Origin of the sequence: Sandarakinorhabdus sp. DWP1-3-1, from assembly GCF_049896705.1 — a bacterium.
GTDB lineage: Bacteria > Pseudomonadota > Alphaproteobacteria > Sphingomonadales > Sphingomonadaceae > Sandarakinorhabdus.
The window spans coordinates 1678717-1736387 of sequence record NZ_JAFCUV010000001.1 but is presented as its reverse complement, the minus strand read 5'-3'; the positions used below and the strand labels follow the sequence as shown (position 1 = coordinate 1736387).

At 69.9% G+C, this 57671-nt stretch carries 35 protein-coding genes (2 of these 35 only partly in view); 20 read left to right on the top strand and 15 right to left on the bottom strand.

What is annotated here, in order from left to right; all coding sequences use genetic code 11:
• The 15 genes from tssA to tssM all read left to right on the top strand — a co-directional run.
• Positions 1–1025 carry the 3' portion of a type VI secretion system protein TssA gene (gene tssA, locus ACP7AI_RS08385; RefSeq protein ID WP_426166077.1) on the top strand. 133 nt of this gene lie to the left of the window's left edge, so the window shows 1025 of its 1158 coding nt (coding positions 134–1158); the start codon falls outside the window, past its left edge; it ends in the stop codon at positions 1023–1025.
• 77 nt (positions 1026–1102) lie between these two features.
• Complete coding sequence (tssB, locus tag ACP7AI_RS08380) at positions 1103–1615, top strand: type VI secretion system contractile sheath small subunit (RefSeq protein ID WP_426166075.1); 513 nt, start codon at positions 1103–1105, stop codon at positions 1613–1615.
• Positions 1616–1620: 5 nt separating this feature from the next.
• Positions 1621–3117, top strand: a complete 1497-nt coding sequence (gene tssC / locus ACP7AI_RS08375; RefSeq protein WP_426166072.1) for a type VI secretion system contractile sheath large subunit — start codon at positions 1621–1623, stop codon at positions 3115–3117.
• 19 nt (positions 3118–3136) lie between these two features.
• On the top strand, positions 3137–4579 hold the full coding sequence (gene tssC / locus ACP7AI_RS08370) for a type VI secretion system contractile sheath large subunit (RefSeq protein ID WP_426166070.1): 1443 nt from the start codon (positions 3137–3139) through the stop codon (positions 4577–4579).
• 4 nt (positions 4580–4583) lie between these two features.
• Complete coding sequence (gene tssE / locus ACP7AI_RS08365) at positions 4584–5048, top strand: type VI secretion system baseplate subunit TssE (RefSeq protein ID WP_426166067.1); 465 nt, start codon at positions 4584–4586, stop codon at positions 5046–5048.
• A gap of 8 nt (positions 5049–5056) precedes the next feature.
• Positions 5057–6871: a type VI secretion system baseplate subunit TssF gene (gene tssF / locus ACP7AI_RS08360; RefSeq protein ID WP_426166064.1), complete on the top strand. Its 1815-nt coding sequence runs from the start codon at positions 5057–5059 to the stop codon at positions 6869–6871.
• Between the two features lie 10 nt (positions 6872–6881).
• On the top strand, positions 6882–7961 hold the full coding sequence (tssG, locus tag ACP7AI_RS08355; protein WP_426166061.1) for a type VI secretion system baseplate subunit TssG: 1080 nt from the start codon (positions 6882–6884) through the stop codon (positions 7959–7961).
• A gap of 180 nt (positions 7962–8141) precedes the next feature.
• Complete coding sequence (gene tssH, locus ACP7AI_RS08350) at positions 8142–10799, top strand: type VI secretion system ATPase TssH (protein ID WP_426166058.1); 2658 nt, start codon at positions 8142–8144, stop codon at positions 10797–10799.
• Between the two features lie 99 nt (positions 10800–10898).
• The gene (locus ACP7AI_RS08345) at positions 10899–11369 is read left to right on the top strand and encodes an Hcp family type VI secretion system effector (RefSeq protein ID WP_426166055.1); all 471 of its coding nucleotides are present in this window, start codon (positions 10899–10901) and stop codon (positions 11367–11369) included.
• 216 nt (positions 11370–11585) lie between these two features.
• A complete protein-coding gene (locus ACP7AI_RS08340; RefSeq protein WP_426166053.1) occupies positions 11586–13484 on the top strand; it encodes a type VI secretion system Vgr family protein in 1899 nt (632 codons plus the stop codon).
• A gap of 2 nt (positions 13485–13486) precedes the next feature.
• Entirely contained in the window at positions 13487–14098 is a 612-nt protein-coding gene (locus tag ACP7AI_RS08335) for a DUF6931 family protein (protein ID WP_426166050.1), read from the top strand.
• 11 nt (positions 14099–14109) lie between these two features.
• Positions 14110–15702, top strand: coding sequence for a type VI secretion system-associated FHA domain protein TagH (tagH, locus tag ACP7AI_RS08330; RefSeq protein ID WP_426166047.1), 1593 nt, complete (start codon positions 14110–14112; stop codon positions 15700–15702).
• Positions 15703–15747: 45 nt separating this feature from the next.
• Positions 15748–17091, top strand: coding sequence for a type VI secretion system baseplate subunit TssK (gene tssK, locus ACP7AI_RS08325; protein WP_426166045.1), 1344 nt, complete (start codon positions 15748–15750; stop codon positions 17089–17091).
• The gene (gene icmH / locus ACP7AI_RS08320; RefSeq protein ID WP_426166042.1) at positions 17088–18464 is read left to right on the top strand and encodes a type IVB secretion system protein IcmH/DotU; all 1377 of its coding nucleotides are present in this window, start codon (positions 17088–17090) and stop codon (positions 18462–18464) included. Before tssK ends, icmH begins: the two co-directional genes overlap by 4 nt.
• Positions 18465–18521: 57 nt before the next feature.
• Positions 18522–21992, top strand: coding sequence for a type VI secretion system membrane subunit TssM (tssM, locus tag ACP7AI_RS08315; protein ID WP_426166594.1), 3471 nt, complete (start codon positions 18522–18524; stop codon positions 21990–21992).
• Positions 21993–22013: 21 nt separating this feature from the next.
• Here tssM and ACP7AI_RS08310 read toward each other — a convergent pair whose 3' ends face one another.
• Both ACP7AI_RS08310 and ACP7AI_RS08305 read right to left on the bottom strand, forming a co-directional pair.
• A complete protein-coding gene (locus ACP7AI_RS08310; protein ID WP_426166040.1) occupies positions 22014–23420 on the bottom strand; it encodes a methyltransferase in 1407 nt (468 codons plus the stop codon).
• A gap of 18 nt (positions 23421–23438) precedes the next feature.
• Positions 23439–24086, bottom strand: coding sequence for an OmpA family protein (locus ACP7AI_RS08305; RefSeq protein WP_426166038.1), 648 nt, complete (start codon positions 24084–24086; stop codon positions 23439–23441).
• Between the two features lie 128 nt (positions 24087–24214).
• Between ACP7AI_RS08305 and ACP7AI_RS08300 the strand changes: the two genes are divergently transcribed.
• Complete coding sequence (locus tag ACP7AI_RS08300) at positions 24215–25117, top strand: type VI secretion system-associated FHA domain protein (protein WP_426166036.1); 903 nt, start codon at positions 24215–24217, stop codon at positions 25115–25117.
• Between the two features lie 3 nt (positions 25118–25120).
• On the opposite strand, the gene ACP7AI_RS08295 is transcribed toward ACP7AI_RS08300, so the two are convergent.
• Both ACP7AI_RS08295 and ACP7AI_RS08290 read right to left on the bottom strand, forming a co-directional pair.
• On the bottom strand, positions 25121–27088 hold the full coding sequence (locus ACP7AI_RS08295; protein WP_426166033.1) for a protein kinase domain-containing protein: 1968 nt from the start codon (positions 27086–27088) through the stop codon (positions 25121–25123).
• Positions 27085–27849 carry a PP2C family protein-serine/threonine phosphatase gene (locus ACP7AI_RS08290; RefSeq protein ID WP_426166031.1) on the bottom strand — a complete coding sequence of 255 codons (765 nt, stop codon included), beginning with the start codon at positions 27847–27849 and terminating at the stop codon, positions 27085–27087. The genes ACP7AI_RS08295 and ACP7AI_RS08290 overlap by 4 nt, the downstream gene beginning before the upstream one ends.
• Positions 27850–28049: 200 nt before the next feature.
• On the opposite strand from ACP7AI_RS08290, the gene ACP7AI_RS08285 reads away from it, so the two are divergent.
• Positions 28050–29420, top strand: coding sequence for a M23 family metallopeptidase (locus ACP7AI_RS08285; protein WP_426166028.1), 1371 nt, complete (start codon positions 28050–28052; stop codon positions 29418–29420).
• Here the strand turns inward: ACP7AI_RS08285 and ACP7AI_RS08280 are convergent.
• The 11 genes from ACP7AI_RS08280 to ACP7AI_RS08230 all read right to left on the bottom strand — a co-directional run bounded on the left by ACP7AI_RS08280 (position 29417) and on the right by ACP7AI_RS08230 (position 55701).
• The gene (locus tag ACP7AI_RS08280; protein WP_426166025.1) at positions 29417–30268 is read right to left on the bottom strand and encodes a CPBP family intramembrane glutamic endopeptidase; all 852 of its coding nucleotides are present in this window, start codon (positions 30266–30268) and stop codon (positions 29417–29419) included. The two genes, ACP7AI_RS08285 and ACP7AI_RS08280, sit on opposite strands and share 4 nt — an antisense overlap.
• Positions 30268–33432 (bottom strand): CHAT domain-containing protein, encoded by a 3165-nt coding sequence (locus ACP7AI_RS08275; protein WP_426166023.1) that lies wholly within the window; start codon positions 33430–33432, stop codon positions 30268–30270. Before ACP7AI_RS08275 ends, ACP7AI_RS08280 begins: the two co-directional genes overlap by 1 nt.
• Positions 33429–46127 carry a filamentous hemagglutinin N-terminal domain-containing protein gene (locus tag ACP7AI_RS08270; protein WP_426166021.1) on the bottom strand — a complete coding sequence of 4233 codons (12699 nt, stop codon included), beginning with the start codon at positions 46125–46127 and terminating at the stop codon, positions 33429–33431. The genes ACP7AI_RS08275 and ACP7AI_RS08270 overlap by 4 nt, the downstream gene beginning before the upstream one ends.
• 19 nt (positions 46128–46146) lie before the next feature.
• Positions 46147–47847, bottom strand: coding sequence for a ShlB/FhaC/HecB family hemolysin secretion/activation protein (locus tag ACP7AI_RS08265; RefSeq protein ID WP_426166018.1), 1701 nt, complete (start codon positions 47845–47847; stop codon positions 46147–46149).
• Between the two features lie 180 nt (positions 47848–48027).
• A complete protein-coding gene (gene purH / locus ACP7AI_RS08260) occupies positions 48028–49617 on the bottom strand; it encodes a bifunctional phosphoribosylaminoimidazolecarboxamide formyltransferase/IMP cyclohydrolase (protein ID WP_426166015.1) in 1590 nt (529 codons plus the stop codon).
• Between the two features lie 8 nt (positions 49618–49625).
• Positions 49626–51377, bottom strand: coding sequence for a heparinase II/III family protein (locus ACP7AI_RS08255; protein WP_426166012.1), 1752 nt, complete (start codon positions 51375–51377; stop codon positions 49626–49628).
• Between the two features lie 5 nt (positions 51378–51382).
• A complete protein-coding gene (gene rpe, locus ACP7AI_RS08250; protein WP_426166009.1) occupies positions 51383–52042 on the bottom strand; it encodes a ribulose-phosphate 3-epimerase in 660 nt (219 codons plus the stop codon).
• A 133-nt stretch (positions 52043–52175) separates the two neighbouring features.
• The gene (locus tag ACP7AI_RS08245) at positions 52176–52847 is read right to left on the bottom strand and encodes a DUF4142 domain-containing protein (RefSeq protein ID WP_426166006.1); all 672 of its coding nucleotides are present in this window, start codon (positions 52845–52847) and stop codon (positions 52176–52178) included.
• 88 nt (positions 52848–52935) lie between these two features.
• The gene (locus tag ACP7AI_RS08240) at positions 52936–53577 is read right to left on the bottom strand and encodes a YoaK family protein (protein ID WP_426166003.1); all 642 of its coding nucleotides are present in this window, start codon (positions 53575–53577) and stop codon (positions 52936–52938) included.
• Entirely contained in the window at positions 53574–54794 is a 1221-nt protein-coding gene (locus ACP7AI_RS08235) for an RsmB/NOP family class I SAM-dependent RNA methyltransferase (protein ID WP_426166000.1), read from the bottom strand. Before ACP7AI_RS08235 ends, ACP7AI_RS08240 begins: the two co-directional genes overlap by 4 nt.
• A 67-nt stretch (positions 54795–54861) precedes the next feature.
• On the bottom strand, positions 54862–55701 hold the full coding sequence (locus ACP7AI_RS08230) for an SDR family NAD(P)-dependent oxidoreductase (RefSeq protein WP_426165998.1): 840 nt from the start codon (positions 55699–55701) through the stop codon (positions 54862–54864).
• A 99-nt stretch (positions 55702–55800) separates the two neighbouring features.
• On the opposite strand from ACP7AI_RS08230, the gene ACP7AI_RS08225 reads away from it, so the two are divergent.
• The 3 genes from ACP7AI_RS08225 to ACP7AI_RS08215 all read left to right on the top strand — a co-directional run.
• Entirely contained in the window at positions 55801–55947 is a 147-nt protein-coding gene (locus ACP7AI_RS08225; RefSeq protein WP_426165996.1) for a DUF1674 domain-containing protein, read from the top strand.
• Between the two features lie 3 nt (positions 55948–55950).
• Entirely contained in the window at positions 55951–56736 is a 786-nt protein-coding gene (aac(3), locus tag ACP7AI_RS08220; protein WP_426165994.1) for an aminoglycoside 3-N-acetyltransferase, read from the top strand.
• A 71-nt stretch (positions 56737–56807) separates the two neighbouring features.
• Positions 56808–57671, top strand: partial view of a stealth family protein gene (locus ACP7AI_RS08215; RefSeq protein WP_426165991.1) — the 5' portion only. 99 nt of this gene lie beyond the right edge of the window; 864 of the gene's 963 nt are visible here — the first part of the coding sequence; its start codon is at positions 56808–56810; its stop codon lies off the right edge, out of view.

The following is a 57671-nucleotide window of genomic DNA, read 5'->3' as shown; positions in this document are numbered from 1 at the left end:
AATCGATATTCCGGGCCGAACAGCGCGCCGCCATGGGCGAGGACGCGGCCGATTCGGAAAACTGGAGCTGGGACCAGCTCGGCGACACCGCGCGCGAATATCTGGCAAGCTATTCCAAGGATCTGGAGCCGATGGCGATCCTGATCGAGGCCGCGGTGCGGCTCGACGGGCCGCCGGGGCTGGAAGCGGCGATGACGCTGCTCGCCAATCTGGTCGAGACCTATTGGGAACAGGGCCTTTATCCGGTCGAGGACGAGGAGGACGGCATCGAGGCGCGCTTCCAGCCGCTGTCGGGCCTGTCGGGTGGCGGCGGCGACAAGGACGGCACGCTGATCATGGCGCTGCGCCGCATGCCGCTGGGCAGCGACGGCGGCAGCGAATTGCGCTACCTCGACCGGGTCACCGCGGATGCCTTGCTCGGCGGCTCGACATCGGGAACCGCGGAACAGCGCAGCGGCCGCAACCAGGAGGCGCAGGACGCGCTCGACGCCGCCGATGCCACGGCGCGGCGGATTTCGCGGCGCACGCTGCAGGCGACGGCGGACCGGATCGCGGCGTCGGAGGCGGCGTGGCGGCGGACGATCGCCTATGTTTCGGAACGCACCAAGCCGCGCTTTCCATCGGCATCGCGGGTGTCCGACGAGCTGCGCAACATGCGCGAATGGCTCGATTCGCTGATCAAGAAGCTGCCCGAGGACGCCATCGAAGTGGCCGAGGCGGCGGCGGACGCGACGGCGGGCGATGCGCCGGCAGCGGCGGGCGGGGCGACGGGCGCGGGGGCGGCGGGCGGGCCGATGGTGCTTGGCAAGATCACCCGGCGCGACGATGCCCTGCGCGCGATCGCGGCGGCGGCGGATTACTTCGACAGTAACGAACCGCTGTCGCCGCTCGGCTTTGCATTGCGTGAGGTTGACCGCCGGGCGCGAATGAGTCTTGATGCCTTTCTCGAAGAATTGATCCCCGACTCAAGCACGCGCCAGACATTTTACTGGCGATCGGGCATCAAGCCACCGAGTGAAAGTTAAAGCTGGTCGGAAATGAGGTGGGCGGGCTCTTCCCGTCTAGTTGCAAGCGGCGCTGGGGCGCCTGATGGAGAGCGGAAATGGCTGGTTCAGTACATGACAAGCTGAAGCGGGTACGCAAGCCGCGGGTTCACATCACTTATGATGTCGAGACCGAAGGCGCCCAGGAGCTCAAGGAACTGCCGTTCGTCGTCGGTGTGATGGGCGATTTCTCGGGCGATTCGGCGGTGCCGAAGAAGAGCCTGAAGGAGCGCAAGTTCGTCGACCTGAAGAAGGACAAGTTCGACCAGGTCATGGCGCGCATCGAGCCCGCCGTGAAGCTGAAGGTCGAGAACACGCTTGAAAAGAACGGCAAGGAATTCGCCGTCGAGCTGAAGTTCCGCTCGATGGAGGATTTCGAACCCGAGAAGCTCGTCGAACAGATCGAGCCGCTGCGCAAGTTGATGGAAACCCGCAACCAGTTGCGTGACCTGATGGCCAAGGCCGACGGGTCCGAACAGCTGGAAGGCCTGCTGGAGAAGATCCTGCGCGACGAAACCCAGATTGCCAGCCTTCGCGACCAGCTCGGTAGCGACGACAGCCCCAAGGAGTAGTCCCGATGTCCGACAGCCAAGCCCAGGCCGGCGGTGGCGCCGCCACCGTCGCCGCGGAAGCCGAAGTCAGCCTGCTCGACCAGGCGATCAGCGTAACCAAGCAGACCGAGCCGCAGCGTGTCGAACAGCTGATGCGCACCCTCGCGCAGGAAGCGATGAGCGGCACCGTCCAGTTCCAGAAGAACCTGACCGTGACGCTGCGCGACGCGATCGCCAAGATCGACGCGCAGATTTCGGAGCAGCTGGCCGCGGTCATGCACGCCGAGAAGTTCAAGCAGCTGGAAGGCAGCTGGCGCGGCCTCAACTATCTCGTCAAGAACAGCGAGATCGGCGAGGGCCTCAAGATCCAGCTGCTCAACGTCACCAAGAAGGAGCTCGCCGCCGATCTCGCCAAGGCGACCGACTTCGACCAGAGCAATTTCTACAAGAAGGTCTACGAGGAACAGTTCGGGACCGCCGGCGGCGCACCGTTCGGCACGCTCATCGGCGATTTCTACTTCTCCAAGCATCCCGACGACCTCGAACTGCTGACCAACGTGTCGAGCGTGGCCGCGGCCGGGTTCTGCCCGTTCATCTCCGCAGCCGATTCAAAGCTGTTCGGCATGGACAGCTTTACCGAGCTGTCGAACCCGATGGACATGAAGCAGCTGTTCGAGACCGCGGACTACATGAAGTGGAACTCGTTCCGCCAGACCGAGGATTCGCGCTTCGTCACGCTCGTCATGCCCAAGGTGCTGGCGCGGCTGCCCTATGGCGCCGACACCAAGCCGGTCGAGGCCTTTGCCTATGAAGAGGCGCCGTTCGACGCCCAGGGCAATGCCAAGTCGATGAAGCACGACGATTATTGCTGGATGAACGCCGCCTATGCGATGGCCGCCCGGCTGACCGATGCCCATGCCCAATATGGCTGGTGCACGGCGATCCGCGGTGCGGAAGGCGGTGGCAAGGTCACCGACCTGCCGACGCACGTGTTCCAGTCGGACGACGGCGATCTCGATTCGAAATGCCCGACGGAAATCGGCATCACCGACCGCCGCGAAAAGGAGCTGTCCGATCTCGGGTTCCTGCCGCTCTGCCACTACAAGAACACCGACTATTCGGTGTTCTTCGGTGCCCAGACGACACAGAAGCCCAAGAAGTACGACCGGCCCGAAGCGACCGCCAATGCGGCCATTTCGGCACGCCTGCCGTATCTGATGGCGACCAGCCGTTTCGCCCATTATCTGAAGGTGATGGCGCGCGACAAGATCGGGTCGTTCATGGAAGCCAGCGACACCGAAAAGTGGCTGAACCGCTGGATCGGCAACTATGTCAACGCCTCGGAAGGCGCCGGCCAGGAAGCCCGTGCCAAATATCCGCTGCGCGAGGCCCGGATCGAGGTCAAGGAAGTCGAAGGCGCGCCGGGATCCTTTACCGCCGTCGCGCATCTGCGGCCCTGGCTGCAGTTCGAGGAACTGACGACGTCGATGCGCCTCGTCGCGCGCATCCCCAAGGCGAGCTAGGCCCTCGATCGGCCAGCCGGTGCCCGCCGCAGGACGCGTCGACGCGGATGATGATGGCGACAGCGCCGTCATGTTCGCGCCGGCGCGTCCGGCGGCGGCGCCGGCCGCGGCTGTCCCGCCGTTCTTCCCTGAACGCGAGGCGCGGGTGCGGGCCCGTGCGGTGCGCACCATTGCGGCGATCGACCGGCTGCTCTCGGAACAGCTCGATCGCGTCCTCCACGATCCCGCATTCCAGCGGCTCGAGGCATTGTGGCGCGGTGTCGACTGGCTGCTCGACGGCATGGGTGACGATCCCAAGGTCAAGCTGAGGATCTTCGACGCGCGCTGGGGCGAGATGACGCGCGATCTCGAACGCGCGCTCAGTTTCGACCAGACCGTGCTGTTCGAACGCATCTACAGCGACGAATTCGGAACGCCGGGCGGCGAACCGTTCGGCATGGTCATCGTCGATCACCAGATCTGGCACCGGACCGGCGGCCGCACCGACGACATCGCCGCACTGGCCTCGCTCGCCGAAGTCGCCGCCGCCGCCTTTTGCCCCGTGATCCTGGGGGTCGACCCGCGGATGATCGGTCTCGACGGCTTCGACGAGATCGACCTGCGGCAGGATATTTCCGGCACGATGACCGGCGCCGAATATGCGCGCTGGGACCGGCTGCGCAGCCAGTCCGATTGCCGGTTCCTGGGGGCGGTGGTGCCCCGGCTGCTGGCCCGCAACCTGTATCGGGGCCGCGACCTGCCGCGCCTGGGCTTTGTCTATGACGAGCAGGTCGGCGCCGCGCGGGACCTGCTGTGGATGAACGGCGGCCTCGGCCTGGCCCAGGTCGCGGCGCGGGCGATGCGCATCCACCGCTGGCCGGCGGGCATCCGCGGCGCCATTGCCGCCGGCGATGGCGGGGTGATCGAAGGCCCGGTGCGGCATTTCCTGCCCAGCGACCATCACCGCGTCGTCGCGCGCTTTGCCGTCGAGAATGCCATTTCGGAGGAACAGGAGGTGGCGCTGAATGCCGCCGGGCTGATGGCCATCCGGCAATTGCACCTGACCGGCGCGGTCGCCTTCCTCAACCTGCCGAGCCTGCACCGGCCGCCCGACCACGACAGCGAGGCGGCACGGATGAATGCCAAGATGAGCGCGATGCTCAACTACATCATGTGCGTCTGCCGTTTCGCCCATTATGTGAAGGTGATGGCGCGCGACTGGGTGGGCAAGTACACCGATGCCAACCAGTGCCAGCGGCTGTTGCAGGACTGGCTGAACGGCTATGTCACCGGCAGCGACGATGCCTCGCCGGAAACCCGGCTGAAATATCCGTTGCGCCAGGCCCGGGTGCTGGTCAGCGAGGTGCCCGGCAAGCCCGGCACCTATGGCTGCGAGATCGCCATCCGGCCGCATTACCAGCTCGACCAGATCGCATCGGAATTCCGGCTGACGACGGTCCTTGGCCGCGAAACCGGCAGCTGACCCCATGTCCCAGATCCCGCTCACCATCTTCGATCGCCTGCTCGACGATAATCCCGACCTGGCGCAGGAGCCGTACGAAAGCGAGGAGCGCGCGCTGGTCCGCTACAAGCTGGGGCTGCGCCGCGACCTCGAAGGCCTGCTCAACAGCAAGCGGCCGTTTTCGGCCTGGATGGGCGCGCACGACGGCATCGGCGACACCATCGTCGGCTTCGGCCTGCCCGATCTGAGTACCGAGGATTTCGGCACCGCGGCGGTGCGCGAACGCATCCGGCGGATGATCGCCGCCTGCATCCGGACGCACGAGACGCGATTGAGCAAGGTCGAGGTCGACGTCGACGGCGCGCCGACATCGACGGGCGTGCGGTTCCGCATCACCGCGGTGCTCAATGTCGATCATATCGACGAGACCGTCACCTATGACGCCAAGCTGCGGCCGAGCGACCGCGCCATCGCGGTCGAGCTGGGTTAGCCCCTGAAATGATCGAAGACCTCATCGAATATTATCAGCGCGAGCTGAATTTCCTGCGCGGCGGCGCCGGCGCCTTTTCCGACGCCTATCCCAAGATCGCGTCGCGGCTGCGGCTGACGCGGGAGGCGGTCGAGGACCCGCACATCGGCCGGCTGATCGAGGCGGTGGCGTTCATGAATGCCAGGCTGCGCCACAAGATCGACGATGAATTTCCCGAGCTTTCCGACGCGCTGCTGCTGACGCTGTACCCGCACCTCGTCCAGCCGGTGCCGTCGTTCATGGTGGCGCGCATCGATGCCGCGCCCGATCTCGACAAGCCGGTGACGATCCCGCGCGGCACCATGCTGCTGACCGAGACGGTCAACGGCGAGCCGTGCCGCTATCGCACCTGCTGGGACACCACGCTGCTGCCGCTGCGCATCAAGGCGGCGGCGATGGGCGGCCCGCCGCTCGATGCGCCGGCGCTGGGGCTGGCGGGGGCCAAGGGCGTGCTGCGGCTGTCGCTGGCGACGAGCAAGCCCGACATCGACCTTGCCGGCCTCGGCATCGACCGGCTGCGGCTGTACATCAAGAGCGACGCGCGCCGGGCCCAGATCCTGGTCGAACAGTTCGGCGCCAATCTGATCGGCATCGGCGTCGGCACCGGGCCGGCCGATCCGCGCGCCGTGCTGCTGCCGGTTTCGGCGTTGCGGCTGATGGGGCTGGAGCCCGACGAGCTGCTGCTGCCGCAGGGCGAGATCGCCAGCACCGCCTATGCCGCGGTGCAGGAACATTTCGCCTATCCGCAGAAGCATCTGTTCATCGAAGTTTCGGGCCTGGCGGCGCGGACGCTCGACATCACCGGCGACCAGCTCGACCTGTTCTTCTACTTCGACCGCCTGTCACCCGACCTGGAGCGTGTCGTCCGCGGCGATGATTTCGAGCTGTTCGCCTGCCCGGCGATCAACCTGTTCGAGATGGAGGCGGAGCCGATCCAGATCGACCACAGCAGCATCGAATATCGCATCATCCCCGACAGCCGCCGCGAGGACGGGCTGGAGGTGCATTCGGTGCTGGCGGTGACGTTGCAGGACGGATCGGGGGAACGGCTGTCGGCGCCGCCGCTGCATGCCGTCGACCATGGCTCGGCGCGGATGGGGCGGATGTTCCACGCGACGACGCGGCGATCGAGCTTCGGGCCCGGCGGCGGCGACGATGTATTCCTGTCGATCGCCGATCTCGACGGCCGGCTGCTGAAGGACGATGCCACCGTCGCCGGCACCCGCATCCTCGTCACCAATCGCGACCTGCCGGTGCGGCTGCCGTTCGGCGGCGGCCGTCCGACGCTGCAACTGGCCGAAACCATGCCCGGCGTCGGCGGTGCGGCCGCGGTCACCAAGCCGACGCCGACGCGCCGGCCGGCCCGCCAGCGGGCGGCGGTGTGGAAGCTGCTGGGGCAATTGTCGCTCAATCACCTGAGCCTCGCCGGCGGCCCGCGCGGCGGCGCGGCGCTGCGCGAGGTGCTGGCGCTGTATGATGTCGCCGACAGTGCCGAATCGGGATCACTCCGGGAACGCCTGGTGTCGGTCAGCGCCACGCCGGGGGTCGCGCGCATGCGGCTGCGCGGCCATACCGCGATGTGCGCCGGCATCGATGTCAGCCTGGAAATCGACGACGAGCGGCTGTCGGGATCGGGGGCATTCCTGATGTGCACGGTGATCGAGCGCTTTCTGGCCACCGCCTGTGCGCTCAACAGCTTCGTGCGCGTCAGTGCGCGGCTGCGGCGCGAACAAGGGGCCTGGAAGACCTGGACGCCGCGGGTCGGCGATCGGCCGCTGATCTGATGGCGCCATCATGGGCCTGATCGACACGCTGCGCGCCCGGGTCGGGGCGGTGGCGTTCCCGCAGCTGGTGCGCATCGGCGAGCAGCTGGCGCAGCAGCGCGGCCCCGGGCCGGTGGAGGTCGGCGGTGACGTGCCGCCGGGCGAGGAAGCGGTGCATTTCACCGCATCGGACCGCATGTCGCTGGTCGCCAGCGACATCGCCGAGATCGGTGCGGCCGTCGGCGGGGGGCCGCTGCCGGTCACCACCAACCTGCTTGGCCTGGCGGGCGCCACGCCGGCGCTGCCGCCATTCTACAGCGAGGTGCAGCTGCAGCGGCGCCGGCTGCGCGACCGCTCGCTGGCCAGTTTCACCAACATCTTCGATCATCGCGCGCTGTCGTTCTTCTATCGCATTTTCCGCAAGTACAACTGGGTCGTTTCGGCGGAACGCAGCGCCGGATCGGGCGACGATCCGATCAGCCGGGCGGTGCTGGCGCTCGCCGGATTTGCGACGCCGTCGAGCCGCAACCGGCTGGGCATCGACGATGCCGTGCTGGCGCCATTGGCAGCGCAGCTCGGCGACCAGCGGCGCAGCGCGGCGGCGGTCGAGACGGTGTTGCACGCGCTGACCGGGTTCGACCTGCAGGTGCTGCAGGCCGAACCGGTATGGCTGGCGATCCCATTGTCCGAGCAGACGCGGCTCGGCAGCCCGGCGATGCGGCGATTTTCGCAGCTCGGCAGCAGCAGCGATGCGCCGGAACTCGGCAGCCTGGACGCCGCCATCATCGGCGCCGCGGTGCTCGACGTGCAGCACCATTATGTCGTGGCGATGGGGCCACTGAGCCATTCCGAGCTGGTCAGTTTCTGCCGCGATGACGGCCCGGCGCGGACGGTGGGGGAAGCGTGCCTGATCGCCGCCGGCCTGGAGCACCAGCCGATCCTGCGCCTCAGCATCGATGCCGGCGATATCCCGCCGCTGCAGCTGGGCAGCGCCGCCACGCCGGCGCTGCTGGCCCGCACGGCCTGGCTGGGCAGTCCGGGCGGTGCCGGAACGATCATGGCGGATTGCGAGATCCCGATCGACCGCAGCCAGATCGCTGCGGGATTTTAACATTGTGAGTAACCGCAAGGTGCGTTAAACATTGTAGAGGCATTGGGGCGAATCGTCGCTGTCCTTACTTGGACAACGGCTTTTGTTTCTTTGCCGTTGCGGGACCCGAGATAGCACGGGGGAGGCGAATAGCCTCCTGTCGATGTGCAGGGCGCCTGCGGGGGCGATCGGGGGACGGGCGTGGCGCAGATTAATCTGAAAAGCCTTGTCGCGAAGCTGGACGACACTTGTCGTTCGACTCTGGAAGGCGCTGCCGGCCTGGCGCTGTCGCGCACCAATTACGATGTCGAGATCGAACATTGGCTGCTGCGGCTGATCGATCGGCAGACATCCGATGTCGCGGTCATCCTGAGCCATTTCGAAGTCGATGCCGGGCGGTTGACGCAGGACATCAATCGCCAGATCGACCGGTTCAAGACCGGCAATGGTCGCGCCCCGGCGCTGGCCCCCAACATCGTCAAGCTGATCCGCGAAGCCTGGCTGCTGGCCTCGCTGGAGGATGGCGCATCCATGGTCCGATCGGGCCATCTGCTGCTGGCGCTGCTGACCGCCGACGACCTGGCCATCCTGGCGCGCGAGGCGAGCACCCATTTCGCCAGGATCCCGGTCGAGACCCTGCGCACGACGATGACGCAGATTGCCTCGCGGTCGGAGGAGGCCCGCGCCGCGGCCGATGCCGCGCCCGCGCCGGGCGGCGGTGGCGGCGGCGCCCCCGCAGCGGCCGGCGGTGCGCCGGCGGCGCGCGGCCAGGAAGCGCTCAACAAATACACAATCGACCTGACGGCGCAGGCCAAGGCCGGCAAGATCGACCCGATTTTCGGCCGTGATCCGGAAATCCGCCAGATCGTCGACATCCTGACGCGGCGCCGGCAGAACAACCCGATCCTGACCGGCGAGGCAGGGGTCGGCAAGACCGCGGTTGCGGAAGGGTTCGCGCTGCGCATCGTCCAGGGCGACGTGCCCGAGGCGCTGAAGAACGTCCGCCTGCTGTCGCTCGATCTTGGCCTGCTGCAGGCCGGTGCCGGCATCAAGGGTGAATTCGAGAACCGGCTAAAATCGGTCATCGACGAGGTCAAGGGCTCGGCGACGCCGATCATCGTGTTCATCGACGAGGCGCACACGCTGATCGGTGCCGGCGGCGCCGAAGGGCAGAACGACGCCGCCAACCTGCTGAAGCCGGCGCTGGCGCGCGGCGAGATGCGGACGATCGCGGCGACGACCTGGGCCGAGTACAAGAAGTATTTCGAGAAGGACCCGGCGCTGACCCGCCGCTTCCAGGTCGTCAAGGTCGAGGAGCCGCCCGAGGCGCTGGCCGTGGCGATGCTGCGCGGGCTCGTGCCGGTGCTCGAAAAGCATCACAATGTCCGCATCCTCGGCGAGGCGCTGGAGGCGGCCGCCGGGCTGTCACATCGCTATATTTCCGGGCGGCAACTGCCCGACAAGGCGATCTCGCTGCTCGATACCGCCTGCGCGCGGGTCGGCATCAGCCAGGCGGCGACGCCGCCGGCGGTGGAGAATCTGGAACGGCAGCTGGGCCTGCTGGCGTCGGAAGTCACGATGCTGGAGCGCGAGGGCCGTTCGGGCGTCGATGTGGCCGCCAAGCTGGCGGCGGGTGCCGAGCGCAAGGCCGCGCTGGAGGTCGAGCGCGCCGAATTGACCGAGCGCTGGACGATCGAGCGCGACGCGGTCAAGGCGGTCGCCGAGGCGCGGGTCGCGATCGACGCACTGCCCAAGGATTCGCCCGATGCGGAGGCGCTTACCGCGACGCTGCGCGCGGCGCAGGCCCGGGTTGCCGAGGTCCAGGGCCCGACGCCGATGGTCTATGACGTCGTCGACAGCAAGGTCGTCGCCGAGGTGCTGTCGGGCTGGACCGGCATTCCGGCCGGCAACATGGCGAGTGACGAGATCCGCGCCGTGATGGCGGTCAACGAGCGGCTGGGCAATCGCATCAAGGGCCAGCCCTATGCGCTCGACATCATCGGCCAGACGGTGCGCACCGCCCGCGCCGGCCTTGCCGATCCGCGCAAGCCGCTGGGTGTGTTCCTTTTCTGCGGCACGTCGGGCGTCGGCAAGACCGAGACCGCGCTGGCGCTGGCCGAGCTGCTGTACGGTGGCGAGCAGAACGTCACCACGATCAACATGAGCGAGTTCAAGGAGGAGCATAAGGTCTCCACCCTCGTCGGCGCCGCGCCGGGCTATGTCGGCTATGGCGAAGGCGGCGTGCTGACCGAGGCGGTGCGGCGCAAGCCCTATTCGGTGATCCTGCTCGACGAGATGGAAAAGGCCCATCCCGGCGTCCAGGACGTATTCTACCAGGTGTTCGACAAGGGCATGCTGAAGGACGGCCAGGGCCGCGACATCGATTTCAAGAACACGCTGATCATCATGACGTCGAACGCCGGCACCGAAAAGATCGAGGAATTGTGCCGCGGCAAGAAGAAGCTTCCCGATCCGGAAGAACTCGCCAAGGCGCTGCGGCCGTCGCTGCTCAAATATTTCAAGCCGGCGTTCCTGGGGCGGCTGGTCACCGTGCCCTATTTCCCGCTGCCACCGGAGATCCTGCGCGAGATCGTCGTCATCAGCCTGGTGCGCATCCGCAAGCGCGTCGAGGCCAATTACGGCGCTTCGTTCACCTGGGACGACAGCCTGCTCGACAAGCTGGTGGCCCGCTGCACCGAAGTCGAAAGCGGTGCGCGCAATATCGAGAACATCCTGAAGCGCGGCTTGCTCGCCGACCTGGCGGAGCGACTATTGGCCCTGCGCGCCGACGGCAACGAGGTGACCGCGGTCAAGGTCACGGCCGGCAAGACTGCCGATTACGAAATCGAGCTGGCATGAAGCGGGCCAGCGCGGGTGGACGGCGGGTCGACCGGGTCCATTAAAAGCAGCTTCGTTGCGGCGACATGGGGTCGTCAACGGTGAAAAGAGGAGAGTCACGTGGCAATCTACATGGAACTGGACAAGATCAAGGGCAGCTCGACCGACGACAAGTTCAAGGACATGATCGAGCTGAACAGCTTTCAATGGGGCGCCGGCATCGGCGTCGGCAGCCCGCGCGGCGGCGATCGCACGACGTCGGAGCCGAGCGTTTCGGAAATCACCGTGACCAAGCAGCTCGACAAGTCGTCGGAGCTGCTGTTCAAGCAGCTGCTGATGGGCGAGACCATTGCCAAGGGCAAGATCAACTTCGTCGTCGCCTCCAAGGGCGAATCGGTCGCCTATGCGGTGCTCGAGCTCGAAAAGGTCATCATTTCGGGCTTCAGCCAGTCGTCGGGCGGTGATTTCCCGAGCGAGTCGATTTCGCTGAACTTCTCGAAGTTCGACTGGATGTTCACCGGCCGCGACGGCGAACAGGCCGGTACCGCGACCCACCTGATCTACGATCTTGCCGCCAACAAGGTCGGCTGATCACGTCGACATGGTAGCCGGGGCAGGCGTGTCCTGCCCCGGCCGCCGAACATGCCGGCAATGACAGGAGTGGTGCCGATGTCGGTCTGGTCGCCTGGCGTCATGCCGGGAAGACGCGGAACAGCGCATCCTCGCGCCACCCGTTGCCGTGCCTGCCATTGCGGCGCACTCGATTGCCGTGCGGTTCTCGCCGGCATCGGCGCATAGACGGCCGCCATGGCCGGGACGCACCTGCTGAATCTCCGGGCTCTCGCCGATGCCACCATCGACGATTATGCCCTGGTGCGCTTCGATGGCCGCGAGGCCATTTCGGAACCCTTTGACTATCGCCTGGAACTGATCCCGGTCGAAGCCGGCGACGTGGCGCCCTGGATCGGCAAGCTGGCCGAATGGGACGTGACGCTGACCGACGGGCAGGAACGGGTATTCGCCGGCCGCATCTATGCCGTGCAGACGCTGGCCGACGGCGGCGTCGCCCGCATCGTCGTGCGCGTTCGCCCGGCCTATCACGCGCTGGCCTATGCGCGCGGCACGCATTTCATCCAGGACAAGACGAGCATCGACATCTTCGAGGCGATGACCGCCGATGTGCCCGGGCTGACGACGACGATCTCGGTTTCGCCGGCGCCGCCGGTGCGGACCTATTCGGTGCGCTACGACGAAGTCGAGATCGACTATCTCGCCCGCCTGCTGGCGCAGGACGGCCTCATGTATTTCTTCCGCTACGATCGTGGCGGCGGGTCGTTCCGGCACAAGATGACGGTGACCAACAAGGCCAGCGACTATTTCGACGTGCTCGAGGGCGCGGCGCTGGTCTATCATCCGTCGGGGTCGGATTCGACATTGAAATCGCTGTCGCGCGACCAGCGGGCGACGGCGCGGCTGCTCGATCACCATGCCTTCGACGTCAACAAGCTCGACACGCCATGGACGCATTCGGCGACGGCGTCGGAAAGCTGGGGCAAGGTCTATACCCACAAGTACGAGACCACCGGCGCCGAGGCCGGGGCCAATGCCGATTTGGGCACACGCAGCGCGGCGCATAACGAATATCGCGCGCAGCAGGCCGACACCGTCGTCGGCACCGCCGATTCGCCCGATTTTGCGGCCGGCGGCCGGATCACCATCGAAGTCGAGGGCGGCGGCTTTCCCGACCGGCTGTTGCTGACTGAGGTCACCCACAGCGCCTATGATCCCTGGATGCTGCGCGATGGCGGCAAGGCCAGCTATGGCAACAGTTTTTCGGCGATCGACGCGACGCGGGTGTTTCGCCCGGCGGTCAACGTGCCGCCGCGGATCGCGCCGGGGCCGCTGCTCGGCGTCATCGGCGACGACAGCAGCGATGCCGGCCAGGCGGTCGTCGATGCGCAGTGGCGGGTGCCGGTGAAGATCGCCCAGGCGCGGGATTACGAAGGCGCCAAGCCGCTGCCCAAGGTGGTGTGGCTGCCAGTGCAGCAGCAATGGGCGCATTCGACCCATGGTGCCCAGTTTTTCCCGCGCATGGGCACGCGGGTGATCATCGATTTCCTGTACGGCAACCCCGACCTGCCGTTCGTCGCCGGCACCGTCTACACGCCGTCGCAGGCCTATCCGTTCGATCCGGCCAGCAAGGTGACACAGAGCGGCTGGCGCTCGGTTTCGGACAAGAACGGCAGCATTTCGCAGGAATTCCATTTCGAGGACAAGCCGGGCGAGGAGGAGATCTACCTCTACACCGGCCGCGATTATCGCCGGCTGATCGACAATGACGACTGGGGCACGGTCAAGAACAACCAGACGCTGATCGTCGAGAAGGACCAGAGCCTGACGGTCAACAAGGACCGCACCGTCAAGATCGAGGGCCTGGAAAAGATCGACATCACCAAAACGCAGACGGTCACCGTGACCGACAAGGTGATCTATGAATCGAAGAAGGAGATCGAGATCAAGGTCGGCGGCTCGACGATCACGCTGAAGCCCGACGGTATCGAGATCAAGGCGGCGAAGATCGAGATCAAGGCCGATGCCACGCTCGACATGAAGGCCGGCGGCAAGGCCGACCTCGCGTCGCCGACGACAACGGTCAAGGGCGATGCCATGCTGACGCTGCAGGGCGGCCTGGTGAAGATCAACTGATCATGGCAACGCAATCTGCCATTGCCCTGCGTTATCAGCGCGCCGAACTGGACCAGAAGGCCGACCTGTCGCCATCGGGCAAGGCCTGTCTCGCCATGGCACGCGGGCCGCAGGACCTGCTCGGCGCGCTGTCGGGGCTGCCCAGTGCCGAAGACAGCGTGCGGGCACTGGCGCTGATGCTGCCGCACCGCCAGGTCGTCTGGTGGGCGTGCCTGTGCGTCCGGCTGCTGCCCGACCTGGCGCAGCGGCCGGCGGATCTGGCCGCGGTCGAACAGGCGGAGGCCTGGGTGCAGAGCGCGGCGGCGGCGGATGCGGAGCTTGCCGGCGAGCTTGCCGGGAATTGCGACCTGGGCAAGGCGCCGGGCTGGGCGGCGATGGCAGCGACCTGGAGCGGACCGTCGCTGGCGCCGCGCGGCCTGCAGGCGGTGCCACCGGCGCCGCATCTGCCCGGCGTCGCGGCACGCACCGCGTTGATCCTGCTGATCCATGATCCGGCGCTCGGCGGCAAGGTCGGCATGGCCGATCTGCTGGAAATCGGGCTGGCGCTGATGCAAGGTGACATCGGGCGCAAGGCGCAGACGGCGGTGATGGATCGTCTGCGCGGCGCGGCCTGACGGAACGCACCATGTGGACTTTCCTGCTTTCGCGGATAGGCGACGCGCCTGGCAGCTATGTCGATCGCCGGCAGTTCGACGGCGGCCAGATGAAGATCGGCCGCAATGCGCGCAGTTGCGACTGGGCGCTGCCCGATGACCAGGGCCATCTGTCGCGCGAACATTGCACGATCTCGGCGGTCGGTCTCGATCTGTTCGTCATCGATACCAGCACCAATGGCGTGATGCTGAACGCGCCTGGCCAGCGCATCGCGCCGCAGGTGCCGGTGGCGGTTCGGGTCAAGGACAAGCTGCTGCTCGGCGACTTCGTCATCGAGATCGCCACCGAAAGCGCCGGCGCCGGCGTGGCGCTGACCCCGGCGGCGGCGCCGCCGCTGCCGGGTGGCGGCTCGGCGGGTTTCGACGGCATGGCCCAGCCCGACGCCTGGTTCACGCCCGCCGCGGACCCGATCTGGGGCACCGGACCCGATCGCCATGCCGAGGTCCATGATTTCCTGGGCCATGCCATGCATGATTTCCTCGGTCCGGCACCGGGCAGCGGCGGCGGTGGTGCGCCGATCGATCCGGCCTGGGGTGGGCCGATGTCGGACGCCTTTTCGAAACCGATCATGGCGGCGATGACGCCGGTGGCGGCGGATTTCGGCATTCCGGAGGATTGGGCGGCGCCGCCGCGCGCGGCAGCGCCGGCTGCGCCTGCGGCGGCCGATCCGTTCGGTGATTTTGCCGCCCCGGCCCTGGCGCCGGCCGTCGACGATCCCTTCGCCGCCTTTGCGCCGGCGGCTGCCGATCCGTTCGGGGGGCCACCACCCAAGGCTTTCGGTGCGCTTGCCGATCCGTTTGCCGATGCCTTCGGTGATGCGGCGCCGGCGACGATGCCGGACGACCCCTTTGCCCTGCCCGGCAACGCCGTGTCGCCGGACGATGACCCGTTTGCGATGCCGGCGGCCGCGCCGCCGCCCCAGGTCTTCGCTGCGACGCCCGCCTCTGCTGCGCGCCCGGCGCCCGCCGCGGCCCACGGCGCGGCTCCCGCTGGCGACGGCTGGGCGGCATTTTGCGACGGCGCCGGGCTCGATCCCGACGATTTGCGGCTGGCGCCCGATGCGATGCGGCGGCTTGGCGTGCTCTACCGCCAGGTCGTGCTCGGCCTCAGCGATCTCATCCAGGATCGCGCCGCCTTCAAGGATGAATTCCGCGTCGAGCGCACCCAGCTCAGCATGGGCAAGAACAACCCGCTGAAGCATCTGCCACCGCTCGATTCGGCCAAGCTGCTGCTCGGCGACCCGCTGCCTGGCTTCATGCCGGCCGACGAGGCGCTGCGCACGGCCTTCGAGGATGTCAAGAAGCACCAGCTGGCGATGCTGGCGGGCGTCCAGCATGCGCTAAACGCGGTGTTCGAGCGGCTGTCGCCGGCGGAAATCGAGGCGTTGATGGCCAAGGCGTCGGGGGCGAAGCGTGGCCTGCCGTTCACGCGTGGCATCAATCCCTGGACGGTGTATCAAACAGTATTCGAAGCGTTGCGGCGCGATGCCGTGTCGAACGTCAACAGCGTGATGAGCATGGCCTTTCGTGACGGCTATGAAAAGTTTCTGAAGGCGGGGAAATAGCGGGCCGGATATCGCGGTCCGCTGGCGGGGAAGGGTGGTGGCGGGGTGACCTGGGAAAACAAGCCGGTCTGGTCGGAGGGCATGTTCCTGCGTCCCCAGCACTTCCAGCAATTCGAACGTTTCAGCACCGCCCAGCTGGAGGCGCGGGTGGCGCCGCTGCGCTCACACGCCAACGGCATCGCAGAATTGCGCATCGACGACGGCCTGTTGAAGACCGGCAAGCTGGCGATCGTGCGCTGCATCGGCATCTTCGACGACGGTACGCCGTTCTGCATCCCCGACGAGGCGGCGGCGCCGCTGCCGCTCGAAGTGTCGCGCGATCTGCGCGATACCGTCGTCCATCTGTGCGTGCCGCTGGCCCGGCCGGGTACCGCCGATGTCGCGCTCGACAAATCCGCCCAGGCGGAAACGCGCTTCCTCGCGCATGAATTCGAAGCCGCCGATGCCGTTTATGGCGCAGCGTCGCGGGTGCCGCTGAATGTCGGCCGGATGCAATTGTCGCTGCGCGCCGAAAGCGAGGGGCTCGACGGCTATGCGACGCTGCCGCTGGCGCGGGTCGTCGAACGCCGCGCCGACGATACGGTAACGCTCGACCAGGGCTTCATCCCCTGCGTGATCAGTGCGTCGGCGAGCCCGGCACTGACCGGGTTCCTGTCCGAACTGGAAGGGCTGCTGCACCAGCGCGGCGAGGCGATCGCCGGCCGGCTCGGCACGCCGGGGGCGAAAGGCGTCGCCGACATCACCGATTTCCTGATGCTGATGGCGGTCAACCGGGCGGAGGCGATGGTCAAGCACCTGGCGTCGCTGCCGGTCGTCCATCCGGCGGATTTCTATGGCACGCTGTGCGTCCTTGCCGCCGAAATCTCGACGATCACCGCCAGCGGCAACCGCCCGCAGTTCATGCCGCTCTATTCGCACCGTGAACAACGCGTCTGCTTCGATGCCGTTATGGGAGACCTCCGCCGCTCGCTGAGCGCGGTGTTCGAGCAATCGGCGGTGGCGATCCCGCTGGAAGATCGCGCCTATGGCATCCGCGTCGGCCAGATCAGCGACCGTTCGCTGTTCACCGGCGCCGCCTTCGTACTGGCGGCGCGGGCGGCGGTCGATACCGAATCGCTGCGCGCCAACCTGCCGCGGCGGGCCAAGATCGGCTCCGTCGAGCATATCCGCGATCTCGTGATGCGGCAGCTGCCCGGCGCCGACATCTTCCCGATGCCGTCGGAGCCGCGGCAGATCCCGTTCCGCGCCAATTCGGTGTATTTCAGCATCAACACTCGCCATGAACAATGGCAGACGGTGCGCACTTCCGGTGCCGTCGCGCTGCACGTGGCGGGCGACATTCCCGGGCTCGAACTCGAACTCTGGGCGATCAGGGGGAGCGCATCATGAGCGACAAGCCCGAAGATCCGGCATCGGAACGCACCGTGTTCCAGCCCGGGCGACCGATCGGCGGAGCAGCGCCCGTGCCGCCGGTTTCGCCAGCCCCGGGTGCCTATGTGCCGCCGGCGCCGCAGCCCGCCGCCGGCCAGGCGCAGCGCCAGTCGGGCGGGACCCCGGCCCGGCTCGACTTCGCCGCTGCCGAGCCCGACCTTTACGGACCCGAGCCGCTGGTCGCGGCCGCCGGCCGGCTGATCCACCTCGCCAGCCAGGTCCGCACCATGCCGGTCGGCCCCGATCTCGCCGGGCTGCGTCAGCTCGTCATCCGTGAACTCGACGCCTTCACGCCGCGTGTCCAGAAATTGGGGCTCGAGCCCAAGAGCGCGCAGCTGGCGCATTACATCCTCTGCGCCTTCATGGACGATGCGGTGATGTCGACGCCCTGGGGCGCCAACAGCCCCTGGTCGCAGCACAGTCTGCTCGCCGCCTATCACAACGACACCCAGGGCGGTGACCGCCTGTTTCAGTTCGCCGAGCGCATGGAGAGCGACCCGGCGCGCGAGCCGCGGTTGATGGAACTGCTCTACCAGTGCCTGTCGCTGGGCTTCGAGGGCCGCGCCGCGCTCGATCCGCGCGGGCAGTCGCTGCTGCAGCAGCGGCGGTCGCGGCTGGCCAGCGCCATTTCGGGTCGCGCCGGGCCGCCGCCGGGTGACCTGTCGCCGCAATGGCAGGGCGTTGCCGTGGCCGGCGGCAGCTATGCGCCGCGCATCCCGCTCTGGGCGATCCTCGCCGGGCTGGCGACGGTGGCGCTGGTGATTTTTTCGGCGCTGCTGTTCCGCCTGTCGAGCCAGTCCGATGCCGCCATGGCCTCGCTGAACCAGGCGGTCGGTACGTCCACGATCGTGCCGCCGCCGCCGGCGCCGGAAACCGCGACGCCGACATTCGATCGCATGAAGACCATCCTGGCGCCCGACATTTCAAGCGGCCGCGTCGCCGTGCTGCGCGAGGGCAACGAGATCGTGCTGCGGCTGGTCAACCAGGGGCTGTTCGGATCGGCCGCGGCGACGCCATCGTCGGAATGGAGCGATACCTTCGGTCGGCTGGCGGAGGCGGCGAACCTGAGCAAGGGACCGATCCGCATCGTCGGCCATACCGACAACCAGGGCATTCGTTCGCTGGAATTCCCGTCGAACCTGGCGCTTTCGGAAGCCCGGGCGCGGGCCGTCAGCAGCGCGCTGTCGAGCGCCGGCCTGTCCGACCCGAGCCGGACCGCGGCGAGCGGTGTCGGCGACGCCCAGCCGGTCGGCGACAACGGCAGCGAGGACGGCCGGCGCCAGAACCGCCGCGTCGAGCTGCGCGTCGCCAACGATGTCGCGTGGCGCTGAGGTGGCGGTGATGGGGGCGCATGACATGACCGACCGGGGGATTAGGCCGTGACCAAGATGAAGGCGCTGCTGCGCAATCCGTGGTTCTGGCGCGTCGTCGGCGCGCTGTTGTTCGGCATCATCGTCTGGTTCGTCGGGCCGCTCATCGCCATCGGCGGCTGGCGGCCGTTCGGCTGGTGGCCGGTGACGGCGCTTTTTGCGCTGCTGGCGCTGCTTGGCGTCGTCGGTTACTGGCTATGGGCGCGCGGCCGTGACAAGCGCCGCAACGCCGCGCTGATGGACGCGCTGGCGCCGACCAGCCGCGGCGATGGCGACGAATTGTCGGCCAAGCTCAACGAAGCGCTGACGATGCTGCGGTCGACGAAGCTCGGCACGCGCGGCACCTATGTCTATCAGCTGCCCTGGTACGCCATCATCGGGCCGTCGGGGGCGGGCAAGACGACGGCGCTGCTGAATTCCGGGCTGGGGTTCCCGACGGCGGTCGCCGGCGAATATCGCGCGCTGCGCGGCCAGCCCAAGACACCCAATTGCGACTGGTGGTTCACCGACGAAGCGGTGCTGATCGACACCGCCGGCCGCTATGTCACCCAGGACGACGACGCGACCGCCGATGCGGAAGGGTGGAAGGGTTTCCTCGCGCTGTTGAAACAGCATCGCCCGCTGCAGCCGCTGAACGGCGTCATCGTTGCCATTCCGGCGCCCGATTTCGCCGACGCCCGCAAGATGGCGTCGCATGCGGAGAATATCCGCGCCCGGCTCGCCGAGATCGGCACCTCGCTCGGCCAGGCGTTGCCGATCTATGTGCTGGTCACCAAGACCGATCTGCTCGCCGGATTCCGCGAGTATTTCGCCCGCGCCACCGATGCCGAATCGGACCAGGTGTTCGGCGCCACGGCGCCCGGCGAAGGCGCCGACAACGCGGCGGTGCTCCAGGGCTTCGACAAGCTGGTCAACAGCGTCGCGGCGCGGGTCGTCGATCGCATGCAGAACGAGGCCGAGCTGCCGCGTCGCGGCCAGATCGCCGCCTTTCCGGCGCAGTTGGCGTCGCTGCGCGCGCCACTTGCCGAACTGCTGTCGGCGCTCGGCCAGAAAAGCCGTTTCGACACGCCGGCCCGCGTCCGCGGCGTCTATCTTGCCTCGGGCACCCAGACCGGCAACCCGGTCGATCGCATCCTGCTGACCGTCGGCATGCCGGCGATGGCATCGACCAGCGCCGTCGGCCAGGGCCGCAGCTATTTCCTGAAGCGCTTTTTCTCGGACCTGGTGTTCCCCGAACAGGGCCTCGCCAGCCGCAATGCCGCGGCCGAGAAAAAGGCGCGGCAGCGATATCTCGTCGGCGTCGGCGGCGGTGTCGCGGCGCTGGTCATCGCCATCGGCGTCTGGGGCTGGGGCTATGTCCGCAATACCGCGCTGATCCGCGGCGTCTATGAAACCACCGCCGCCTATGCCCAGGCCGCCGGCATCGCGCGCGGCGGCACCGCCTCGGCTTCGGAGGACCTGGCGGCGCTCGGCGTGCTCGGCAAGGCGACCGGCGACATGGCGGCGGCGAGCGATTTCGGGCTCGGGCTGGGCCAGGGCGGGCGCCTCGGTGCCGAGCTGAAGGCAATCTATGGCCGCGACCTGCAGCGGCGGCTGACGCCGATCCTGGCCGGCCTGGCGGAGGACCGCATCGCCGCCGACAGCGCCAACCCGCCGCTGCTCTACGACGATCTCAAATCCTATCTCGTGCTCGGCGGCCGCGGGCCGTTGCTGCCCCAGCAGGTCACCGGCTGGGTGCAGCCGGCGTGGACGGCGCGCGGCGGCGGCGGCGATGTCGCCGCCGAGGCGAGCGAACTGGTCCGCCACACGGCGGCGCTGTTCGACGGCAATTTCAAGCCCGTCGCCGTCGATGCGACGCGCATCGATCGCGCCCGCGAGGTGTTGCGCGCCCAGCCGCCCGCCGTGCGCGTCTATGGCCGGCTGAAGAGCAAGGCGATGGAGGCCGGCGAGCCGATATGGACGGCGCGCGAGAATGCCGGGCCGCGGCCGGAGATATTCTTTGCCTCCAGCGGCGCCTTTGCGCCCGGATCCGGTATCCCGGCGCTGTTCACCCGCAAGGGGTATGACACCATCTTCCTGCCGATGCTCGCCAGCGGCCCCAAGCTGCTGGAGGAGGAGGCCTGGGTGGTCGGCGACAGTGGCGCGGCGACCGTGGTGCCCGACATGGCCGGGCTGAAGCGCGACCTGGAGCAATTGTACTTCGCCGAGTTCCTGCAGCGCTGGCGCGGCTATTTCGCCGGCATGCAGCCCCGCCCGGCAACGTCGCTGGCCGATAACGTCCAGCGGCTGCGCGACGGCAGCGGGCCGCTGTCACCCCTGCCGCCGCTGCTGAAGGCCGCGGCGCAGGCGTCGGACATGACCCCGTCCAAGGGCGCCGCCAAGGTCGGCGCGCTGGGCGGCGCGATGGGCGGCAAGCTGATGGGCGCCGTCGGCATGGGGCCGGGCGGCAACGACGCCCGCGAAGCGGTCACCGCCGCCTTCCTGCCACTGCGCATGTTCGTCGGCATCCCGCCCGGCGGCGGCCCGCCGGCGCCCAACGCGCCGCTCGACCTGATGCTGTCGGGAATGGGGCAGTTGGCCGACAAGCTGAACATCATCTCGGTGCTGCCGGGTGGCGGCGGCGAGACGGGATCGGCGGCGAGTCTCGAGGTGCGGGCGCTGATCAGCCAGCTCGACCAGACCGCCAATGCCATGCCGGAACCCGCCGGCGTCATCGCCAAGGCGATCGCCAGCGATGCCAATGTCGCGCTGGGCGGGGCGCGGACGGCGCAGATGGGCGCGGCGCTCGACGCCAGCTTCGGCAGCCAGTGTGCCGAGGTGGTCGCCAAGGCGTTCCCGGTGCAGCCGGCGGCGCAGGCGGAGATTTCGCTGCCCGATTTCAGCCGCTTCTTTGCCCCCCAGGGCACGCTCGCCAAGTTCGTGTCGCAGGAGCTGGCGGGCTATGTCGATACCAGCGGGCCGGAATGGCAGGCCAGGCCCAATGCCGGCGAAATCGGGCTGACCGAGGCCAATGTGCGGGCGCTGCAGGCCGCCAGCCTGGTGACACGGACGTTTTTCGCCAGCGACCCCCAGGCGCCGCGGCTGGTTTACCAGCTGGAGCCGGTGGCCCTTGCCGGCGCCAAGACAGTGAGCCTGAAGATCGACGGCCAGGTGCTGAAATACGACGGCAAGGCGGCGGTGCCCGCGACCTTCGAATGGCCCGGCGCCGGCGGCGCCGCGGTGGAATTCGGCGTGGAGGGCAGCAGCGTGCCGGCGGTGCGGACCTGGCCCGGGCAATGGGCGCTGTTCCGGCTGATGAAAGCCGCCGCCGTTCGCGCCGGCGCGACGCCTTCGGCAGGGGAAGGCAGCCTGACCGAAGGCGGCGCACGCTTCGATTTCCGGGTGCGGACGTTCGTCGCCGGCAATCCCTTCGTCGTCGACCCGTTCATCAAGATCGCCTGCCCGGCGCGGATCACCACCGGCGTCGGCACCACGCCGGTCGCCGGCTGAGGCACGCGCCGCAGCGCCGCTTCAGGCGACCAGGAATCCCGCCGCGGCCATCTGCTGCAGCGCCGCCTCGACATCGATCTCATGGCCATGGCCCGATGCCGCCCAGTCGGCGGCGAGTTGATCGCGGTCGCGGCTGCCGTCGAGCAGCGCCAGGAACGCCAACGGCCCGTCGACCGGCATGGCGACGACGTTATGGTCGAGCGAGAACAGGTTGCGGTGCCCGGCGGCGATCTGCGCGCGGACCACGGGGCTGGCCTGCGGCCTCGCACCGGCCGTGGTGACACCGGGCAGCGGCGTCGCATAAAGGCCAACGACCTCCGCGGTATAGAGCCGGAACATCGCTTCCAGCATGTCGGGCGTATCGGCGACGGCGCTCACCGGCAGGCGTTGCGGCCAGCGCGCCGACAGCGCGGCCAGCCGATCGGCGAGGACGGCATCACCGACGGTGAATTCATCCTCCTTGATCCTGAAGCGATCGGCACCGATCCGCACCGCCTGGCTCGACACGAACAGCGGTGCCAGTGACTCCGGATCGAGTCGGCGGGCCGGGCGCCGCCCGTCGCGGACCAGCAGGGTCTGGTGAAAAAAGGCAAGCGAGCCGAAATCGGTGGTCTGCGCCAGGCGCACCACGGCGGCATCGTTATCGTCGTTACCCGGCAGGCCGTCGAAGATCAGCACCGGCGCGGCATCGTTGAGAAAGGCGAGCCCTTCCGCATTGGCGGCGGCGATGACGTCGCTGAACAGCTGCGGATGCCATTCGCCGCTCAATTCGTCGTGGAACAAGGTTTCCGGGTGATGGCGCAGCATCGGCCGCGCCACCTCGCGCATGGCGGCGACGATGGCGCGCTCGTCGCTCCGCGGCCGGGCGAAATCCTCCAGCACCTCATAGGCGCGCTGCAGCCGGGCAGCGGGGTCGTCGATGCCCTGCAGGTGATGGAACATCAGGTCGCGGATGACCTGGCGCAGATGGCCGCCCGGCAGCGCATTATAGCTGATGAAGGCGACGCCGTCGGGGGCGAGGACGCGGCCGACGAGCCGCATCAATGCGGCACGTACCGGCGGCGGCACCCAGGCATAGACGCCATGGGCGATGATATAATCGAACGGCCCCTCCAGCGTATCGGCGGCGACCGTGATGTCGCCGACGCGATTGACGATGTTGGTCAGCCCGGCAGCGTGGATCAGGGCGTCGCCACGCGCGATCGCGACCGCCGACAGGTCGAAATTGTGGAACTGCGCCCGGGGGTAGGCAGCCGCCATGGCGATGACATTGACGCCGTCGCCGCCGCCGATTTCGAGAACGCGCGCGGTTTCGACGGCGGGGGCGTCGAGGCCGTGGAGCCGCGCGATGGCGGCGAGACGGCTGGGATGGGTGACCGAGAAGATCGTCGCCGGATAGGCGACGAGATCATAGCTTGTCGCGGTCACGGCCGGCGGACGCGGGGGTCAGTTGGCGCGCGAAAACTCGACACGACGGTTGACGGGTGCGGTCGGCGCGGTGCCGGGCCGGGCCTTGTCGAAGCCATAGCCGCGCGGCTCGATCCGGGTCGGCTCGATACCTTGCGCCACCAGGAAGTCGACGACCGACTTGGCGCGCTGCTTCGACAGCTCCAGATTGTAGTCGCGGTTGCCGACGGCATTGGTGTGGCCATCGACGCTGAATTTCATCGACGCCAGCGCCGGCGAACGCATCGCCTCGGCAAAGGCGCGGGCCTCGGCCTTGGCCTGGTCGGTCAGCTCGGCGGAGCCATTGGCAAAGGCGATCTGCATGTCGATGCCGCCCCTGGACGTGGCCGGCGCTGCGGCCGCGGGCCGGGGCCGGGCGCGGGCGGGCGTGGCAACGGCGACGCTGCGGGCGGCCGGGGCGGCGGTCGCGGTCGGAACCTTGATGGTGTTCGGGCGCGCCAGGCTGAAGGCGCGTTCGTCGCCGACCTTGATCTGCTGGTTGCTGTCGGGCTGTGCATCGCCGCAGCTGCCGCTCAACTTGCAGACGATGTCGTCGGGGGTGTTGCGCGCCTTGGCAGGTGCCTGGCCGGACGCGGCCGTTGCGGTCGCGACCGCAATCGTAAACCCGAGCAATGCAGCAACACGCATTGGAATTCCCCCGCCAGAGTCGCAACCTACCAGAATTCGTTAACTGTAGTGGTTCCGAGGGCGATTGACAATCGCCCGGGCAATCGCTTCGCTAACGTATTGACGTGTCCCTCAGGCAAACAGAGTCCATGATGCTTACACTCACGCCGCAGGGCGCCGGCGCCCCGCCGCCGGCCCGATTCGATGGTCGCGGTGGCACCATCGGCCGCGCCGCCGGCGTCGATCTGGTGCTGCCCGATCCGGCCAGCATCGTGTCGTCGAAACACTGCCGAATCGATTTCCAGGGCGGCCGCTATGTACTGGTCGACACCAGCACCAACGGCACCGCGATCAACGGTCGCCGCCTGACCGGGCCCTATCCGCTGGCCGAGGGCGATGTGCTGACGATCGGCCCCTGGCGGGTCGCGGTATCCCTGGCCGGTACCGGCGCCCCGACCCCGGCCATCGCGCCGGACTGGCATCGCGCGGCGCCGGCACCTGGCGGGGCAACCATGCAGCAGCCGGGCGGGCGGGACGGACTCGCGCCGTTGCTCGATGGTGCCGGCATTGCCCGATCCGCCATTGCCGCCGACGATGCCGTGGTGCTGGCCGCCGCCGGCGCGTTGCTGCGCCAATATACCGGCGGGCTGATGGCGATGGTCGCGGCGCGGGCCAAGGCGCGCGGCGAGCTTGGCATCAAGCCGCCGGCGCCGTCGAACAACCCGTTGAAGAAGCAGCCCAAGCCCGAACTGGCGCTGGCGCAGTTGTTGGGCGCGCCCAAGCCGGCCGAACAGGCGATCGCCGAGGCATTGGGCGAATTGGAGGCGCACCAGGCCGCAACCTTGCAGGCCATGAAGGGCGCCCTGCGCGCCACGCTCGATGAGCTCGCGCCCGCCGCCATCCGCGCGCACCATGCCAGGGCCAGCGATGCCCAGCTGTGGCAAGCCTATGAAAAGGCCTTTGCCGGGCAGGACGGGGACGCCTTCATCGACGTTTTCGCCCGCGAGCTGGCGGCGGCGTACGAGAAACTGGCGACGCCGGGAAAGCGCTGACCGCTATTCCTTCACCTCGTCGACCATCTTGAACCACACCATTTCGGCCTTCCAGCCGTGCGTCGCGGCGGCGGCGGCAAAGGCGGCCGGGTCCATCTTTTTCCCGGCGAAGATCGACGGGGTGAAGCCGCCATTGCCGGTCAGCAGCAGGATGCCCGACCAGCCGGTGTGATCGGCATCGATTTGCAGGCGATAACGGTCGCCGCCCAGGTCGGCGATCGGGGTGCCGTTCTTTTCGAGGCCGGCGAAGGTCTTGCGATCGGGGATGACCTCCGAGATCGCGCCGCTGGGTTCGATGCCGTAGAGGGCGAAATCCTGCGCCGGGTTGGCGATGTCGAGGTTGACGATGGCACGGGCGCCGATCTTGCCGGCATAGGGGCTGTCGGGCGGCAGCACGCTCATTTCGAACTTGCGCTGCGGTACCGACAGGTGCGGCGTGCCGCTGGCGCGGATGGCGCGGAACGCATCGATGGAGGCGCATTCCGACGCGTCGATCGGCGCCACGGCGCTGAAATCGGTGGCGCCGATCCGGGCGCCGCTGGCGGCGGCGGCGTCGGACAAGGCCTTTTCCGCCAGCGCCGGTGCACCGGCGACACCGGCAAAGGCCATGGTCACGCCGCCGGGGCCGTCGCTGGCGCCGAGCAGGTCGAGCCAGGTGCAGGACAGGCTGGGCAGGGCCGCGGCGACGGCGGCTTCTGCCCGGCCGGCGGCGGGCGCGGCGGTCGCGGTCGGCGCCGTGGCCACCACCGGCGGCGTGTCGGTGCCGCCAAAGGCCAGCCAGCCGCCCAGCCCAAGCAGCGCCACCAGCCCGACGCCGCCGCCGATCATCAGGCCGCGGTTGCCGCCGGGCTTGGCATCGGTGCCCGCCCTGGCGGCGACGGGCGCTGCCGCGGGCTTGGCCTTGGGGACAGGCTTGGCAGCGGGTGCCGGTGCCGGTGCCGGTGCGGGTGCCGCCAGCGCGGCGATCACCGCCTCCATCGATCGCAGCCGGGCCTGGGGATCGGGCGTCAGCATCCGGTCGAGCACCGGCCGCAGCGCGGCAGGCGCGGCGCTGGTGTCGGCGCCCTTGCGCCGCCGGTCGATGGCTTCGACGAACGACGCACCCATGTCGACATTCTTGCCCTGCGCCACCGCCAGCATGACGAGGCCGAGGCTGTAGACATCGCTCCACGGCCCGACTTCGCGATCGAAATCGCCGAGCTGTTCGGGCGCGACATAGCCGAGCTTGCCGGCAAAACCGTCGCCGATAATGGTCTTCGACCCGGGATCGAGATCCTTGGCGATGCCGAAATCGATGATCTTGGCGCGATCGAGGCGGCGATCCTCGAGCAGGACATTGTCGGGCGAGATGTCGCGATGGATGGCGCCGAGCATGTGCGCCGCGGCCAGCCCCTCGGCAAGGCGGCGGCACAGTGCGACGAGTTCGGCGGGTTCGGGCTTCAGCTCCGACAGCACGTCGGACAGGTTCACGCCATCGATGAATTCGGTGACGATGTAGAAAACGCCGAGCTGCGGTTCCTGTGCCAGCACGCGATACTGCACCAGCGCCGGGTGCGACAGCCGGGTGAGGGTGCGGGCTTCCTTGCGGAACATCGCCTGGACATTGGGATCGGCGGCGAGCGCCGGCAGGATCACCTTGATGGCGACGCGCTCGTCGCTGTTGACGTTGATGCCTTCGAACACCTCGCCCATGCCGCCGCGGGCGAGGAAGCGCTTCACCTCGAAGATGTGGTTGAGCACGTCGCCGACCTGGATGCGGTCGCCATCGGTGCGCGGCGCCATCGGCACGACGCCGCCGAGGACGGTTGCGGAAGGCGGGGGGGCGGACGACGGGGGCGCGCTCGAGGCGCCCGGCGCCATGATGGTGCGGTCGGCGGCGGGGGGCGGTGCAGCGGCCGGGGTGGGGGCGCCAGCCGGCCGGATGATCGTGCGATCGGATTCGGGGGTGTCGTCGGGCGGCTGGTCGCTCATGACATGCTGCCTGCGCTCAGGCTGCCGAAGTGCAGCAGCGTCGGTTCGGTAGCGACGACGGTGATCGCGGTGACATTGTCCGGGGCACCGCGTTCGAGGCAGTGCGCGACCATCGTGCCGATGGCATCGTCGGCGTCGATGCGTTTCAGCTCGGCGGCGATTTCCTGGTCGGACAGGCAGCCGTACAGCCCGTCGCTGCACAGCATGAAGACATCGTCGGGCAGCAGCACGTCGGTGACCATGTCGAGTTCGAGCGGCTCCGCGACGCCGACCGCGCGGGTCAGCACGTTGCGCAACGGATGGGTCGCGGCGCCTTCGAGCGTCAGCAGGTCGCGATCGACGAGTTCCTGCACCTGGCTATGGTCGCGGCTGAGGCGGTGCAGCGCGCCGTTGCGCAGCAGATAGGCGCGGCTGTCGCCGGCCCAGATCACGCCGAAACGGCGATCGCGGACGACCAGCGCGACGATCGTCGACCCCATCTGGGAACCCGTAGCGGCGGCTTCGGCGACGATCCGGCCGTTGGCGCTGCGGATGGTATCCGCCACCGTGGCCAGCAAGGCGTCGAAATCGTCGGTTGGGGCCATGGCGGCGAGGCTGTCGACGATCGCCGCCGCCGCCCAGTCGCCGCGAGCATGGCCGCCCATGCCATCGGCCACCGCCCACACGCCGGTCGCTTCGGACGCGAAGAATCGGTCCTCGTTGAGCTGCCGCACGAGGCCGGTGTCGGTCACCGCCTGCCATTCGGTGCGAAGCGGTATCATGCCCGCATGCCTGCCCCCAAAGTCACCCGCGCCGATGTAGCCTGCAAATGGCACTGGCCGCAATGATTCCGGCGCAATGATCGTGCAATCGGGCTGCGAACGGCGCTTTTCTCATAGGCTAGGCTTTGCCGCACGGGGTGGCCGCCGCTATACTGTGCCGGGGCGAGGCAGCAGGCGAGCCGGCCCGGGGGTATCGCGCCTTGAACGACGCAACGGGGCAATCCTGGGATCCGCGCAGCTGGGTGGCGGATTGGCAGCCAGGTGGCGGCGGCGCGCCGGCAGCATTGGCGCGGCCGGCATCGACCCCGTCGGCATCGGCGCGGGCATGGCGCGCCGGCGATCGCCGCATGCCGCTGGCCTTCGGTGCCGCTGCGGCGGTGCTGGCGATCGGCGCGCTGACGGCGCATTTTTCGCGGCAGGATGGCGGCGTGACGACCGCGGCGCCCGAAGCCGGCGGCGTGACGGCGGCGGCGCCGCAGGGCCCGGCGCAGATCAAGCGGACGCTGGTGTTGTCGGGGGTCGGCGACCTTGGCGAGACATTGCAGGCCAGCGGGTTGACGACCGCGGATGCCGAGGCGGCGGCGGCAGCGGCCCGGCCGTCGCTGGCGCCGGACGGGGAGATCCGGGCGATACTGACGCTGGAAAAGGCCGACGACGGCACGCGGCTGGTCCGGCTCGATGCCTCCAACCCCGACAGCTCGGGCGTCGTCGTGTCGCCGGTGGCACCGGGCGTTTTCACGGCGTCGAAGGTGGCGGCGCTGCTGACCGCCAGGATCATAGTGCGGCGCGGCACCATGGATGCCGACAGCTTTTACTCCTCGGCGGTCGCCGCCGGCGTCATCGACAGCCTGATTCCGGTCTTTGCCAAGGCGCTGGCCTTCGATTTCGATTTTCAGCGCGAAGTCCGCGCCGGCGATGCCTTCGAAGCGGCCTTTTCGCAGCCGGTCGATTCGGCGGGTAATCCGGTCGGCGCGCCGACCTTGCTGTATGCGGCGCTGTCGACCGCCACCAAATCGGCGGCGGTCTATCGTTTCGCCGTCGACGGCGGTGCACCGGAATGGTTCGACGGCAGCGGGCGCAGCATCGTTCGGGCACTGATGCGGACGCCGGTCGATGGCGCGAGGGTATCATCGAAATTCGGGTTCCGCATCCACCCGGTGCTGGGCTTTGCCAAGCTGCATCGCGGCACTGATTTCGCGGCGCCGACCGGCACGCCGATCTATGCCTCGGGCAACGGCGTCGTCACCTGGTCGGGCATGAAGGGCGCCAACGGCAACCTCGTCATCCTGCGCCACGACAATGGCTGGCAGACCTATTACCTGCACCAGAATCGCATTTTGCCGCAGATCAGCGTCGGTTCCCGGGTCGGGCAGGGGCAGCAGATCGGCGAGGTCGGCACCACCGGCCGATCGACGGGGCCGCACCTGCACTATGAAGTTCATGTCGATAACGAGCCGGTCGATCCGCTGAGCATTCGTACCGAAGGCGGCCGCATCCTGAGCGGTGAGGCCCTGATCGCGTTCGGCAAGGAGCGCGACCGGATCGATGTCAGCCGGGCGGGAGCGAGCTAGTCCGCCGCGCGTCCGCGCCAGGCAACTGCGGGGATGGCCAGCGCCACCAGGGCGAAGGTCATGGCGAGGCTGGCGTTGAGGCCTTCCGGCGAGCCGCCCCAGAGCACCGGGCCGGCGATGTCGATGTCGTGGATGGCGCCGAAGCTGCCGCCGCCGGGATTGGGGACAAGGCCGAGGCCGATGCTTTCGGCCCAGTTCCAGCCGAAATGCGCCGCGATCGACAGCATGATGCCGCCGCTGCGTTGCGCCAGCAGGCCGAACAGCAACCCGCCGAGCACCAGATTGACGATGGTCAGCAGCGACCGGTCGCCGCCGACCATGTGCAGGATCGAGAAAGCCGCAGCGGTGACCAGCAGCCCGGCGAGATCGCCCCAGGCGCGCGACAGCACCGGTTGCAGCCAGCCGCGGAAATAGATTTCTTCGACACCGGCCTGGAACAGGATCAGCAGCGTGCCGGCGAGCAGCGCGCCGGCGCCGGCGGCGCTCGTGCCGGGCAGCACCGGCGCGGCCAGGGCCGCCAGCCCGGCCGCCGCCAGCAGGCCGCCGACACCGCCGGCGAGGCCGATGCCGGCCATCGTCGCCACCGCCGGGCCGGCCAGTTGCCCCCAAGCCTTTTCGAGGGTCAGGCCGACCGCCGCGACGGCGAGCAGCGCGCCGAAGATGATCAGCGTGAAGACGGTTTCCTGCACAGCGGCGCTGGCGGCGGCGACGCCGGTGGCGGTCGCCAGCGCCTCGAACAGCCATTGCCCCATCGGCACGATCGCGGCGGCGGCGGCGGTGGCGACGACCAGCGTGACCGCCGGCCGGACATGCGCCGAGCCCCCGGCGATCCCGGCGCCTGCCGCCATCAGTTCGCCGACATGGCGGTGGCGACCGGGCCCGACAGCATCGATTTGCTGCCATCACCGACGAGGAAATAGGCACCCCAGAAATAGGGGTGGGAGACATTGGCCTGGGCGATGACCCCGCGCTGGGCGTCGCGCAGGGCAGCGCCGATCGTCTGATTGCGCCCGGATCGGTAGAAATCGGCGATCAGGTTCTCGGTCTGCACCGACGCCGGCACCTGCCAATAGGTGGCGATGACGGCGCGGGCATTGGCGGTGATGAAGGCGCGGACGAGGCCATCGAGCGTGGCCGCCGATTCGTCCTGGCCCGACAGGCGGCCGCCGACGCCGGATACGCCACTGGCCGTCTCGCAGGCCGACAGCACGACGAGATTGGCGTCGAGATCGAGCGCCGCGACTTCCGACAGGCTGAGCAGGCCGTCGGAAACCGGGCCGCCGGCGATGGGCGGTGCCAGCGTCGTCACCAGCGACGGCGGGATGCGGGTGCATTCGCCGGTGCGCGTCTCGGGTACGCCATGGGTAGCGAAGTGGACGACCTGGAACTTGCGGTAATCGCCGCGCGCGCTGTTCGCCAGCACGGCGACATCGCTGAAATCCTCGCGGGTCACCTCGGGCGCGCCGGGAAAGCCGAGCGCCGCCGCAGCGACGCCGAGCTCATGGGCGCTGACCGGCTTGTTGGCGTTCATGACCTCGGCGAGTGCCGCATAGCCGATGTCGCAGCCGGTGCCGACCGCGATGCGGGCGTTGGCGGGCACCTGCGCCAGCCGCGCCGGGGCGTTCTCGCCGAAACCGATGAACGGCCTTGGCGCCGTGGAGGCGGGCAGGTTGCGGGTGATCAGGAAGGATCGCGGCGACAGGGCATTCGAGACTTCGGTGCCGGCACCGAGGAAGGCGACCGCGCTGTAGTCATTGGGCCGCGATGCCTTGGTGGCGAGGTACCGCTTGACGCTGTCGATGGTGGTGACGAGCACGCCCGCCGGCAGGTTTTCCAGCGGCCCGGACGGATCGACGACGATGGCCTTGGCGGTTGCCAGCGTCGCTTCGGCGGGGCCGGCGATCAGGCGGAACAGCGCGTAGGAGGCGCCGACATCGAAGAACGGCAGGCGGCCGCTGTCGTCGCGGATCGACGCGCGCACCCGGCGGGCGATGCGGTCGACATCGGCGGCCGGCGCGTCGAGCGCATAGATGAAGCTTTTGTCGCGACCGATCACCATCGCATAGGCGCGGCTGCGCAGGCGCGTCACCTTCAGATAATATTCGCCGGAACGCAGCACGGCGCGCACATCCTCGATCGTCGTCGGCTGGTCGTCGACGGCGCGAAAGCGCGGATCGGCGGCGAGCGCGGCATTGGCCTCGAGCAGGGCGGCCTCGGCGGCGCTGCGATCGGCCTCCAGCCGGGCACGGCCGGCGGCATCGGCCGGGTCGAGCGCGGCGATCTCATAGCGCAGGCGGATGATCTGGCGCTCGATTTCGGCGCGGTCCCGGGCCTTTGCCCCGAGCGCGCTGTTGGATGTGACGATGGTCTGCAATTGCGCGACCTGGCGCGCGATGGCGGGTTCGCCGACCGCCTGGACGGCGCGGAAGAACCGCTGTTCGAGGTCGGCCGACGGCGCCTTGGCATGCAGCCGCGACAGCAGGTCGAGATAGGCTTCCATCGACGGCTGGACGATCCCGCCGGCGGCGCCGGACCGGATCAGCGAATCGACCGCGACGTCATATTCCTTCAGCACATCGGCATCGGCGATGCCGGGCGTGCGGGCGCGCAGGCTGGCACGTTCGAGCTGGGTTTCGGCGATCAGCGGCCCGGCGGCAAAGCTGACTTCGCCGCGGATGCGCGTGGCGACGTCGCTCTGCAATGGGCACGTCTTGCCGGGGATGTCGCGATCGCCCTGCAGCGTTGCGAGGGCGCAATCGAAATCATCGACGGCATCGCCGGCGCGACCGTCGCGTGCGGCGATACGGCCATATTGGCGCAGGATGCGCGACTTCAGCGCGGCGACGGCTTCGGGGCTGACGCTGCGTTGCAACTGGCCGACATAGGGCACGGTTTCATCGAGCGCGGCCCGGCTGCGGGTGGTTTCGCCGATCGCGAGATAGGCGACGCTGCGTGCCCAGTTGCGCTGTGCCTCGACGAGCAGCCGCGACAATTGCCGGCTGTCGGTCGACGACAGCGACGCCGCCGCGCCATCGGTGGCGGGCTGGTTCAGCGCGCTGAGCACCGCCGGGTCGGTGAGCGGCTGCTGGGCGAGGCCGGTGTCGCTGAGCGCGGTGATCGCTGCCGGCCAGTCGCGGCGATTGATGAGGTCGAGGCCGCGATAGGTCGCTGTCTTGCTTTGCAGGAAGGCGGCGCGGTCGAGGTCGGTGGCGCCCTTCAACAGCGTCGCCGCCTCGGCGAAATGTTCGTCGGCGGCGTCGAACTGGCTGATGTTGGAATCGGCCAGCGCCGCCTCCAGCTGCAATTCGGCCCGGGTCAGCGGTGCGGCGCCGGGGGGCAGCCGGCTGATCGCGTCGTTGAGCAGGCGCGATGCCTCCACATAGAGGCCGCGATAGTTGAGCGCGATGCCGCCCTGCAGCGCCGCCGCGGCGTCCAGTCGATCCTTGTCCTGCGTCGCGCGCTCCCGGTCCGGGGTGCCGGTCGGCGCCGGCAGTGCCGCCGTGTCGATCGAGCTGCCGATGGCGGCGTCGCGACTGGTCGGCGGCGCGGCGCGGCCGGCAAGCACGCGCAGCGCAACCTCCAGGGGCCCCAGCGCGGTGGCGACCGCGGCGCCGACATAGCGGTAGTTGCCGAGGCGGAAGCGGACCGACGTCACCGGCAGGCCGAGTGCCGGATCGAAGCAGGCCCGCGCCTCGACGGCGCCGATGCCGTTCATCTGCCGGGTGGCAGGGGCGCCGCACAGCGCCGCATCGGGGGCCGGCGCGGCGCCGGGAAAGGCGTAGACGATGCCCTGGCGCCGGCTGGCGGCGACGCCGCGGCAGGTGATGGCAAAGGCCCGCGCGAAGGGATCGGGGGCGCCGGGATCGTTCCAGCTGCGCGACGCAGTGCAGGGTTCGCCATTGGCATCGCGGCCGGTGATGAAGCCGTCGGGCAACGGCGCGCGTGCCGTGGCGGGCACGGTCAGTCCCAGGGTGGCGACCAGGGCGGCGAAAGCGGCGCGGGTCACGATCATTTCCGGGTTCCCTCGTCGGTGCAGCCGCTTCGATCGTCCGCCGTGCACACCGGTGGGTCGTTGGCCGGAATATCGATGCCGGCGATGTCGGAGAACAGCGCCTCGTTGCTGGTGCCGACCAGCGGATCGAACGGCAGCGCGAGATTGTCGCTGACCCGGAAGATTTCGGACTTGCTGTCGAACAGCACCAGCACCGGCTGGGCCAGCGACGCCGACAGGCAGCCGCCGCCCGACGAGCCGATCAGGCAGCCATTGGCGCGGGCATTGGCGCGGCTGACCGGGCCGGCAAGGGTGATGCCGTCGGGGCCGAGCAGCGAGGTGCCGGCGCCGTTGATGCCGTTGATGGTGCCGAAGATCGCAAAGGCATTGGGCACGGCCGCGGCGCTGGCGGTGATGGTCAATGCCGGCGGGTTGCCGCCCGCCCCCAGCGCGCCGAGGATGGCGCCGGCGTTGAGGCCGGCGGGGCCGCTGTTCTGGAACAGCGCGAACTGGCCATAGTTCACCGCCATCGCGCGGGCACTGATCACCAGCGTGTCGACATAAGGCGCCTGGCCGCCGAGGCTGCCAGTATAGAGCGCCGAATTGGCCTGCGACACGAAGCGGGCGGCGACATCGGCGGCGCCGACCGTCGCGGCACCCGGCGCGACACCGATGGCGGCGAGCAGATTGGCATCATAGCCGACGCCGATGCGATCGCCGTTGAGCGTGAGGATGGCGCCGTCGGTGAGCAGCCGGCCGCCGTCGCTAGCCGTTGTCGCGATGCGGATGACGCTGGCCTTGCCGTCGGCGCTGCCGTCACCGCCGAGCGTGAAGACGCGGGCGGGCGCGGAGCCCGTGGCAACCATGCGGCCGAGCACGTCGATGCGGCCGAGCGTGCGCAGGCTGAAGGTGCCGGATCCGCTGGCCGTCGCGATCGGCAGCGCGCCGACGACGATGTTGCGGCTGCGGCCATCGATGACCAGCGCGACGGTTTCCAGCCGGGCGACTTCGGCGCTCGACAGGTCGAAACGGGCGGTCGGCACGGCGCCGAACTCGGTGTCGTTGCCCGCCGGCGTGTCGCCGATGCGGACGGGGCCGGCGCCGCTGTCGACCAGCCTGATCTGCGCGGCGCGGATGGTGCCGCCGATGCCGGCATCGGCGCCGGTCAGCGTGACGTTGCGACCGGTGGCGGTGATGGCGCCGACATCGACTGCGCCGGTCGCCGACATGGCGATATCGTTGCCGGCGCTGACGCTGCTGCCGCTGCCGAGGCCGATGCGGCCCTCGCTGCCGAGCGCCGTCAGCGTCAGCGTGCGCCCGGCACCCGATGCGAGGGCAAGGCGGCTGCCGCCGGTGATGGCGCCGGTGCGCGCGGTGATCGCGACGGTGCCCGTTGCCGACTGGGTCGCTGTACCGGCGGCGGCGAGCGCCACGCTGGCCGCGGTCAGCGACAGGTCGCCGCCGATCGTGGCCGCGCGTTGCACCGCCGCCGCGCCGGATGCCGTCAGCGTGGCGTTGCCGCCGCTCGCGATGGTGCCGAGGACGAGGTTGCCGTTGGTCGCGGCGAGCGTCAGCGTGCCGCCGGCGGTGGTGCTGTCGCTGGCGATGCCGGCCGCCGTGGCGGTGATCGGCCCGTCGGCGCGCAAGGTCGTCGCGGTGATGTCGCCGGCGGCGGTCAGCGCCATCCGCCCGGCGCCGGCAAGGCTGCCGATGGCCAGGCTGGTGCCGGCAGCGAGGGTGGCGTCGCCGCCGCTGCTGGCGGTGCCGAGCCGGGTGCCGAGGCTGCTCGTCGTCGCGAGCACGCCGCGTGCGGTCAGGTCGGCGATGTCGATGGCGCCGCCGGTGACGGTGACGTCGCCGCCGACGAGTGTCGTGCCGATGACGGTGCCGGCGTCGAGGACGACATTGCCGGCGCTGCTCGTCATGCTGCCGAAATCGAGGCTGGGCGCGGCGGTGACGGCAATGTCGCCGGTGGTCGCGACGATTGTCAGCGTGGCGGCCGCCGTGCTGTCGGCGGTCAGGCTGGCGGCGGTGATGCTGCCGGCGGTGATGCCCGCCGCGGTCAGCGTGGTGGCACCGGCGCTGGCCAGCGTGCCGGCCGTGATGGCCCCGGCCGCGGTGGCGGTGAGCGTGCCCGCGCTGCTTGTCGCCGTGCCGATGGCGATGCCGCCCGCCGAGGTGACGGCAATGTCGCCATCGCTGCGCAAGCGGTCGATCGCGGCGCCGAGCGCGCCGGCGCCGGCGGTGAAGGCGCCGACATCGGCATCGCCGATGGTGATCTGGTCGGCAGCGACCGTCATCGGCCCGCCGGCGACGACGGTGTCGAACTGGGCGAGCGTGCCGGCGCTGGCATCGATGAAGCCGACAGCGCGGGTGTCGCTGGCGACGATGCTGCCGCCGGCGACGAGCGTGAGCGTGCCGCCGCTGGCAAGGCTGCCGCTGGCGATGCTGCCGGCGGCGTCGAGGCTGGTGTCGCCGCCGGCCGTGGCGGTGCTGCTGCCGATATCGCCGCTGGTCGCCGCCAGCGCCAGCGTGGTGCCGGCAGTGGTCGTGTCGAGGACGAGGCTGCTGCCGGTGCCGGCGATGCTGCCGGTCGCGGTCGTGGTGCCGCCGGTGACGGTGCCGCCGGCGACATAGCCGATGTCGGCGCCGCTGGTCAGGCCGCCGAAATCGAGCGTCGTGCCGGCCACCAGCGTCATGGTGCCGCCGGCCGTCCCGCTGCCGATCGCGGTGGCGCCGCCGGTCGTCGTGGTGAACGTCGTGGCGGCGCTGGCCAGGTCCAGCGCCAGGCTGCCGCTGTCGATGACGAGCGCGGTGCCGGCGGTGGCGCTGGTGCCGGTGGTGGCACCGGCGACCGTCAGCCGGATATCGCCCGCGGTGCTGGCCAGCGTGTCGAAATCGAGGCTGTCGGCGGTGATCACGACATTGCCGCCGGCCGTGCCGTTGCCGAGAGTCGTGGCACCGCTGGAGAAGGCGGTCAGCGTCGTGCCGGCGGTGACGCTGGCGATGTCGATGACGGCGGCATCCAGGTCGACGGCGCCGGCCGCCGCGAGCGTGGTGCCGGTCAGGCGGGTGCCGACCGTCGCGGTGAGGTCGCCGCCGGCGGTGAGGCTGCCGAAATCGAGCGAACTGCCGATGGCGAGCAGCATGTTGCCGCCGGCGCTGCCGCTGCCGATGCTGGCGGCATCGGCGATGGTGGCGGTGAAGTCGCCGCCGGCGGTCGCCGTGGCCAGCGTGAGGCTGCCGCTGTCGATGCTGATGGCGCCGCCGGCATCGAGCCCGGTGCCGGTGGTGGCGCTGGCAACCGTCAGCGCGATGTCGCCGGCGGTGCTGGCGATGGTGTCGAAGGCCAGGCTGGCCGCGGTGATCGTCGTGTCGCCGCCGCTGGTGGCACTGCCGAGCGTGGTGGCGCCGCTGCTGGTCGCGACGAGGCTGGTGCCGGCGGACAGCGTGGCGATGGCGATCGTCGCCGCGTCGAGCGCGACGGCGCCGGCGGCAATGAGGGTGGTTCCGGCCAGCGACGTCCCTGCGGAGGCGTTGATGTCAGCGCCGCTGGTCAGGCTGCCGAAATCGAGGCTGGTGCCGGCAGCGAACGTCATGTTGCCGCCGGCGGTGCCGGTGGTGATGCGGGTGGCGCCGCCGGTGGTGGTGGCAAGGGTCGTGCCGGCGCCGACGAGGTCGAGCGCCAGGCTGCCGCTGTCGATGGTGATCGCGGTCGCGGCATCGAGTGTCGTGCCGGTGGTGGCGTTGATGACGGTGATCTGGACGGCGCCGCCGCTGGTCAGGGTGCCGAAATCGAGGCTGTCGGCGGTGATGGTGGTGTTGTCGCCGCTGGTGGCGGTGCCGAGGACGGTGGCGCCGGTGCTGGCGATGGCGACCGTCGTCGCGGCGGTCAGCGAGCCGAGGTCGAGGCTGCCGGCGGTAATCGCGACGGCGGCCCCGGAAGCGAGATCGTTGCCGGTCATCGCGGCGCCGACGGTGGCCTGGAAGTCGCCGCCGCTGGCAAGTCGGTCGAAATCGAGCGCGCCGCCGGCCGTGATCGTCATCGTGCCGCCGGCGGTGGCGGTGCCGAAGCGGGTGGCGGCGGTGCTGGTCGAGGCGAGGGTGGTGCCCGCGGTCAGCGTTTCGACGTCGATACTGTCCGCGGCGAGGATGATCGCGGTCGCCGCATCGACGCTGGTGCCGGCCAGCGTGCCGCCGGCGCTGGCCTGGATGCCGCCGGCGCTGCTGGTCAGGCTGCCGAAATCGAGCGTCGTGACGGCGGCGAGCGTCATCGCGCCGACCGATGTGGCGGTGGTGATGCTGGTGGCGCCGCTCGTCGTGCTGGCAAAGGTGGTGCCCGCGGTGCCGAGGCCGAGCACCAGGCTGCCGCTGTCGATGATAACAGCGGTGCCGGCGGTGAGCGTGGTGCCGGTCGTGGCGCCGGCGACATCGAGCGTGACGCTGCCGCCGGTGCTGGCCACCGTTTCGAAATCGAGGCTGGCGGCGGTGACGGAAGCGTTGCCGCCGCTGGTGGCGCTGCCGACCTGCGTCGCGCCGCCGCTGGTGGTGGTAAGGGTGGTACCGGCGTCGATCGTCGCGATGTCGATGCTTGTGGCGCCGATGGAAACGGCGTTGGCGGCATCGAGGGACGTACCGGTGACATCGCCGGCGGTGATGGCGATGCTGCCACCGGTGCTGGCGAGGGTGGCGAACGTCAGCGTGCCGGCGTTGATGGTGGCATTGCCGCCCGCCGTGGCGCTGCCCAACTGCGTCAGTCCGGTGCTGATCGTGGTCAGCGTCGTGCCCGCGGTTAGCGTCGCGATCTCGATGGTGCCGCTGTCGATCAGAACCGAGGTGTCGGCGGTGAGGGTGGTGCCGAGGGTGGCGCCGGCGACATCGATGGCGATCCCGCCGCCGGTGCTGACGAGGGTGCCGAAGCCGAGGCTGGCCGCCGTCACCGAGGCGTTGCCGCCGCTGCTGGCGTCGCCGAAGACGGTCGCGCCGCTGCTGGTGGTGGTGAGCGTCGTGCCGGCGTCGACCGTCGCGATGTCGATGCCGGTGGCGCCGATGGTAACGGCCTGCGCCGCATCGAGGGTCGTGCCGGCGACGCCGCCGGCGGTGATGGCGACGCTGCCGCCGGTGCTGGCAAGCGTGGTGAAGGCCAGTGTGCCGGCATTGAGCGTGGCATTGCCGCCCGCCGTGGCGCTGCCCAGCTGCGTCAGCCCGGTGCTGGCGGTGGCCAGCGTCGTGCCGGCGGTGAGCGTCGCCACGTCGATGCTGGCGGCGGTGATCGACGCGGCGGTGCCGACGGTGGCGGTGCCGAACCGGGTCGGTCCGGTGCTGGTAGAGGCGAGCGTCGTGCCCGTCGTCAGCGCCGCGATGTCGACCGTGCCGCTGTCGATCACGACCGAGGTGTCGGCAGCAAGGGTGGTGCCCAGGGTGGCGCCGGCGACATCGATGGCGATGCCGCCGTCGGTGCTGGTCAGCGTGTCGAAGCCGAGGCTCGCCGCCGTGATGGCAGCGTTGCCGCCGCTGCTGGTGTCACCGAGCATGGTGGCGCCGCTGCTGGTGGATGTCAGCGTGGTGCCGACGGTGAGGGTCGCGATGTCGATGCTGCCGCTGTCGATGAGGACCGAGGTGTCGGCGGCGAGGGTGGTGCCGGTCGTGGCCCCGGCAACGTCGATGGCGATGCCGCCGCCGGTGCTGGTCAGCGTGCCGAAGGCGAGGCTGGCCGCTGTCAGTGACGCATTGCCGCCGCTGGTGGCGTCGCCGAGGATCGTCGCGCCGGTGCTGGTGGTGGCCAGCGTCGTGCCGGCGTCGAGCGTCGCAATGTCGATGCTGTCGGCGCCGATGGTGACGGCCTGCGCCGCATCGAGCGTCGTGCCGGTCACGTCGCCGGCGGTGATCGCGATGCTGCCGCCGGTGCTGGCGAGGGTGGTGAAGGCCAGCGAGCCGGCGGCGATGGTGGCATCGTCGCCTGCGGTGGCGCTGCCGAAGACGGTCGGCCCGGTGCTGGTGCTGGCGAGAGTCGCGCCGGCATCGAGCGTCGCCACGTCGATGCTGGCGGCATCGAGCGATACCGCGCCGGTGGCGCTCAGCGTCGTGCCCGCGAGCGCGGTCCCGGCCGCGGCGGACAGTGCCGCGCCGCTGGTCAGGCTGCCGAAATCGAGCGTCGTGCCGGCGACCAGCGCCATGGCCTCGCCCGAGCTGCCGGTGGTGATGGCGGTCGCACCTGTCGTGGTGGCGGCGAATGTCGTGCCGGCGGTGGCGAGGCCGAGCGCCAGGCTGCCGCTGTCGATCAGCAGCGCCGTGTCGGCCGCCAGCGTGTCGCCGATCGTCGCGCCGCCGACGGTGAGGCTGATCCCGGCGCCGGTGCTCGCCAGGCTGTCGAACGCCAGCGATCCGGCATTGACCGTCACGGCGCCGACGGCGCTGGCGGTCGTCAGCTGGGCAAGGCCGGTGCTGGTGAGGGCCAGCGTGCCGCCGGCGGTGGTGCCTTCGATGTCGAGGCTGGCGCCCGATAGCGCGATATTGCCGAATGCCGTCGCGGTGCCGCCGGTGATCGAACTGCCGGCGGTCAGGCTGATGTTGCCTGAAGTGCTTTCCAGGCTGTCATAGACGATCGTCGTGCCGGCGGTGGCGGTGATGCTGGCCGCGGTGACGAGAGTGGTGAAGACGGTGGCGCCGCCGGTGACGGTGGCAATGCCGTCGGCGGCGGAGATCGTGCCGATGGCGATGCTGTCGCCGCCGACCGAAACGGCGCCGAACGGTGCCGCCAGCGTGCTGCCGGTCATGGCGCCGGTGGCGAGCAAGGTGGCGTCGCCGCCCAGGCTGGTGATGGTGCCGAAATCGAGCGTCGAGCCGGCGGTGATGTCGATGTTGCCGCCGGCGGTCGCGGTGGTGAACTGGCTGGCGCCGCTGCTGACCGTCGTCAGTGTGGTGCCGGCTGTCGTGGTGCCGATGGCGATGCTGGCAGCGGTGATGTCGATGGCGCCGAGCGTCGCGGTGAGCGTCGTGCCGGTCAGCGCGCCGCCCGCGTTGAGCAGGATGTCACCGGCATCGGCGGTGATCGTGGTGAAATCGAGGCTGGTCCCGGCGGTGGCGGTGATCGCGCCGTCGGCCTGCAGCGACGCGAGCGTGCTGGCGCCGGTGCTGGCGGTGGTGATCGCGGCGGCATCGGCGGCAGTGACGATGATGGTGCCGGCGGCGACGTTCAGCGTGCCGGTGGCGGCCGTCGCGGCGGCGATGCGTGCCAGCGTGCCGGCGGTGACGCCGATGTTGCCCGCCGCCGTCAACGTGCTGCCGGTGCCGCCAAGGCCGGTGACGCTGCCGTCGAGGGCCGTGAGGGCGATGCTGCCGCCATCGGCGGTGCCGACCGCCAGGTTGCCGTTGGCGGCGGTGGGTGCGGCGCCGGTGCCGCGATTGCTGGTGAGCGCGATGGCGCCGCTGGCGGTGGCGCTGCCGATGGTGAGGCTGACCTCGTTCGCCGGGGCCAATTCGCGGGCGAGCAAGGTCATGCCGCCGGCGCCGACAGTGGCGCTGGTGATGTCGAGCTGGCGGCCGGTGATCGTCAGCCCGGTGCTCGCCGCGACGGTGCCGAGCGAGACCAGCCCGCCGCCGGTGCCGGTGGCGGTGATGCCGACGCTGCCGGCGCCGCTGGCGACATCGGCGCGGCCGAAGGTGCCGGGGCCGGTCGACAGCCCGGTGATGTCGCCGGCGGCGGTCAGCACGATGCTGCCGCTGCCGCCGGCACTGCCCAGGCGCAGGTCGCTGCCGGCCGCCAGGCGCGTGCTGGTGGTGCCGCTGCTGGTGCCGACGACGAGGGCGCCGGTCGTTTCCGCGTCGATCGTGGCGGCGCTGATGCTGCCGATGGCGGCACTCGCGCTGCGCGTCGTGATGCCGCCCGCCGCGGTGACGGCACCGGCGCCGGCATTGATCGCCCCCGATGACGCCAGCGCGACGTTACCGGCGGTGCTGGTGATGGCGTTGAAGGTCAGCTGGGCCGGCCGGCCGGCGAGGGTGCTGCCGATCGTCAGGTCGCCGGTGACGGTGATGGTGTCGGCGGTAATGCCGACGGCATTGTCGAGCGCGGTCGCCGCCAGCGCGGCGTCCCAGTTGACCAGCCGTGCCGCCGCGACGTTGCCGAGCAGGATCGGCGACCCCGCGCCCGCCCCGATACGGACGACCGATTGCCGGGCCGGCCCGCCGCGCAGCGTGGTGCCGGTCATGTCGACGCCGGTGCCGGCCCGCAGGATCAGGTCGCCGCCGCCGATGCCGTCGCTGTTCGATGTCAGCACCAGGCCGCTGGTGCCGAGGATGGCGCCGGTCGACACGATGGCGATCTCGGCACCGGCAGCCTGGCTGGCGGCGCCGAGGGTGACGGCCGGGCCGGTGACGCGATAGTCGCGGCCGGCGGTGACGGTGCCGCCGATGGTGACGGCGCTGGCACCGGTGACGAGGATGTCGCGCCCGGCCTGGAGATTGCCGAGCGTCAGCACGCCGCCGACGTCGACGAGCAGGTCGCGGCCCGCCGCGGGGGCGGCAAGGTTGGCGGTGAGGAAGCCGCCGAGGCCGTCGGAGAGCCCGGTCAGCGCGCCGGCGACGGTCAACGACAGGTCGCCGGTGACATTGGTCAGGCTGACGATGCGCGCATTGGTGCTGGTGTCGATCACCAGCGCGCCGGTGGCGCCGGGGTTGGTGTTGACGCTGAAGGCGCCGGAAATGACGAGGTCGCCGGTGGCGCCGGCCTTGGTCAGCGTCGCGCCGTCACCGGTCGTGCCGCCGCCGAGCGTCAGCGCGCCATTGGTCGCCGACAGGGCGAGGGTGGTGCCGATCTCGACGGTGCCGACATCGATGCTGGCGGCGGTGACGCTGGCCGACCGGTCGAGGGCCGCGGCGACGGTGCCGGATACGATGCCGGCGATGGTGGCGCTGGTCGCGGCGGTGGCGGTGACGTTGCCGCCGGCGGTCAGGTCGGCGGCGGTGATGCTGCCGGTGCCGGCGGTGACGCCGACATTGCCGCCGGTGCTGCTCACATCGGCGGCGGCGATGCTGCGGGCGGCGGCGAGCGTCACCGCGCCGGTGGCGCCGAGCAGGCCGGTGGCGGTGATGTCGGTGCCGGCGGCGAGCGTCGTCAGGCTCAGCGTCTGGTCGGTGCCGGTGATGCTGATGGCGCCGGTGGTGATGTTGCCGGCGCTGGTGCTGATATCGAGGCTTTCGACCAGGCTGGTCGTGGTGCCGAGGGTGATCGCCGCATCGTTGGTCAATTGCCCGATGACGGCATGGGCGGCATCGATGCCGCCGAGCTTGCGGGCGCTGACGCCGCCGAGCACCAGCGGCGTGCCGGGGGTGCCGAGGCGGATTCCGACATCCGATTGCCGCGCCGGGCCACCCTGGAGCTGGCTGCTGGCAGCAAAGGCAATGCCGCCGCCGGTGGCATCGAGGACGAGATATTCGCCGCCCGCGCCATTGCTGTTGGCGCGCAGCGTCAGGTTGGCGGCGCCGGTGATGGCGCCGGCGCCGGCGGTGATGTCGACGGTGCCGGCCGCGGCCTGCAACCGGGCGCTGCCGTCGCCGAGGGCCACCGAATCGGCGGTGATGACATAGTCGCCGCCGATGCCGGCGGCACCGGTGACGCTGGCGCTGGTCGCGGCATCGATGCGCAGGTCGCCGCCGGCGGTGCTGCCGCCGATCTGGACGGCGCCGGTGGTGGCGGTCAGCAGGACGTCGCCGGCGCTGGCATTGGCCTGGCCGATCGTGACGCTGGTGCCGGTGACGGTCAGGCCATCGGCACCAGCGAGCGTGGCGGCCGTGACACTGGTCGTCGGCGTGACCGACAGGGTGCCGCCGGCCAATACGCTGCCGCCGGTGAAGCTGCCGCCGGCGACCAGCGTGGCGTTGTTGGTGACGTTCAGCGTACCGGTGACGCGCAGGTCGTCATCGGCATCGATTGTTGCCGAGCGGACGGTGCCGCCGGCAACCTGGATGTCGCCGGTGCTGCTGGTCAGGCTGGCGTTGCCCGTGGCGGCGCCGATGGTGCCGATGGTGATCGTGGTGCCGGTGACGGTGAGGCCGTTGGCGCCGGTCAGATTCGTGGCGGTGACCGTCGTCGCCGGCGTGACCGACAGGGTACCGCCGGCAATGACGCTGCCGCCGGTGAAGCTGCCGCCGGCGACCAGCGTGGCGTTGTTGGTGACGTTCAGTGTGCCGGTGACGCGCAGGTCGCCATCGGCGTCGAACGCTGCCGAGCGGACGGTGCCGCCGGCAACCTGGATATCGCCGGTGCTACTGGTCAGGCTGGCGTTGCCCGTGGCGGCGCCGATCGTACCGATGGTGATCGTCGTGCCGGTGACGGTAAGGCCGTTGGCGCCGGTCAGGTTCGCGGCGTTGACGGTGGTTGCCGGGGTGACCGACAGGGAGCCGCCGGCGATGACGCTGCCGCCGGTGAAGCTGCCGCCGGCCACCAGCGTCGCGTCGTCGGTGACGTCGAGCGTGCCGGTGACGCCGAGGTTGGTGTCCGCATCGAACGCCGCCGAGCGGACGGTACCGCCGGTAACCTGGATGGCGCCGGTGCTGCTGGTCAGGCTCGCGGCGCCATTGGCGGCGCCGATGATGCCCGCGGTGATCGACGTGCCGGTCACGGTCAGCCCGGTGGCGCCGTCGAGGCCGGTGGCGGTGACGCTGCCCGCCGCGGTGATGGTCAGCGATGCGTCGCTGGCGATCGTCGTGGCGTCGACATCGGCGCCGGCGGTGGTGACGATGGTGAGCGCCTCGACGGTACTGACGGCGCCGCCGAACACCAGGTCGGTGCTTGTCGACAGGTTCGACACCACGGTGTGCGCGGCGTTGATCGCACCGAATTCGCGGGCGCTGACGGCGCCGAGCGCCAGTGTCGAGCCGGCCGTGCCGAGCCGGATGCCGACGTCGGACTGCCGCGCCGGGCCGCCCTGCAGCACGCTGGTGGCGGCGAACAGGATATCGCCGCCGGTGGCATCGAGCACCAGCCGGTCGCTGCCGCCGCTGGCATCGCTGTTGGCGCGCAGGGTGAGCAGCCCAGCGCCGGTGATGTCGCCGGCGCTGGTGGTGATGTCGATGTCGCCGCTGGCACTTTGCAGCCGCGCGGCGCCATCGCCGAGCGATACTTCGGTGCCGGTGATGACATAGTCGCCGCCCGCGGTGACAGCGCCGGTGACGCTGGCGCCGGTGGTGGCGTCGAGGGTCAGGCCGCCGCCGACCGTCGTTGCGCTGCCGAGCGCGATCGTCGTCGCGGTGCTGGTCAATTGCGCCGCGCCGGCCGTGGTGCCGACGCTGCCCAGCGTGATCGAACTGCCGCTGGCGGTGACCGCGGTGCCGGTGGCGCTGGTCGCTTGGAGCGCGCCGGTTGCCGTCAACTGGACGGCGCCGTCGCCGCCGATGGTGGTGGCGGTGATGCCGCCGGCGCTGGCGCCGAGGGTAACCGGGCCGGTCGTCGAGGTGACCGCGCCGACGGTGACGGCGGTGCCGCTGCCGGTCACTCCGGTGTTGCCGGCCAGCGAAGCGAGGGTGAGCGCGCCGGCATCGGCGATGACGCTGGCGCTGCCGCCGTTGCTCGACACGGTGCCGAGCGTGATGTCGCCGGCGGTGGTGCGGACGGCGAGCGCGCGCGCGGCCGTCAGGCTTGCCGGCACGGTGCCGCCGATGGCGTCGCCGCTGTTGACGGTGATGCCGCCGCCGACGCCGGTGGCGGTCAGGCTGCCCTGCAGCGTCGTCGAGATCACCCCGGCGGTGGTTGTGTCGGCGGTGATGGTGACCAGCGGATCGACGGGTGCGGTGGCGCCGGCGACGAGGACGACGCCGCGATCGGTGGCGACCGCGGTGGCGGCGGTGACGACGGCATTGATGTCGAGGACGGAATCGATCGCGCTGGCGGCGGCGAACACGACGTTCCTGCCGTTGATGGTGCCGCTGGCGACGATCGGCCCGGCGACCGGGCTGCCCTTGTTGATGGTGACCGACAACGGGCTGCCGGCGGCCATGTTGACGGTGACGTCGGTGGCGGCGACCAGCGCCAGGTCGCCCTTGGCAGTGAGCGTGCCGGCGCTGTCGAGGACGGCGCCGAGCAGCACGAGATTGCCCGGCCCGGTGGCGGTGGCGGTCGACAGCGCCGCGCCGCCGGTGACCTTTACCTCGGTCGTCGACGCCGGTGCCGTGGCATATTGCAGGCTGGTCGATCCGGTGAGGAACAGCGCCTGCTGCGCCGGGTCGAGATCGAGCGTGGAGGCGACCAGCCCCCCGGTGCTGACGCTCGCGTTCGGACCGAACAGCACGCCCGATGTGTTGAGCAGATAGACGTTGATGTTGCTGGCCGCGTTCAGCGTGCCGTTGATGACCGAGCCGGTGCCCGAGATGTCGCGGTTGACGACGGCGATGTTGCCGGTCGGGGTGACGCGCGTGTCGGTGAAACTGGCGGTGTTGCCGGTCGGGACGTTGAAGCCGGTCCAGTTGATGACCGTGGCGTTGGCGTTGAGGTCGACCTTGAGCGACGTCAGCGTCGGGTTGGTGACGACGGCATTGGCGGCGCCGACCTCGGCGCTGATCGCCACGGTGACGGCGTTGCCGGGCCCAGGCAGCACCTGGGCAAGCGCCGGCCGGGCGATCAGCGCGCCGCTGGCGACCAGCGCCGTCGAGGCGATCAGCGTTCGGCGCAGCGCGGGGCCGGCGGGCTGGCGACGCGGCAATTGGCGGCTGGCGATCATGGCGGCGGCTCCAGTGCGGTCAGCGTGCATTGGGGCTGAACTTCGTCGTGAGCGAAACGAGCAGTCGTCCCGGCGGCGGCGCCTTGTCGATCGACAGCGCCTTGTCGCGCGGCTTGGCATAAAGCATCTGGAAGACCATTCGGCCGGGCAGCGCGGCTTCGATGCCGCCGCCCCACGACGTCAGCCGCCGGCTGTCCTCCAGGGTGTTGTTGTCGAGGTTGTAGAGCCAGACGGCATCGAAGAAGCCGAGCGCGGTGATCGCCACCGGCAGGCCCAGCGGCAGCCGGGCCCGCGCCTCGCCGCGCAGGCCGATGATGCGGTCGCCCGAATTGGAGCCGGGGTCATAGCCCCGGCCGATGGTCAGGTTGCCGATCGAGTATTCCTCGAGATTGAGGAGCGCGTGGTTCGCCCACTGGCCGCGCGCGGTGCCGGCCAGGCTGAAGATCGGTCCCAGCCCGATATTGGCATCGAGTTCGCCGCGGACGACAAAGGCCTGGGGATCGCCGTCGAAGCGCGACAGCGTATAGCCGTCGGCGTCGGCGCCGGCCCCCGCCTTAGATGCCGACAGGATGTTCAGCCCCTTGCGCAGCTCCAGGCCGGCGTGGAGGAAGAAGCGGTCGTCGGCGCCGGGCCGCGGCGTGCGCAGGCTGCCGTCGATGCGGGCATAGACGATGCGGAGCTTGTCGCGGTTGAGCGGTGACGACGTGGGGCCGCCAAAGACGCGGGTGCGCTGTTCGAGCAGTTCGAAGCCGCCGGTGACGCCAAGGTTGCGGCGGACGCTGCGGATGAGGGGCCGCGACAGGTCGATGCCGGCGATGATCGATTGCGAGCGCAGGTCGAGCTGGTCGAGCGTCGGCCGCGACCAGGCGTAGACGAAGCGGCCGCCCAGCGTGGTGCCCGACTTGTCGAGCCAGGTCGAATAGCCGGCCTGGGCGACGAACTGTTCCTTGAAGTCGAGCGTCGTCGACCCGGCGACGTACAGCAGGTCGCTGCTGGTCAGCAGGCCATAGGTTTCGACACGGGCATAGGCGGTTTCGCGGCCGAGCTGGACCGAGCCATAGTTCTGGATGTTGCCGAACACGGCGAATTTCTGGGCGACGATGTTGAGGTCGCCGATGACATCGCCGGGCGCGGTGCCGGCCGGCCGCAGCGCCAGCTGGACATCGAGGCCGGGCACGTCGCCGGCAAGCAGCAGCAGCCGCTCGATATCGCGTTCATTGACGGGATCGAGCGCCTGAAGCTCGGTGATCCGCCTGGCGAGGCCGGGGCGGTGCGAGCCGGCCTCGCCGCGGACGCGGACTTCGGTGATGCGGGCGACGATCACCGCCAGCGTCAGCTCGCCGTTGGTGACCTCCTGCGGCGGGATCTGCACCGACGCGACATAGCCGGCACGGCGCAGCGCGGCATTGGCGGCATCACGGATGCCGCAGACGCCGCTGATCGGCTGGTCCCCCTTTACCGGCAGCGAGACGCCGTCGAGGATGGTCTTGATCGCAGGGGCGACGGCATCGCGGCCCAGCGGCACATAGCGCACGCGATCGATGCTGACGCGCAGGTCGGAGGTGCTGAGCGGGCAGGCTGGCGCGGTGATCGCCCGGCTCGAATCGACGCTGACATTGGGGGTTGCGGGCGGGGCCGCCTGGGGCTGCAGCTGCTGGAGCGTCGGCGCGACCGGTACCGGCGGCGGCGTGGGAGGCGGCGCGGCCTGGCCGAGCGCCATGGTGGCCGAATTAAGCGCCAATATGGCGGCCGCAATGCCCCCAAACGACCGCACACTGACCCCCACGCCCGGCCCCCCGCTGCCCGTTAATCTACGATGGTCGACCCGCGTTTCTTACGTTTCCGTACATGTTCGTCCGCCGGAGCGTCGGCGTCAAGCAAAAGCCGTTGCGGGGGCGGTCTAGTGCCTGAAGTGGCGCATCCCGGTATAGACCATCGTCAGCCCGCGCTCGTCTGCCGCCGCGATGACTTCGGCGTCGCGGATCGAGCCGCCCGGCTGGATGATCGCCGTCGCGCCGGCCTCGGCCGCGGCGATCAGCCCGTCGGCGAACGGGAAGAAGGCGTCCGACGCGACCGCCGAGCCGATGGTGCGCGGCTGCGGCCAGTGCGCCGCGGCAGCGGCGTCCTTCGCCTTCAGCGCGGCGATGCGCGAGCTGTCGAGCCGGCTCATCTGGCCGGCGCCGATGCCGGCGGTGCTGCCGCCCTTGGCATAGACGATGGCGTTCGACTTGACGTGGCGCGCCACGGTCCAGGCGAACAGCATGTCGGCCCATTCGGCCTCGGTCGGCTGGCGCTGCGTCACCACCTTGCAGTCGGCGCGGGTGACGGCGCCATTGTCGCGAGACTGGACGAGCATGCCGCCGCCGATCTGGCGCAGCGCCAGCCCCGGCCGGCGCGGATCGGGCAGGGCGCCGGTCAGCAGCAGGCGCAGGTTCTTCTTCGCGGCGAACACGGCCTGGGCATCGGCATCGGCATCCGGCGCGATGACGACTTCGGTAAAGATGCCGGCGATGGCCTCCGCGGTCGGGCCATCGAGGGCCTGGTTGACCGCGATGATGCCGCCGAAGGCCGAGACCGGGTCGCAGTCGAACGCGGCCGTGTACGCCTCCGCCAGGGTCGCGCCGGTGGCGACGCCGCAAGGGTTGGCGTGCTTGATGATGGCGCAGGCCGGGCCGGCGTCGCGGAATTCGGCGATCAGCTCCAGTGCCCCATCGGCGTCGTTGAGGTTGTTGTAGCTCAGCTCCTTGCCCTGCACCTGGCGGGCGGCGGCGACACCGCGGGCACCGGTTTGCGGCACATAAAGCGCTGCCTGCTGATGCGGGTTCTCGCCATAGCGCAGCGTGTCTTGCCGGGTCAGCGCCAGTGGCAGCAGCGGCGGGAACTGCTCGCCCTGGTCGGCAAAGGCGAACCAGCTGGCAACGGCGGCATCATAGGCGGCGGTATGGGCAAAGGCGGCGGCGGCGAGCTTGCGGCGCAGCGCGAGATCCGTGGCGCCGGCGTTGGCTTCGAGCGCCGCCAGCAGCGCGGCATATTGGTCGGGCGCGGTGACGATGGCGACATGGGCGTGGTTCTTGGCCGACGACCGCACCATCGCCGGGCCGCCGATGTCGATATTCTCGATGATATCGTCCCGGCCTGCGCCCTTCGCGACGGTGGCGGCAAAGGGGTAGAGGTTGATGATGGCGAGGTCGATCGGCAGGATGTCGTGCGCCGCCATCGCCGCGCGGTGATCGGCCAGGTCGCGGTCCGCCAGCAGGCCGCCGTGGACCTTGGGGTGGAGCGTCTTGACGCGGCCGTCCATCATCTCGGGAAATCCGGTCAGGTCGCTGACATCGCTGACGGTGAGGCCGGCCTCGCGCAGCGCCTTCGCCGTGCCGCCGGTGGAGACCAGCGCGATGCCGCGGGCGGCAAGCGCGGCCGCAAGCTCGACGATGCCGGACTTGTCGCTGACCGAGATGAGCGCGCGGGTGATGGGAACGAGATCGGGCATGTTGGTCCTTATTTCCCGGCGCGCTTGAAGCTCCAGCCAATGCTGGCATCTGCCTTGTCGGTGCGGCCGGTGATGACGAGTTGCTGGGTCTTGTGGAGGGTGCCGGCGGGGTCGATCCACAGCGATGGTTCGATGGAAACGGTGCCACCGCGCGCTTTCATGCCCCAGACGCGGCCCTGCGGCAGCTTCAATAGCGCGCCGGCGCCGTCGGCGGTCGGGGTGGCGGCGACGCCGGGGCCGAGGTGGAAACGGATGTCGAAATCGCGTTCCGGACGGCGCTTCAGAGGTGACTTGGCCGCGGGCTCGATGACATCCTCGCCGCGCAGGTCCTGGCCATCGGGCGACAGGAACAGCCGGCGGCGCACGAGCAGCCCGAAGCGCTTGGCATAGCCGTCGTGACTGGCCTCCAGCCATTGGCCCTGTTCGCTGCTGCGCGACTGCACGGTGACTTCCTCGACACCCAGGCCGAGTGCGCCATCGTCGCGGATGCGGGTGCTGTTGGTGTCGGCAATGGTCAGCGTCGAATGTGCGGCGGTCGTGCGCAGGCCGGCAGCCAGCGGGCCTGGCAGCGGCGTCGCCAGCCCGCGTTCGCCGCCGCAATTGGTGATGACGCGATCGGCGCCGTCGCTCAGTTCGAACGCCAGCGTGCCGGCATGGCCGCCGGCGGCGACGCGGGCGAGCGGCGGCGGCCCGGCGTCGATGACGAGCACGGTCTTGCCCGCCGACAGCCGGTAATAGCCCGACCAGCGTCCGGCCCTGGCCAGCGCCGTGCCGGTCGCGGTGCGCTTGGCGAGGCGCTCGAGCGGCACCGCGGGGATGGCGGCGCCGCCGTGCCAGGCGCCGATCATCGCATCGCCGAGGACGAGCCCGCGCAGGCTCGGCACCAGCCGTGCCAGCGTGTCGGCGAACAGCGGCGGCGGGCGCAGGCCGAGGGCCGGCCCGGTGCCGGCGGTGAACAGCAGCAGCTCCGCCAGCGCCAGCGCATCGACCGGCGCGCGGGTGGCAATGCCGCCATCGGGCAGCACCAGCACCGCCAGCAGGCGATCGAGCGCCGCCAGCGCGGCGGCGGCCCGCGCCTCCCCGCCCGGGATCAGCAGCCCGGCGGCATAAAGCCCGCACAGCGCCCTTGCCCGGGGCAGGCCATCGGGCAAGCGGAAGGCGGCGCGATCGAGGTGGCGGGCCCAGGTCGCCAGCGCCGACAGCACCGATGATCGATAGACCTGGTCCGTCGACGACAGCACCAGCGGCGCATGGCCGAGCGCAAACAGTAGCCGCGTGCCGGTGACATCGGCGCGCCAGGCCTGGGGGTCGTAGTCACCGAAATCGGCAAGCCAGCGTGCGATCAGCGGCTCCGCCAGTTTCGCGCCGTCCTTGTGGTCGGCAGCATGGCCGGCAATGTCGCGCAGCCATTCCCAGCCATGGGCCCAGTCGCGCCAGGCGGCAGGTGCGGCGGCGCGAAAATCCAGGTCGCGGGTCATCGCCGTATGTCCGGCGTGGATCAGCCGCCCGGCACGGATGCGTTCGCCGATGGCGCCGTCGCCAGGCACCGGATCCTCGGGCACGCCGAGCAGCTTCAGCGGATAGCGGCCGCGCAGCCGCAGCCGGTGCAGCGGCGTCTTGTAGAGCGACGTCGACACCCGTGCCGCGACCCGCTCGCTGAGCGACAGGCCGCGATCGCCGCCGACGCGCAGCAGCCGGCCGTCGCTGTCACCGATCTCGGCATCGCTGGCCGGCTCGGGCGCGGTCGGGGTGCGCGCCACCGGCGTCAGCCCCTCAATGCGGCGATGTTGGCGGCGTAAGCTGTCGGGCCGCCCTTGAAGGTCGCGGTGCCGGCGACGAGCACATCGGCGCCGGCGGCGATCGCGGCCGGCGCCGTCAGCGCGTCGATGCCGCCGTCGACCTGGAGGTCGATCTGGCGGCCGGTCTTGTCGATCATCTTGCGGATCGCCTCGATCTTTTTCAGCTGGGCGGTGATGAAGCTCTGGCCGCCAAAGCCCGGGTTGACGCTCATCACCAGCACGAGGTCGATATCCTCGATCAGATAGTCGAGCATCTTGGCCGGCGTGCCGGGATTGAGCGAGACGCCGGCCTTTTTTCCCAGCCCCTTGATGCGCTGGATCGACCGGTGGATGTGCGGCCCGGCTTCGGGATGGACGGTCAGGATGTCGGCGCCGGCCTCGGCAAAGGCATCGAGATAGGGGTCGGCCGGGGAAATCATCAGGTGGACGTCCATCACCAGCGTGGTGTGCGGCCGCAACGCCTTCACCACCATCGGCCCGATGGTGATGTTCGGCACGAAATGCCCGTCCATCACATCGACATGGACATAGTCGGCGCCGGCCGCGGCGATGGCGCGGACTTCCTCGCCGAGACGGGCGAAATCCGCCGAAAGAATCGACGGGGCGATGCGAACGGGACCCTGCATGGCGAGCCTCTAGCAGGCGTCGCCGGGCGCCGAAAGCACCGATGCGGCGCGACAATGACTGCGCTCGCGAAAATGGCGCGTCCCGTCGCCGGAACGCGCCATGATCCAGGTTCTTAAAGGCGGATGACGTGCCTCAGGTGGCGTCGTCCATCTTCTGCACCATGTCGAGGTGCATCTGGACCTTGGGCGCGGTCTTCGTCGCGAACGCCTTCAGCGCGGCGTTTTCGCCGTCGTCGACATAGCTGCGATGAAGGGTCAGCGCTTCCTTGTGAGCGGCAACCTGCTGGTCGACATAGACCTTGTCGAAATCCGCGGCCGATGCGGCCTTCAGATTGTCGACGAAGCCCTGGCGACGCGCGTCGAGGGCGGCGGGCGGCGTCACCGCCAGCTTGCCATCGGCAACGATCTTCTTCACCTCGGCGGTCGTCGCGGTGTGGTCCTTGATCATCTGGGCAGCAAATTTCTTGACCGCCGGCGACGTGGCCTTCTGTTCGGCAAGCTTGCTCGCTTCGATCTCGTACATGTCGCCGATGGCAGCATTGGTCACATAGCCGTCGACGCTGTTGGCCGCCGCAGCGCTGGCCTGGCCGACGACACCGCCGACGGCGTCCTGCACGGCGTTGACCGGCTCCGACTGGCCGATGTCGTTGGCGGTGTTGGAGATCGCATTGCCGGTGCTGTCGACGGCATTGCCGGCGGCATCGGTGGTTTCGGCGGTTGTCGTCGACACCGTCGTGTCGGTCTTCTTGTCGCACGCCGTCAGCGCGAGGGCGGTGGTGGCAATCAGCAGATATCGGATGGTCATGGGGTCGGTCCTCCTGGTTCCCCGGAACAACACCAGCGGCGCGGCTTCGTTCCCGCCTGGCCGAAGCGTAACGAAAACCGTGCGCCGGCTATCGCCCCGGCGTCGGCAGTAGTCGGCCTGCCGAAAGCGTCAGCGCCACCATCACGGCTGTCGCCACCCACAGGGCGCCTGCGCCCAGCGCCGCGTGCGCCAGCGCGCCCAAGGCTGCGCCGATCAACATGCCGAGGAACAGGGTCATCGGCGCGACCCAGCCCCAGCGGTCACCGCCATGGACTGCCGTCGTGATGCGCTTGCCGACCCTGACCAGGGCACCCGTCATGTAGGTCAGCCCGATCTTGACCTCGCCATCGGCGGCGAACACCGTGTTCTTGGCGCCCATGGCCGCGGCCAGCACCAGCACCGCCGGCACCACGATGCCGCTGCCCAGCAGCGTCGCCGCCACGGCGAGCATCGCCGTCACCAGCCACAGCACCGCGCCGCGCTGCCGGAGTCCCGCCGCCCGCCCGACCAGCGAGCCCAGGACGACGCCGCCGACGAACGACGTGATCAGCCCGGCCCCGAGCGCGACGCTATCGAGGTGCCCCGCCAGGCCGAGGCCGAGCTTGGTCACATTGCCGCTCATGAACGACACGAACAGGCCGCCCGAGGTCAGCCAGCCGACGGCATCGACGAACCCCGCCGTCGCCGACAGCGTCGCCGCGAACAGCCGGGTCCGCCGGTCCTCGGTCACGGGGAAATCTTCCGCATTCGGCCGATGAAGAACCCGTCCATGCCGCCGTCGGCCGCCAGCTGGCCGGGCAGCGTGCGGACCCAGCCATCGGCCGTCGGCTGCAGGCCCAGCGGCAGTTCCGCCGCCTCGAACGGCACGCGCGGCAGCGTCGCCACGACCCGCTCGGCGATGCGCTCGCCTTCGCGCGGGTCGAGCGAGCAGGTCGCATAGACCAGCGTGCCGCCGGGCTTCAGCCAGTTCGCCGCGCGCCGCAGCAGCGCCGCCTGCAACAACGTCAGCGGCGTCAGGTCACGCGCCCCCTTCAGGTGCAGCACGTCGGGGTGGCGGCGGAAGATGCCGGTGGCAGAGCAGGGGGCATCGAGGAGGATGCGGTCGTAAAGACCCTCGGGCTCCCAGCGCAGCGCGTCGCCGGCACTGAGCGTCGCCGACAGCCCGGTGCGGGCAAGGTTCTCGCGCACCCGCTCCAGCCGCGCGTCGGACACGTCGACCGCGGTGACGTCGCAGCCGAGAGCCGCCAGCTGCAGCGTCTTGCCGCCCGGCGCCGCGCACAGGTCGAGGACGCGTTCGCCCGGTTGCGCACCGAGCAGGCGGACCGGCAGCGAGGCGGCGATGTCCTGCACCCACCAGGCGCCTTCGGCGAACCCCGGCCATTCGGTCAGCGGACCCAGGTCCTTGCTGCGCGGCACGCGGACATGGCCGGGGAGCAGCGACACGCCGCCGAGCGCCGCCGCCCAGCGTTCGGTTTCGCGCCCGTCGCGCAGCGTCAGGTCGGTGGCGGGTTCATCGGCGAGGCTGGCAGCCGCGGCCTCGGCCGCTTCCGGGCCCCAGTCCATCGCCCAGCGGATGGCGAACAGGTCGGGCAGGTGCGGGATTTCGGGCAATTCGGCCGGGCGGCGGATGAGGCTGCCGAGCACGCCGTGGACGAGGCGGCGCGGGCCGCCCTCGACCAGCGGCAGCGCCGTCGACACCACGGCATGCGGCGGCGTGCCGAGCTTCAGCCAGCCGGCCAGCGCGATGCGCAACACCTGCCGCGCCCGGGCATCGTCGGGCAGCGGCTTGGGCGTCGCCGAATCGATGAGGGCGTCGAGATCGGGCAGCCAGCGCAGCACCGTCGCGGCAAGGTGCCGGGCGAGCGCGCGGTCATTGGCCATGGGAATGCCGTCGAGCGCCGATTCGAGCGCCAGCTCCAGGGGCGTGCCGCGGCCGAGCACGGCCATCAGCAGGCGCAGGGCACCGCGGCGCGCGGGGACGCCCTGTGTTGCTTGGACGGGCGGGGGGTCTTTTCTAGCGATTATTGCCTCCGAGGAATGCGCCGATGCGCCTGAAATAGGTAACCGGGAACAGCCGGGTCATCCAGTCGATGAAACGCGCGTCGTTGCCGATCAGCACGCGATGCTGGCGCCGTTCCATGCCGGCGATGATGATCGCGGCGGCCTGTTCCGGGGTCGTCTTTGCCGCCTTTTCGAATTCGGCGGCGAAATCGAGATCGGTGCGCTGGCCGGGCAGGGTGGCGATGCGCTTGGAATTACGGGCAACATTGGTCTTCACGCCGCCGGGATGGACGCGAATGACGCAGATATCGGGATCAGTGACGCCCAGTTCCAGGTACAGCGCCTCGGTCAGGCCGCGGACGGCGTATTTGGAGGCGTTATAGGCGCTTTGCGTCGGATAGCCCATCATCCCGAACACCGAGGAGATGTTGACCAGCCAGGCGGCGCCGGTGTCGGTGGCTTGCCTGCGCAAATGCGGCAGCGCGGCGCGGCAGCCCTCGACGACGCCGGTGAAGTTGACCGCCATGACCCGGTCGAAATCGGCGCGCGGGCAATCGGCAAAGGGTGCGACGACGCTGAGGCCGGCGTTGTTGACGATGCCGTCGAGGCGGCCGAATTCGGTAGCGGCACCATCGACCCAGGCGGTGAGTGCGGCGGTGTCGGTGACATCGAGCGTGGTGATGCTGGCGGGCCGGTTGCCGAGCAGGCGCTTCGTTTCCGCCAGCCCCTCGCCGTCCTTGTCGGCCAGCGCCAGCACGGCGCCGCGGTCGGCAAGGCCCAGTGCCAGCGCCCGCCCGATGCCGCTGCCGGCGCCGGTCAGTGCGATCACCCTGTCGTCGAATGTCCCGGCCATGTTGCCGCCGCCCCCTTTTCCACAGCGCAGCCAGCGCCTAGATGCGGCCTCGTAGCGTCAAAGCGCGCGTAACGGAAACCCAGCACGGAAGCCCAAGCAATGGCCGACGACCCGAAACCCCCTGAAGCGAAGCCGGAACCCGTAGCGTCGCCACCGCCGACGGAGAAGGAAGTCGGCGGCCGCGGCGGGCCCGACCCGGTGCGCTATGGCGACTGGGAAAAGGGCGGCATTGCGGTCGATTTCTAGACCGTGCACACCCGCGCCAGCCTCGCCGCCGACCTGTCGGCACTCGGCCTCGCCGCCGGCGACATGGTCATGGTGCACGCCGCCATGGCCAGTGTCGGCGAAATCCTCGGCGGCCCCGATGCGATGATCGCGGCGCTGCGCGACATCGTCGGGCCGGCGGGCACCATTGCCGCCTATGCGAGCTGCGACGGTACCTATGAGGATTTGCTGGACGATGACGGCCGGGAGCCCGACGCGTGGCGCGAGCATGTTCCGGCCTTTGATCCCGCCGCGTCGCGGGCGGTACGGATGAACGGCGTGTTGCCTGAGTTCCTGCGCACGACGCCCGGCGCGCTGCGCAGCGCCAACCCCGGTGCCTCGATCACCGCAATCGGTGCGCGGGCCGACTGGCTGACCGCCGATCACCGGCTCGATTACGGCTTTGGCCCCGGCACGCCGCTGGCGCGGCTGGTCGAGGCCGACGCCCGGGTGCTGATGCTCGGGGCTCCGCTCGACACGATGACGCTGATGCACCACGCCGAGCATCTGGCGGACATTCCCGACAAGGTCGTCCGCCGCTACGAGGTAAAGCTCGCCGACGGCTGGCATTGGCTGGAGGAATATGACACCGGCGATCCCTGCTCGCCGCGCCTGCCGGAGAATTTCATCGAGCAGATCGTGACGGCCTATCTGGCGACGGACCGGGGGCGGCAGGGGCGTGTCGGCGACGCGACCTCGGTGCTGGTTTCGGCCCGCGACATATGCGCCTTCGGCGTCGAATGGATCGAGCGGACCGCCGGCAGGCGTTGACAGTGACGGGCACGGACCCGTAACGGTCGCCCATCCTGTTCTATTCCGGCGGGCGTAACCGGTTCGCCCGCGTGCAATCTTCCCTCGATCTTATCGATGCCGTCATCACCTGGGTCGATGGCGCCGACCCCGCCCATGCCGCCAGGCGCGCGCGGCATATCGGCACCAATCTCCACGCCAACGGCATCAACCCGCACCGCTGGGCGTGCAGCGACGAGCTCGGCTATTGCCTGCGCTCGATCGCCAACCATGCGCCGTGGATCGGGCGGATCTTCATCGTCACCGATGCGCAGATGCCCGACCTGTCGCGGCTGCCGGCGTCGCTAACCGCCCGCATCACCATCGTCGACCATCTGGTGCTGTTCGCCGGCCACGAAGACGTGCTGCCGACGTTCAATTCGCTCGCCATCGAAAGCCTGTTGTGGCGCATCCCCGGCCTGGCCGAGCGCTTCGTCTATTTCAACGACGATGTCTTCCTGACCGGGCCGTTGCTGCCCGGCGATGTCTTTGCCGGACCGGCGCCGGTGCTGCGCGGCCGGTGGATCGATGACAGTGCGCTCGCCGCAGACACCGCCGGCCGCGGCGACCCGGCCCGGCTCAACGCCATCACCCAGATCAATGCGGCGGCGCTGCTCGGTTTCGGGCCCACGCGGCTGTTTGCCGGCGCCCATGTCGTCCACCCGATGCGACGGTCGGTGCTGGCAGCGCTGTTCGACAGTCATCGCGCGGCCTTCGTCGCCAATATCGGCCACCGGTTTCGCGACGTGTCGCAGTTCCTGCCCCAGGCGCTGCACAATCATGCCTGCATCCGCGACGGCCTGGCGGTGCTGGACGGCGCCGACGATCACCTGCACCTGCGCACCGGCGCGGTCATCGATTATCCGCTGCCGGCGGTGCGCGCCTATCTCGCCCGCGCGTTGCAGCCGCAGTTCAAG

Coding starts and splice junctions, on each gene's coding strand:
- tssB (WP_426166075.1), top strand. CDS start 1,103: ATGGCTGGTTCAGTACATGACAAGCTGAAGCGGGTACGCAAGCCGCGG.
- tssC (WP_426166072.1), top strand. CDS start 1,621: ATGTCCGACAGCCAAGCCCAGGCCGGCGGTGGCGCCGCCACCGTCGCC.
- tssE (WP_426166067.1), top strand. CDS start 4,584: ATGTCCCAGATCCCGCTCACCATCTTCGATCGCCTGCTCGACGATAAT.
- tssF (WP_426166064.1), top strand. CDS start 5,057: ATGATCGAAGACCTCATCGAATATTATCAGCGCGAGCTGAATTTCCTG.
- tssG (WP_426166061.1), top strand. CDS start 6,882: ATGGGCCTGATCGACACGCTGCGCGCCCGGGTCGGGGCGGTGGCGTTC.
- ACP7AI_RS08340 (WP_426166053.1), top strand. CDS start 11,586: ATGGCCGGGACGCACCTGCTGAATCTCCGGGCTCTCGCCGATGCCACC.
- ACP7AI_RS08335 (WP_426166050.1), top strand. CDS start 13,487: ATGGCAACGCAATCTGCCATTGCCCTGCGTTATCAGCGCGCCGAACTG.
- tagH (WP_426166047.1), top strand. CDS start 14,110: ATGTGGACTTTCCTGCTTTCGCGGATAGGCGACGCGCCTGGCAGCTAT.
- icmH (WP_426166042.1), top strand. CDS start 17,088: ATGAGCGACAAGCCCGAAGATCCGGCATCGGAACGCACCGTGTTCCAG.
- tssM (WP_426166594.1), top strand. CDS start 18,522: ATGAAGGCGCTGCTGCGCAATCCGTGGTTCTGGCGCGTCGTCGGCGCG.
- ACP7AI_RS08305 (WP_426166038.1), bottom strand. CDS start 24,086: ATGCGTGTTGCTGCATTGCTCGGGTTTACGATTGCGGTCGCGACCGCA.
- ACP7AI_RS08300 (WP_426166036.1), top strand. CDS start 24,215: ATGATGCTTACACTCACGCCGCAGGGCGCCGGCGCCCCGCCGCCGGCC.
- ACP7AI_RS08295 (WP_426166033.1), bottom strand. CDS start 27,088: ATGAGCGACCAGCCGCCCGACGACACCCCCGAATCCGATCGCACGATC.
- ACP7AI_RS08290 (WP_426166031.1), bottom strand. CDS start 27,849: ATGATACCGCTTCGCACCGAATGGCAGGCGGTGACCGACACCGGCCTC.
- ACP7AI_RS08280 (WP_426166025.1), bottom strand. CDS start 30,268: ATGGCGGCAGGCGCCGGGATCGCCGGGGGCTCGGCGCATGTCCGGCCG.
- ACP7AI_RS08275 (WP_426166023.1), bottom strand. CDS start 33,432: ATGATCGTGACCCGCGCCGCTTTCGCCGCCCTGGTCGCCACCCTGGGA.
- ACP7AI_RS08270 (WP_426166021.1), bottom strand. CDS start 46,127: ATGATCGCCAGCCGCCAATTGCCGCGTCGCCAGCCCGCCGGCCCCGCG.
- ACP7AI_RS08265 (WP_426166018.1), bottom strand. CDS start 47,847: ATGGCGCTCGGCCAGGCCGCGCCGCCTCCCACGCCGCCGCCGGTACCG.
- purH (WP_426166015.1), bottom strand. CDS start 49,617: ATGCCCGATCTCGTTCCCATCACCCGCGCGCTCATCTCGGTCAGCGAC.
- rpe (WP_426166009.1), bottom strand. CDS start 52,042: ATGCAGGGTCCCGTTCGCATCGCCCCGTCGATTCTTTCGGCGGATTTC.
- ACP7AI_RS08245 (WP_426166006.1), bottom strand. CDS start 52,847: ATGACCATCCGATATCTGCTGATTGCCACCACCGCCCTCGCGCTGACG.
- ACP7AI_RS08235 (WP_426166000.1), bottom strand. CDS start 54,794: ATGGCCGTGCTCGGCCGCGGCACGCCCCTGGAGCTGGCGCTCGAATCG.
- ACP7AI_RS08230 (WP_426165998.1), bottom strand. CDS start 55,701: ATGGCCGGGACATTCGACGACAGGGTGATCGCACTGACCGGCGCCGGC.
- ACP7AI_RS08225 (WP_426165996.1), top strand. CDS start 55,801: ATGGCCGACGACCCGAAACCCCCTGAAGCGAAGCCGGAACCCGTAGCG.